Here is a 55,046-nt window from a genome sequence, read left to right as displayed (position 1 = left end):
GTCGGGCAAGAGCCCGGACCTGCTGCGCAACGCGGAAGCTGCCAAGGCCGCCGGCGCGCGCGTGATCGCACTGGTCAACGTCGAGGATTCGCCGCTGGCGCAGCTGGCCGATACGGTCATTCCGCTGCACGCCGGTGCCGAGAAGAGTGTGGCGGCGACCAAGAGCTACCTGGCGTCGCTGGCCGCGCTGCTGCAGTTGGCTGCCTACTGGAAGCAGGACGCAAGCCTGCGTGCGGCGCTGGACCTGCTGCCGGACGCGATGCGCGAGGCCTGGCAGTGCGACTGGACGCCGGTGACCGAGGGCCTGGTCGAGGCGACCAACCTGTTCGTGCTCGGCCGTGGCCTGGGCCTGGGCGCGGCGCAGGAAGCCGCACTGAAGTTCAAGGAAACCTGCAGCCTGCATGCCGAAGCCTACAGCTCGGCTGAAGTGAAGCATGGCCCGATGGCGCTGGTCGACCGCGGTTTCCCGGTGCTGGCCTTTGCCCAGCCGGATGAAACCGGCGCCGGCACGCGTGCCGTCGTCGAGGAATTCACCGCGCGCGGTGCACAGGTGTGGATGGCCGGTGCCGGTGGCAACCTGCCGGTAGCGGCCGCGCCGCATCCGCTGTGCGCACCGCTGCTGACCGTGCAGAGCTTCTACCGCGCGATCAACGCGCTGGCGCTGCGTCGTGGCTTCAACCCGGACCTGCCGCCGCACCTGAACAAGGTTACGGAGACGGTGTGATGGCCACGGTCCTGCGCAACGCCCGCATCCTGGCAGGCGACGAATTCCGCGATGATCTGGCGGTGGTGATCGAGCACGGCCGCATCAGCGCGCTGCTGCCCGATGCAGCGCCGCAGCTGGGCCAGGCCGCCGAGCAGGTGGACCTGGGCGGTGGCTGGCTGCTGCCCGGTTTCATCGATGTGCAGGTCAATGGTGGCGGCGGCGCGCTGTTCAACAACACGCCGGACGTGGCGGCACTGCGCACCATCGCGCAGGCGCACCGCCGCTTCGGTACCACCGCGATGCTGCCGACGCTGATCAGCGACGACGTGGGCGTGATGCGTGAAGCCATCGATGCGATGCGCGAGGCGATCGCGCAGGGTGTGCCAGGCGTGATCGGCATCCATCTGGAAGGACCGTACATCGCGCCGGCCCGCAAGGGTACGCACGATGCCAGCAAGTTCCGTGTGCCAGACGAAGCAGAGATCGCGCTGGCCGCATCGCTGGACAACGGCGTGACCCTGCTGACGCTGGCACCGGAACGCGTGCCGCTGGAGACCATTCGCGCGCTGGTCGAGCGCGGCGTGGTCGTTGCCGCTGGGCATACCGCAGGCACCTACGAAGAGATCCGCGCCGGTCTGGATGCAGGCGTGCGTGGCTTCACCCACCTGTACAACGCGATGTCGCCGCTGCAGGGCCGTGAGCCCGGCGCGGTGGGCGCTGCGCTGGAAGACCGCGACAGCTGGATCGGCATCATCGTCGATGGCGTGCATGTGCATCCGGCCAGCCTGCGCGTGGCGCTGGCAGCCAAGCCACGCGGCCGCCTGCTGCTGGTCACCGATGCGATGCCGCCGGTTGGCGCCGACGATCCCAGTTACGTGCTGTACGGCGAAACCATCACCGCCATCGATGGCGTGGTGCGCAATGCGGCCGGTTCGCTGGCCGGTTCGGCGCTGGACATGGCCACTGCGGTGCGCAACACCGTGCAACTGCTCGGCCAGCCGCTGGCCGAAGCCGCGCGCATGGCCTCGACCTATCCGGCCCAGTTCCTCAACGTTGACGATCGCCTGGGTCACATCGCCGAGGGCTACCAGGCCGACCTGGTGCTGCTGGACGATGCCCTGCAGGTGCGTGGCACCTGGATTGCCGGACAGTACGAGGCCGCTTGATGAACAGTATGCCGCCGCGCCGCCTGGGCTCGATCGATGCCCTGCGCGGCATCACCGTGGCGGCAATGCTGCTGGTCAACAACCCGGGTGACTGGAGCGCGGTGTTCGCGCCGCTGCGTCATTCGGAATGGCATGGCTGCACGCCCACCGATCTGGTGTTCCCGTTCTTCCTGTTCCTGGTGGGCGTGTCGATGGCCTTCAGCGTGGCGCCACGCGCGCTGGACACGGCGGCGCGACCCGCGTTGGCGCGCGGCGCTCTGGAGCGCGCACTGCGCATCCTGGTGGCCGGTGCGTTGCTGCACCTGCTGATCTGGTGGGCGCTGGATACCCATCACTTCCGCATCTGGGGCGTGCTGCAGCGGATCGCGGTATGCGCGGCGCTGGTGGGCGTGCTCGCGGTGTATGCGCGTCCGCGCGCACAGGCGGCCGTACTGGTCAGTCTGCTGGTGGGGTATACCGTGCTGCTGCTGGGCGTCGGCGATCTGGCGCCGTGGACCAATCCGGCCAGTCGTCTGGATACCGCGCTGTTCGCACCGTGGATCTACCAGTGGCATGCCGATACCGGGCTCGGACATGACCCGGAAGGATTGCTGAGTACGCTGGGCGCGCTGGCCAGCACGGTGCTCGGCCTGCTTGCCGGTGGCCTGCTGCGCAACGGGCGTTCGGCGGCATTGGCCGGGCTGGGCGTGGCGACCGCTGTGCTCGGCCTGTTGCTGGACATCGTGTTGCCGCTGAACAAACAGCTGTGGACGCCCAGTTACGTGCTGTGGACGGGCGGTCTTGCGGCGCTGGCGCTGTGGCTGGGCCACGTGCTGATCGACCAGAAGGGCTGGCCCGCGCTGGGCCGGCGCTTCGGGGTCAATGCAATCACCGCCTATCTGGGCGCATCGGTGATGTCGGTGGTGTTGATGGCGACCGGCGCCTGGGGCTGGATCTGGCAGCATCTGGCCACCGCGATGCCGCAGTCGCTTGAGCTGGCGTCGATGCTGCAGGCGCTGGCATTCGTCGCGCTGTGGTGGGGCGTGGCGTGGTGGCTGGACCGGCGGAAGATCTATCTGAAGATCTGACCCCATCCGCCAACGGCATCCACGCATGGCGTGGATCTATCAGGTGCCATGAGTGAATCGATTGGCGATGCAGGGTCAGTAGATCCACGCCATGCATGGATGCTTTGCGCGTGATTCCCAAGTGCCGAAAAAATGAACGATTTCAGCCACATCACATTGGCGTGAGGACCGGGCGATTTCACATCTGAACTGTGATTCTCTGCACGCAAGTTCACCTGTCGAAACGGTTCACCACACGGCAGACTGCAAGCGCAGTGCCGCACATGCGCAGTTCCTGATTTCCCGTCCAGGAGTGCCCCATGTCCCGTGCCGTTCCGCGTGCGTTCCGCCCGCGCCGCCTTGCTGTTTCCGTGTTGCAGGCGCTCGCCGTTCCGTCTCTGCTTCTGACGACCGCCAGCGTCGCCTGGGCGGGCTGCAACAACCCGGCACCGACCGCCGGCCAGACCGTCACCTGTGATGCCAACGCACCGAATCCGCAGACCGTTCCCGTTGCCGCCAGTGGCGCGGCCGGAATCACCGTCAACGTCGGCAATGGTGCCCAGTTGCAGCAGAGTGGTGGTGGATCGGCCCTCGTGCTGGTCGGTGCCGGTGGTCACCTGCTGTCAAACCAGGGCACGATCAGTTCGGTGGGCGGTGCGGCCGTGCAGCTTGGGGGCGGCAGCCGCGTCGAGAACCTTGGCAGCATCAGCACCGGCAACACCATCGCCCTGCAGTTCGTCGGTGGCGGTAACAGCGTGTTGATCAACCGCGGAACCATCAGTGGCCGCACAGGCGTGCAGTTCGATGCGGGCAACGATCGCCTCGAGATGCAGGCCGGCAGCATCACCGGAGGCGTCCTGCAGGGCGATGGAAACGATGTGCTGCTGCTCAGTGACGGCACGATCGACAGCGTCGACCAGGGCGGTGGCGATGACCAGATGACTGTCACCGGCGGCACCGTCACCGGCATGGTGGTGCAGGGCAGTGGCCGCGATGATTTCGTCATGAGTGGCGGCACGATCGGCGCGCTGCAGCAGGGCGACAACATCGATACCTTCCGCATGAGCGGTGGCCGCATCGTCGGTGCGTTCGAGGATGGCGACCAGGCCTGGATGACCGCTGGCCGCATCGGCCGGGTCAACATGAAGCTGGACAAGAACCTGTGGGACCAGTCCGGCGGCACCGTGGACGGCAACGTGGTCACCGGCTTCGACACCGACACCATCATCATCTCGGGTACGGCCTACATCGGCGGCAACATCAGTGTCAGTGGTGGTGCCGACAGCGTGACCATCACCGATGGCACCGTGCGTGGCCAGGTGCTGCTCAGTACCGGCAACGACATCTTCAACTGGAGAGGTGGCGGCATCGTCTATGGCGCGATCGACATGGGTCCTGACAACGACGTGGCCAATCTCGCCAGCCTCAACCAGGGCAACCTTGGTGCAGTGCCGCTGTTCGACGGTGGCAGTGGCATCGATCAGCTCAACTTCAACAACGTCAAGGCTGCAGGCATGGGACGCTTCCAGAACTGGGAGATAATCAGCCTGGCCAACAGCACCGAGCTGACCTTCGATGGCGATCTGGTGCTGGGTGACAGCGGAACCGGCACCGGCACGCTCACGGTGGATGACACCAGCACTGTCTACGCGGGCAGTGGCGGCCATGCCGTCCGTCCGTTCAACAGTGGCGCACTGGTGGAGATGGTCAATGCCGGGCGTATCGACCTGACCGGTACCGGTGCTGGCGACGTGTTTACCGTGCGTGGCAACTATCGTGGTGACGGCGGTGGCCTGTACCTGCGTACCGTGCTCGGCGCGGACAATTCCACCAGCGACCGCCTGGTGATCGATGGCGGTACCGCCACCGGCACCACCGGCATCGGCGTGCTCAATGCCGGCGGCAGCGGCGCGGCCACGCTGGCCGATGGCATCCTGGTGGTGCAGGCGTTGAATGGTGGCCGTACCGCGCCGGGCGCGTTCTCGCTGTTCGCACCGGTTGCGGCCGGTGCCTACGAGTACTTCCTGTTCAAGGGCGGTGTCAGTGCCGGTACCAGCGAGAACTGGTACCTGCGCTCGACCGTGGTGGCCGGGCCTGCACCGGCGCCCAACGGAAGCGGTATCAATGGCGTGCCGCCGCCGCCGACGCCACCCGTCGCACCCCCACCACCGATCACCCCGGCACCGCCACCGCCGCCCGAAGGCGCCACCGATCCGGATCTGACCGCAGGCGAGACCGCGCCGCCACCACCGCCGCCGGAACCCGTGCCGGTGGCGCCGCCCAGTGATCCGGCGGTGCCGGATGTGCCGGTGGCGGGTGGCAGCCTGCCCGGTACCGGTACCGGTACGCCGCCGACGCCGGGCGCGCGCCCCGCCGAGGGCGCAGTGGTGCCGCTGTACCGCGTGGAAACCGCCACCTACGCCGTGGTGCCGCCGCTGCTGCGCGAGACCTCGCTGGCCAGCCTCGGCACGTTCCATGAGCGGCAGGGCGAGCAGCGCCTGCTGTACAACCAGGGCGCATTCCGCACCGCCTGGGGCCGGTTGGTGGGCCAGAGCAGCGAGATCCATTGGAAGGGGGATGCGCAGCCCGGCTTTGATGGCGATGTGATGGGCCTGCAGGCCGGCCTCGATGTGTGGGCTGCTGCCTCTGACAACCATCGCAACCAGATCGGTGTATTCGTCGGCCGCACCCGCGCGCAGGGCAAGACCACCGGTCTGGCACTGGGCTGGGAGAATGTGCAGGTGGGCCAGAACCGCCTGGACGACAAGCACGTGGGCCTGTACTGGACGTTCACCGACAGCAGCGGGGGCTACATCGACGCCGTGGCGATGCAGAGCCGCTACGACGGCCGCGTGCGTTCTTCGCGTGGACTCGGCTTCGGGATCAAGGGCGATGGCACCAGTGTGTCGGTGGAGGCGGGCAAGCCGCTGCTGCACCTCGGTCAGTCCGTATGGTGGCTGGAACCGCAGGTACAGGTGATCTGGCAACGCACCGCGCTGGACGACCGCCGCGATGAGGTATCGAGCGTGCGTTTCGACAACGACAATGCCTGGACCGGTCGTGTTGGCCTGCGCCTGGCCGGCGATTACCAGTTGGCCGACAACGGCTGGCAACCGTACTTCAAGCTCAACTACTGGCATGGCCGTTCCGGCGAGGACCGCGTCGGCTTCGACAACGACACGATCATCAATTCGCAGCGCTCGCGTGCACTGGAAGCAGGCGTGGGTGTGGTCGGGCGCTTCAACCGCACCATCAGCGCCTATGCCGTGGCCGACTACACGCGCGAGCTGGGCGGCGACCGCAACGAGAAGCGCCGCATCATCGAAGGCAACATCGGGCTGCGCGCGGACTGGTAGCGCCGGGCCATGCCCGGCGGCATGACCCGCTCTGGTGGGTGTCGACCTTGGTCGACACGTCCTGAAATGCCGTTCGCTTTGGGCGATCGGGAATTGCTATGAATTGATGAATCCGTAGATGAGATTACCTCTCTCGAAATGGACATGAAGAACGGCTTCGCTGGGCTCGCCGTCCTCGAGGAGATAGCACTCAACTGCACTGTCACCATCTCCACGGTCATATGTGGTCATCAACGGTATCAAGTCGTCTGCTGCGTCGCGCGCAGGTGGAGGGATGGAAATGGCGGCACCTTCTAGGAAGTACACCGGCAGAAGTTCGTAGATTTCCAGAATCATGACTGAGGTCAGGCCAAAGTCTTCCTGCAGTGTGGTGCTATCCCGATCTGATATCGCCTGCACGAATCTCCGAAGTAATTCATATCTCTTGTCGTCCATTGCTTGATCTGATGGCTTTCTCATGGGGCGATTTCTCCAGCAGGATTGCAACATCTAGCAGCATTCGTTGGCTCGTATCGGCAGCAGCTCGGGCGCGACCAACGCCCCGGCATGATCGGCCAACACCACCACTGCATGCAGCAGGCCTTCCTCCATCTGCGGCGGACACTGTGCCGCCGCGTCCTCCATCTCGCGCGCCGATTGTGCGGCCAGCAACACACCGCCGCAGGCGGACAATGCGGCAAGACAGCGCGTCGCCTCGGCCAGTTCCCGACCGCGCGCCTCGCTGAGTTGCCGCTCGCGCCACGCCTGGCCGTCGGCTCCGTGGCTGTGAGCGACGCCGTGCAACCGCGCGAAGAATGCGGAGGGCGGCGCCTGTTCGTGGACTTCGGTGAGCGCATCTTCCAACGCTTCGGCTGCGGTGTTGGACAGCTGCAGGCCGGGCAGGGCAGCGCCGAGCAGTGCCTGCAGGCGTGGATAGGTGGGGTAGGGCGTGTTCATGGCAGCAACCTCACAAGGCAAGGCCACCTGCGGGATGCAAGGTGGCGGGCGGTGCGGGTTGGCGTGCCGGTCAAAATCAAAGCGAAAAAAGCCGACGGATCACGAGGATCCCCACGCACCGCCCGCCATGGGCGAGCCGGTGCATTGTCGCGATTGCCGTTGATGCGGCAAATCGATCGCTTCGATGTTTGATTCAGGACGCCAATCCCGGCCAGCGCAAAGTACGTTGGCGCAGCCACCTTCGCGCTTTCACTCGAGCAACGACATGAGCAAAGTTGTAAATCACGCCCCGCATGGGGAGTGCCAAAGCCGACACACAACGACGGCGGCAAGCGCGTATGCTGCGGTACCTGCTCACGACGAAGGAACGTCGAATGTCTATTGATCTCCGCGTGATGGCCACTGCACTGGGCGCCCTGTTCTGCACCACCGCCCAGGCCGTGGCACCAGACGCCATCGACCTGCCGACAGCACAGGCACAGGCCCAGTTGCTGGACATGCTGGAGAAGGAATCGCTGTACCGCGACCGGGTGGACTGGCGGGCCATCCGCACGCGCCTGAAGGCGGCGCAGAACGAGCCGGCTGAGGCCCGTGCAGTGCTCCGGCAGGCCATCGGCCGCAGTTCCGGCGGGCACGGGGCTTGGATCAGCGCAAAGCAGCTGCAGGCGAAGGCAGAACGCCTGGCGCGCGCCAATGGCACAGCGACAGTGGCCCAGAAAGCAACGACGGCCCCGGCCGAAGCACTGGACCCGCGCATCGGCCGGGTGGAGATCGAGGGCTACAGTGTCATGCAGGGCCTCACGGCGCACCAGCAGATGAAGGAGCGTGCCAAGCGCTGGCAGGCGATCATCGATGACCAGGACAACGGCAGCCGCTGCGGCTGGATTGTCGATCTGCGCGGCAACACCGGTGGCAACATGTGGCCGATGCTGCTGGGCGTGGCCCCGCTGTTGCGCGTCACGCCCAGCGCCGACGAGAACGTGGGTTCCTTCGCTGCCGCAGAGGGTCCGTCGCTCTGGCAGCTGACCTCGTCCAGTGTGCGTCTTGGCGATCGCGTGCGGATCGATCTTGGTGGGCCCGGCTATCTGCTCAAACATCCGGGCGCGCCCGTCGCCGTGCTGACCGGGCCGCGCACTGCCAGCTCCGGAGAGGCCACTGTACTTTCCTTCCGCGGTCGGCCGCAGACGCGCAGTTTCGGCCAGCCCACCTCGGGGCTGTCCACCGCCAACGTGATGCGGCCGCTGGCTGATGGCAGCGCGCTGCTGCTGACCACCAGCGTGATGCGGGACCGCACCGGCCGCGGCGACGGGCTGAAGATATCGCCCGACCAGCGAACGGACGGCGATGCAGCCACCCTTGCTGCCGCACAGGCATGGCTGCTGGCCCGGCCGGCGTGCGCTGGGCACTGATGCCGTTCGCCGCTATGCTGCGGCGCTGGACACTGACAAGGATGCGTCAATGAACTCTCGACTTCCCGCACGCGCGATCCTGGGCGCAGCATTGCTGCTGGCCTGTGGCGGCCCGGCACTGGCAGCACCCGCTGCGGCCGTGGAACTGCCATCTGCCGAAGCACTTGAACAGATGCTGCATCTGCTGGAGACTCAATCGCTGTACCGCGATCGCGTCGACTGGAGTGATGCCCGCGCGCGGCTGGCCGCCGCAGGCGATGATCGTGCAGAGCAGCGCCGCGTGCTGGATGAGGCGGCCGCGCGTAGCAGTGGTGGGCATGGCCGATGGATATCGCCCAGCCAGCAGCGCGATCGCTCCGGTCGCGCCCAGCGTGTGAATGCTGGGCAGGGCGCTGCGTTGGCAGAATCCCCGAAGGTCGATGCCCGCATTGGCGTGCTGAAGGTCGGCCCCTTCGTGGAGGATCTGCAGCGCAGTGAACAGGAGCGCTATGAGGCGCGCAAGGCCTACGCGCTGGCCCTGCAGCAACGCGTCGTAGACCTGGATGACGGCACGCGCTGTGCCTGGGTGGTCGACGTGAGCAGTAATGGCGGCGGCAACATGTGGCCGATGCTGCTTGGGCTCTTGCCCTTGCTGCACGGCACGCCGGATACACAGGGGGCGCTGATCGGCGCCTTCCGCAGTGCCGATGGTCTGCAGTGGTGGCGGCAAGGAGAAGGAGAGGTCAGGCAGGACGGCACGCAGGGGCTGCGCTCGCGACAGGCCGCCTATCACCTGCGTGCGGGCACGGCGCCGGTGGCGGTGGTGATGGGGGCAGGCACTGCAAGCTCCGGCGAAGCAGTGGCACTCGCGTTTCGAGGGCAACCTGGGAGTCGTAGTTTCGGTCAGCCGAGCGCGGGCTTTTCTACCGGCAATCGACCGACGACGCTGGTGGACGGTACCACCTTGTTGGTGACCCACAACGTGATGACCGATCGTAACGGGCAGGGCGACGGTGGCAGAATGCAGCCGGATCAGGCTACGGCCAGCGGGCCGGCCACCCTTGCCGCCGCCCAAGCCTGGCTGCTGGCCCAGCCCGCCTGCCAGGCGCGCTGACCCATGATCCTGATCGGCCAGCAGGAACGGGTGCTGATCGTCGGCCCAACCGAAGCCCACCATTGCCTGCGCTGCCAGACGGAAACCGAGTTCGCGCCTCAGCTGCGTTACAAGATGGCGCGCATCGACCTGCTGTTTGGCCTCACCTACCATCGCCGCTACGAGCTGGCCTGCAGCCGGTGCGGGCACGGCTGGGTGCTGGACACCGACACCATGGACCAGCAGCTGGGCGGGGTGCCGATCCCGTGGCGGCACCGCATCGGCCTGCCGCTGATGCTTGTGGTGGTGGCCGGTCTGGCGGCGTTGGGCTGGCTGTGGCGGCACGGATTCCTCGGTTGAGGAGCGGGCCTGTTAAAGTCTGCCCTGCAATCACGTACCGGAACCGACCATGGACCACGACACCCCGTTCGAACCCCTCAACGATCTCGAGGTGCGCCTGCTGCAGGCCCAGGACGGCACGCTGACCGCAGCGCAGTTCCTCGACGGCCTGCTGACCTCGACGGCGTTCGTGCTGCTGGACAAGGCCATCGGCGAAGATGGCGCTTGGGACGAGAGCATTTCGCCGCTGGTGCTGACCAGCGAGAGCGGCGAGCCGATGTTCGCGGTGTTCACCGCCCCCGAGCGCGCGGGCCTGTGGCACGAGCAGCTGCCGCAGTTTGCGCATGCCATGCCGATCGCGGTGCACGCGCTGCTGGCCGGTATCGGCGATGGCGTCGGCCTGGTGCTGAACCCGGGCCTGGACGTGGGCATGGAGATGATTCCCGATGCCGTGGCCCAGCTGAAGCAGCGTGCGGCGGCAATCACCCGCGGCATGGCGCACTGAATCCAGGGATTGTCTGGTTGCCGGCCAGCGGCCGGCACTACCCGTGATGCCGGACGGCGGCGATGGCTTGCAAGTGCGTCCTGTTCAATGGAAAGGAGCATCGTGGGCAAGCGTTCTAACCGATCGCTGTGGGTCTATGAGATCGGCCTTCTTGCGGGTTTGGCACTGGCAGCTGCGTTCATCACCCGGTTCAATCCGGTGGAGACGCTCCGGTTGGGTGGTTGGCTCTTCCTCTTGATGCAACCTATCTTGTTGGGTGCTCATGCAGTCGACCACTTCTCGCGCAAGCGTCGTCGATAGACGGGCGATGTGAAGGTGCCGGCCAGCGGCCGGCACTACCAGGGCTTCAGCGGGCGGCGGCGATGGCTTTTACCCGCGCCTTGGCCAGCGCTTCGCCGATGGCGGGACCCTTAAGGTGCGTCGTATCCAGATCCCGTGCCTGCACTGACAGCGCCGCCTGGTGCAGGCGCTTGAGCGTTTCGCCCTGTGGGTAGTCGGCGTCCTCGAAACCGAGCCGGCCGCGCTTGTCGGCCTCGCAGCACAGCGCGATGCGGGCCACGCGTTCCGGCCGGCGTAGTGCATCGCAGCGGCCCAGCAGTTCCAGCACGGTGGCATCGCGCAGTTCGTCGATGCGGTGCACGTTCAAGTGCTCGCGGCAGACCGCTTCGGCCAGTTGCTGGTGCTCGGTGGGAATCTTCAACCGCGCGCACAATGCCTTCAGCGGTTTGATGCCGCGCTGCTCGTGCATGATGTGGCGCGGCCATTCCTCCGGCGGGGTCAGGCCCTTGCCGAGATCGTGGGTGAGGGCAGCGAAGCCGACCAGGTCATCACCCGGTGCCAGTTTCGCGGCCATGTCGCTGACCATTTCCTGGTGGATGCCGGTGTCGACTTCCGGATGGAATTCGGGACGCTGCGGCACGCCGTACAGCGCTTCCAGCTCGGGCAGGATCGGGCCCAGCGCCTGCGCATCGTGCAGCGTGCGCAGGAAGGCGGAGGGCCGTTCACTGACCAGCGCCTTGCGCAGTTCCTGCCAGACGCGTTCCGGCACCAGCGCGTCCAGCTCGCCACTGGCGGCGACCTCGCGCATCAGCGCCATGGTCTCTTCGGCGACGGTGAAGCCCAGTGGCGCGAAGCGCGCCATGAAGCGCGCCGCGCGCAGCACGCGCAGTGGATCTTCCACGAACGCAGGGCCGACGTGGCGCAGCACGCGCTGCTCAAGATCGCGAACGCCACCGTAAGGATCGACCAGCGTGCCGGTTTCCTCATCGCAGGCGATCGCGTTGATAGTGAAGTCGCGGCGCTGCAGGTCTTCTTCAAGGGTGACCGCCGGATCGGCATCGACCACGAAGCCGCGATAGCCACGGCCGGATTTGCGCTCGGTGCGAGCCAGCGCGTACTCCTCGCCGGTCTTCGGGTGCAGGAACACCGGGAAATCGCGGCCCACCGCAGTAAAGCCCTGCGCTTCCATCTGCGGGGGCGTGGCGCCGACGACGACCCAGTCACGGTCGCCGGCCGGGCGCTGCAGCAGGCGGTCGCGCACGGCGCCGCCGACAAGATAGATCTTCATGGGGGGATGATCGCACGGTAGGTGCATGAGCATCGGTAGTGCCGGCCGCTGGCCGGCAACCCTTGGACAATGGCGGTTGCCGGCCAGCGGCCGGCACTACCGATGAAGAGGAATCACGGCAGGCCGCGCCACTCCGGCACGAACAGGCCGGCCAGGAACCACAGGCCGTAGACGATCCACAGGCAGAGGAAGTACAGCTTGATCTGCGCTTCGTCCCACAGGCTGCCCCAGCTGTCGACGAAGGCCAGCGACTTCCAGCCTTCCATCCAGGCCGCGCCACCCCAGCGCAGCACCCAGGTGGCGAACAGGCTCCAGGCGGCGAATATCCCGATCCAGGCCAGCAGGCTCATCGCTTTCCCCTCCCCGGGAAACGGATGCCGGGTAGTGCCGGCCGCTGGCCGGCAACCCTTGGATAATGGCCGAAGCCGGCCAGCGGCCGGCACGACCGCAGTGCGATCAATCGCCGCCCTGGTCAGCGTTGGCGGCGCAGCTGAAGCTCTTGCGCTTGTCCACCAGGCGGCCCATCAGACGGTCGCTCAGAGGCAGCGCATCACCATTGAGGCGCCAGTCGTAGATCACGCTGAAGGCCAGCACGCGCGCGACGTACTCGCGGGTTTCCTTGTAGCTGATGGTCTCGATCCACAGGTCCGGGTCATAACCCGGGCGCTGGCCCTGCCAACGCGCGGTCGGGGTCGGGCCGGCGTTGTAGGCGGCGATGGTTACATACGGCAGGCCGTCGTACTTGTTCATCAGCTGGCGCAGGTACGCGGTACCGATTGCGATGTTGGTGTCCGGGTCGTACAGGCTGTCGGCGCCGCCGTAGCCGGTCAGGCCGATCGACTTGGCCACGCCGGCGCCGGTGGCCGGCAGCACCTGCATCAGGCCCATGGCGTTGGCAGGCGAGCGCGCGCGCGGGGTGAAGGTGCTCTCGGCGCGGATCTCTGCCGCCACCCAGGCCGGATCGATCGCGTTGCGTGCCGATTCGCGGCGGATGGTGGCGTCGTGGTGCAGCGGGAAGCGCAGGTCGTACAGGCGCTGTTCCTGCGGCTGCTTGCCGAGCGCGAACACGGCGCGGTCGAACCAGCCGTTGTCCTGCGCGACGCGTACCGCGAGGCGGCGCTGGGTGTCATCGAAGCGCGACAGCGCGCTGTTCCATTCGGCCACGGCCCAGCCGGCGCGGTCGATCTGGTACAGCGCCATCGCGCGCTGGATGGCCGGGTCGCGCGCGATCACCGCCTGTGCCTGCGCGCTGTCGTTCGGCTTCCAGGGGCACAGGGTATAGCCCTGTTGCAGCTTGTCGGCGGCCAGGAACCCGTGGAAGGTCGGTGCACGTGCCGCATCGCGGAACAGCGGCTGGGCCTGCTGGGCCTGGCCGGTCTTCTCCAGCATGCGGCCTTCGAAGTAGCGCCAGCGCGGGTCGCTGCGCTGCTTGCTGGCCATCTTGCGGATCGCGGTCAGCGCCGCCGGCCAGTCGCCGCGCGACATCGCTTCGCGCACGCGCCATTCGTGCAGGCGTTCGTCATACGCCGATTCGGGCACCGCGTTGAGGCGGCGCGCCGAATCGGGCAGGTAGGAGGCCACCGTCCACAGCGCGATCTGGTACAGCACCTGGCCCCGCTGGTCGGCACTCAGGCCGAGCGCCTGTGCGTACTGCGGCAGCTGCTGTTCGGTGGCGCCGGGGTCGGCCTTGGCCAGCTTGGCCAGGCCATCGGTGGCGATGCGTCGGCTGCGCTCGTTGCGCGGCCAGTTCAATGCGCTGGCATTGGGCTTGTCGACGAAGGCGGCGTAGCTGTTGGCCTGCGCCAGGTCCGCGGCGGGCAGGCCGCGTGCGGCGCTGCGCATCACGGCCGGCTGCTGTGCGTCGGCGGCGGCATCGATACGCTCCCAGCGCAGGGCGTCGCTCAGGCCGCCTTGTGCCTGCAGCACGGCGAATACCGCGTCGCAGCCGTCCGGCAGCGACTTGCCGTTCTTGCGCCACAGGTCCTGTGCCTCGCTGATCCACTGCGGATCGACCTTGCCCGTCACCTGGCGCGCGGTCAGCTGCGCACAGCGCAGGCCGGCATTGTCGGTGGGCGCCCAGTTGGCCAGCAGGGTCGGCCAGTCCTGGCGGCGTGCGACCGAGGGCAGCCACACGCTGCGGAAGGTGGTAGCCACGGCCTGGCCGTCGTAGCGCTTGAGGAAGGCCTGCGCCTGCGCGGTATCGACGGTGTCGATGTTGCGGCGCAGGTTGGCGTACTCCAGCCAGCCGTATGCAGGATGGCGGCTGAGTGCGGCGGCTTGGCCGGGATCGAACTGGCCGCGTTCGGCGGAAGCGATCGCGGCCTTCAGCTGCGCGTTCTGGGCGTCGAGGGACTGGGCATTGGCGCAGCCGATCAGCAGCGTGGTGGCCAAGGGCAGCAGGGACAGGGCGGTCGAAGAGCGTCGGGTCATGGCGGGCAGCATAGCGGGCAATGGCTGAATTCAGTTTCGCATTGCGTGCACGCGATGGGTCGGCAACGGCAGCTGAATGCTCGTGCTGCAGGCACTGCCTCGCGAGCCTGCGGGCGACGTAGTGTCGAGCTTGGGCGAACGGCCCGGCTGCAGGGAGCGGCACATGGCGTTCAGTAGCGCAGGAAGAAGCGGCCCGCTGGCGGACATCAATGTCACGCCACTGGTGGATGTGATGCTGGTGCTGTTGATCATCTTCATCGTGACCGCGCCGATCGTGGCCCGGCCGATAGCCGTGCAGTTGCCACAGGCCACCGATCGCGTGGTCGACCGTCCCGAACCGCCACCGCCGATCGAGCTGCGCCTGGACGCTGCCAACCAGCTCAGCTGGAATGGTCAGCCGATGGTGATCAGTGAGCTGCAGGCGCGCCTGCAGGCACAGGCGGGCGAACATGCCGGCAACCTGCCGGAGCTGCGTATCGCCACCGATCCGGCGGCCGAATACGAAGGCATGGCGAGGATTCTGGCCGCAGCCGAGGCGACCGGCATGGAGCGCATTGCGTTCGTGCGGTAGTGCGATGTCTCACTGCCGCTCATGCGGTGATTGCTGCATGAGCGGCGCTTCCCCTGCTGACAGCGTCGCATCCAGGATCCGCAGAAAGGCCATTTCAATCTGCGCTGGAACCGGGGTTGGATGTGCTCGCCACCTTCCGGTCCCAGGGGCACGTTCAACGTCGAAAGCAGTCAACTCGGCTCTCTCGAAATCCACCACAACCGTCAATCCCTCTCCCGAGGCCAAGGCCGCATCGTTGGGAGAAGGGCAGTTGTTGCACTCGATCACGCCGCCTGCTCTCGATTCGCCCGCCAGGGAAAAAAGCAGCGTCATCACCGTCGTGACACCCAGCACCGTACTCACCGCTTTCATGATCGGCCCTCCCGCGAATGGCTGGAGGTGCGAGTCTGCGCTGGATCGACTAGCGGCGCCTTCTGAAAGAGAGAATTTCAAACTATTCCTGAAACGGTCCGGCAAAGACCTTTTCCATGAATGTGGCAGCCCCCGGCGCGCGCTGTCGCAGCCGGCATCAAGGCTGCCTGTCGTGAACAATATCGTCCGGTCATAACCTGCAGCCATCTGACGCAATTGGCCTGCAATTGCGTCAATTTCGCGTGAAAGAGTGTCGATCATCACGCCGCGATTTTTACCACTTGTTTACAAAGGAGACGGCGCCGCCATGCAGGGAGGGAGTGCGGCAGCCCATGTCCCGACATTCCTTTGGAGAGAGAGCGAATGAATCACCTGCACCACCGCCCTTTGGCGGTTGCCGTCGCGCTGTGCGTGATGACCCTGGCACCGTTGGGTGCCGCTGCACAATCCACCACCAACCTCGATGCGGTGGAAGTCACCGGTACCCGCATCAAGCGCGCTGAAGTCGAAGGCCAGGTGCCGATCCAGACGCTGACCCGCGGTGATATCGAACGCACCGGCCTGACCTCGATCGGCGAAGTGCTGCAGCAGCTCACCGGTTCCGGTTCCGCGCTCAATGCCAAGTTCAATTCGTCCGGCAACTTCGGCTTCCCGCCCGATGGCAGTGGTGTAGGTGCTGGCTCGGCGCAGGTGGACCTGCGCCATCTGGGCGCCAAGCGCGTGCTGGTGCTGGTTGACGGCATCCGCTGGGTCAATGAGTCGTCCGCCTCCGGTGTGGGCTCGGCCACCGACCTCAACACCATTCCGCTGGCCATCGTCGAGCGCATCGAAGTGCTCGAAGATGGCGCGTCGTCGCTGTATGGCTCCGATGCCATTGCCGGCGTGGTCAACATCATCACCCGTCGTGATTTCGATGGCGGCCAGGTGACCCTGAACTACGGCGAGTACAGCAAGGGCGATGGCACGCAGAAGGGCGTGGACCTGGCCTGGGGCAAGAGCGGCGACCGCTTCAGCCTGTTCCTCGGCGCCAGCTGGACCAAGCAGGATCCGGTGTTCGCCAAGGACCGCGAGCAGTCGCGCTTCCCGATTCCCGGCACCGGCCTGGCCTTCGGCAGCGGTGGCATTCCGCAGGGCCGTTTCATGTTCACCGACCCGAACACCGGTGCGGTGCAGAACATCGTGCCCAATACCGGCGTGAGCAACCCGCGCTACGACGGCAGTGCCGGCTGCGCGCGCACCGATGACTATCACTGCTTCACCAGTGCTGATCGCTTCAACTTCGCCGAATACAACATGGTGCTGACACCGTCGGAGCGTAAGGGCCTGTTCGGTCAGTTCCGCTTCGACATCACCGACAACGTGCAGTGGTACGTCAAGGCACTGGGCAACCGCCGTGAGTCGACCAACCAGGCCGGCCCCGAGCCGCTGTTCTTCGGCCCCGATGGCGCCACCGGCAATCCGCTGGCCGACAACATCACCGTGTCTGCGCTCAACCCGTACAACCCGTTCGGCTTCGACCTGGTCTCGGGTGACAACCTGAGCCTGATCGGTCGCCGTCCAGTAGAAGGCGGCGCGCGCGTGTTCAAGCAGGAAGTGGACACCACGTATTTCGCCACCGGCTTCGTCGGCAACTTCCAGGCGGCTGACCGCAGCTGGTACTGGGACGTCAACGGCATGTACAGCAAGAACAAGGCCGAACAGACCAACTACGGCAGCTACAACATCTACAACGTCAACATGGCGCTGGGCGATCCGTCCGTCTGTGCGGCGACGCCGGGCTGCGTGCCGCTGAACATCTTCGGCGGTGCCGGTTCGATCACTCCGGACATGCTGAAGTGGATCCAGCCGGTGGTGCGTGACCGCAGCCAGAACGAACTGAGCCTGTTCACCGCCAACCTGTCCAGCGACCTGTTCACGCTGCCGGCCGGCCCGGTGTCGTTCGCTACCGGCTTCGAGTATCGCAAGTACGAGGGTTCGTACCAGCCCGATCCGCTGACGGTGGCGGGCCACTACAACGGCGTGCCTTCGCAGCCGACGTCCGGCTCGTATGACGTCAACGAGGCCTATCTGGAGTTGAGCGTGCCGATCTTCGCCGACTCTTCATTCGGCAAGAAGCTGGACCTGAGCCTGGCCGGCCGCTATTCGGACTACTCCACCTTCGGTGGCGAGTTCACGCCCAAGTACGGCCTGCGCTGGCAGGTGACCGACGATTTCGTGCTGCGCACGACCTATGCCGAGGGCTTCCGTGCACCTTCGATCGGTGAGTTGTACGGTTCGGCCGCGCGTGCCGACCTGCAGTTGTTCGATCCATGCTCGGTGGGCCTGGGCGGTACGCCGCCGCGCGGCAGCGCCGCCAACTGTGCCGCGCTGGGCGTGCCGGCCGGCTTCCAGCAGGCCAACTCGCAGATCTCGGTGACCACCGGCGGCAACCGCGAGCTGGATCCGGAGCGCTCGCGCAGTTTCAGTGCCGGTTTCGTGTGGAGCCCGTGGTTTGGCAACAACACCTCGTGGTCCGAGCGCTTCGACGTGGAGGTGACCTTCTATCGCCATGCCATCGATGGCGCGATCCAGGCAATCAACGCGCAGACCCAGCTGGACCTGTGCGTGGAAACGCTGGATCCGATCTACTGCGATGGCATCACGCGCGCCAATACCGGTGCAGTGAGCAGCTTCAACAACCGCCTGACCAATCTCGGCTCGATCAAGACCGATGGCTGGGACGTGGATCTGTTCTGGACGTTGCCGCAGAGCTCGATCGGCCAGTTCAAGCTGGGCTGGAAGAACACGTTCGTCGGCCGCTACGAGGCCACCGGTGCGGCGGGCCAGAAGCAGCCGCAGAAGCCGGGCGTGGAAGTGGCCGACAGCTCGATTCCGGAATGGACCAGCAATGCCAGCATCGGCTGGACGCTGGACCGCTGGAGTGCCAACTGGACCGTTCGGCATATCTCCGAATTGACCGAGAACTGCGGTGACGCCTCTGTATTCCCGGTCTGCAGCAACCAGGCCGCAGGCACCAATACGCTGTCGGCTACCACCTTCCATGACATGCAGGTGGGCTACAAGATCGACTGGATGAAGGGGCTGCAGCTGACCGCTGGCCTGAACAACGTGTTCGACAAGGATCCGCCGATCTGCCTGTCGTGCTCGTTGAACGGTTACGACGCTTCGACCTACGACATCCCGCGTGGCCGCTACTGGTACCTGCGCGCGGACCTGCGTTTCTGATGAAGGGACGGCGCCGGGCTCCGCCCGGCGCCGTTGCAGCGTCGAGCCATGCTCGACTCCATGAAGGTGGTCAATCCGGAATGTCCTGTTCCGGGTCATCCTGTTCAAGGCTGGCACGGCGGAACGCGGTGCGTGCCCATCCCAGTCCGGCCACGATCATCATCGGCCCGACCGCGAAGGCGGGCAGTGAGGGGATGCGGAACTGTGGCAGCGTTTGGACCAGCAGGTTGTACAGGATCCAGGCCACCAGGATCAGGCCGATCCCCGCGCACAACAGTCCGAACAGCACCTGTGGAATGCCCATTGCCAATCCCAGCGCGCGCTCGGAGCGGGTGGGAGTGGGGATGGCGCGCAGTTCACGGCCCAGATCGAACCAGAACAGGATCGCTGCGGGCAGGCCGATCAGCAGAAGCAGGATGAAGTAGCCATTGCCTGTAGCGACCATCAGCGGCAGCGAAGAGAACAGGGCCACGAGCGATAGACCGAGTTTCGTGCGGGTGCGCATGGCCGGTCGTCCTGGAGGGGGAAGGCGCGAGGTATCCGTCTGCGCGACGCTACACCTGCAAGGGCAGCGCGGCAACGGGGGCGCTGGGCGCCCCCGTTGTGGTGTCGAGCCGTGCTCGACGACCCCGTGTGATCGAGTCGAGCATGGCTCGACGCTACAAGGCCGGTTGGATCAGAACGCCCAGGTGAACGTCAGCGAGCCATTGCGGCCGTCGCCGTAGGCACCGTAGCCGGTGATCTGCGAGTAGTACTTCTTGTCCAGCAGGTTGTTGAGGTTGGCCTGCACGCTGAACTCCGGCGAGATGCGGTAGCGCACGAAGGCACTGACCAGCGCGTAGCCTTCCTGTTCGAAGCGGCCCACTACCGGCGCAGCGTAGTAGATGCGGTTCTGCCAGTTGGCACCGCCGCCGACGGTCAGTTCCTGCAGCGATTGCGGGGTGTAGCTGGTGAACAGCTTCAGCGCGGTCTGCGGCAGGTTGGTGTTGATGTCGGCGCCGTTGATGTCCTTGGCCACGTAACGTGAAGCACCGAAGGTCGCGTTCCAGCCCGGTGCCAGTTCGCCGTTCACTTCGAACTCGAAGCCGCGGCTGACGGTGCCACGTGCAGCGATGTAGGCGGTCTCGTTCATTTGCCCGTCGACCTTGTCCATGGTTTCCTGGCCAACGTTGTCCTGCTCGATGCGGAACACTGCCACGGATGCATTCAGCCGGTTGTCGAACCACGCGCCCTTGACGCCGACTTCGTAGCTCTTGCCATCGACCGGATCGAGGTAGCTGCCCTGCTTGTTGCGCAGCGTCTGCGGCTGGAAGATCTCGGTATAGCTGGCGTAGGCGGAGTAGGTATCGTTGATGTCGTAGACCAGGCCGGCATACGGCGTGGTCACTTTGTGCGAGCGGTCGTTGCCTTCGTCTTCGCTCTTCCAGTCGGTGTAGCGCGCACCGATGATCAGCTTCAGTGGATCGGCCAGCGACAGGCGTGCGGCGGCATAGCCGGCCTTTTGGGTGATGGTGCCCTGGCTGGCAAGCTTCAGCGGTCGCCAGTTCGGCTGCGGGAAATCACCGGTCCAGCCGAAGTAGCTGGCCAGCGGCAGGTACTGTGCATTCGGATCGTTGAAGTCAGGCTGGAAATCACCATAGTTGGCGAACTCACGCTTGTTGTAGCTCAGGCCGGCCATGAACTGGTGTTCGCGTCCGAACAGCTGGAACGGCCCATCGATGTAGCCATCGATGCCATCAACCTTGCGCTCGGTGTTGTAGAAGCCGGCCATCGGCGTGATGCCGGCGCCCGTGGTCTTGTTGAACGCGGTGTAGGCCGGATAGAACAGCTTGTCGTCGGCCTTGGTGCGGTCGTGGGTGGCGCCGATCTTGAACTTCCAGCCGTTGCTGAAGGCATGCTGCAGGGTGGCGAACGCACGCTTGCTGGTGGTGTCCCAGTAGGTCCAGTCCGGCGACGGATTGAACGAGGTCGGATAGTTGGTCGGGCTGCCATCGGCGTACCACATCGGGAAGCCGCCCCAGGTCGCGCCGTTGGCGCGCTTCTGCTGGTAGTCGTAGCCCACGCTGAGCTGCGTGTCCGGGGTCAGGTCGGCGTCGATGACGGCATAACCCAGCGTCTTGCGCTGGTTGTAGCGGTCCATCTGGCCATCGGTGTCCAGGTAGCTGCCGATCACCCGGCCGCGCACCGTGCCACTGGCGTTCAGCGCCGTGCCCACGTCCACGGTGGTGCGTGTGCGGCCCCAACTGCCGACGTTCACCGAGATGCTGCCGGTCAGTTCTGCGCTGTCGGCGTGTTTCCGGATGAGGTTCACCGAGGCGGACGGATTGCCGGCACCGCTGAGCAGGCCGGTAGCGCCGCGTACCACTTCCACGCGGTCGTACAGCGCAAGATCGAGGCCGGAATCGCCGTAGCTCCAGTTCTGCACCATCTGCGTCGGCAGGCCATCGAACTGGTAGGCATCGATGTAGAAGCCACGCGCGTAGAACTCGGTGCGCTCGCTGTCGGACTGGGTGCTGGTCACGCCGGTGGTGTTGGCCAGCACGTCGATGATGTCGTCCAGCTTCTGATCTTCGATGCGCTGGTGGCTGATGATGCTGACCGACTGCGGGATCTCGCGCGGTGCCAGATCGAAGCGGGTACCGGCCGAGGTGCGGCGCACCGAATAGCCTTCGGCACGTTCGCCCTTGACCACCACCTTGTCCAGCGTGGTCGGATCGGCGGCGGTGTCGGCGAAGGCGGCCGGGGCCACGGCGCAGAGAACGGCAAGCACGGCAACGGACAGCCGCTGCGGCTGCAGGGTACGGAAGGCGGGACGGGTCATGGGGGTCCTGGGGACGAGCACGCGCGTTCGGCCGGCATCCAGGAGGCGAGGCGCTACGGGTAGGGGAAGGGCGGGCAGGCCGTCCTGGCACCACCGGAAACGAAAGAAATGGTAATACGAACTATTCCTATTTACAAATCATGAACGGTTCGGTGCGCGGGTGCGCCGTGGCGATCAGCGCAGCAACGGCAACGGGTTGCGGGGGCCGTTCGTGCCGTAGATGCCCCAGTGCAGATGCGGCGGCGTGCCCTTGGCATTGCCGCTGTCGCCCACGTGGCCGAGCAGGTCACCGGCCTGCACCACCTGGCCGCGCGCCAGGCCCTCGGCCCAGCCTTCCAGATGCGCGTAGTAGTAGCGTTCCCGCCCGGGCCCGATCACCCAGACCTGGCGACCACCGAGGCCGCGTTCGCTGACATCCGCGATGACGCCGGCAGTGACGCTGCGCACCGGCGTGCCGCGCTGGGCGAAGATATCGATGCCGGCGTGGGAGCGGTCGCGGCCGCGCGGCGCGCCGAAGGTATCGGCGATCTGGCGGGGGCGCACACCCTCCACCGGCACCGGGAGTTCGGTGGCCGGCGGCATCTGCGCGAGTGTCCACAGCATCTTTGGTGCGGCGGCCCAGGGACTGTTCCACAGCGCCATCGCGGCAACGACGGCAATGGCCAGCCACAGACCGCGCAGCAGCCAGCGGCGCAGGCGACCGGCAGGAGAGGACGGAGTGCTCATGGTCTCCGACTGTAGCGTCGAGCCATGCTCGACGGCTGTTGCTCTGCAGTAAAAGCGCAGTCGAGCATGGCTCGACGCTACAGAACCGGTGCCAGCGGGACCTCGAAACTTCGCTTCAAGGTGCCCAGTGCCACCGAGGTACGGAAGCGCTCGATGTTGTCATCGCCACCGAACAAGCGCTCGGTGATCGCCTCGTACTCCTCCATCGACGCCGCCGAAAGCAACAGCAGGAAATCGCCATCGCCGGTGATCGAGTAGCACTGCTGCACGGCCGGGTCGTCCTGTACGCGGCGCTTGAACGGCGCCACCCGCTCGCGCTGCTCGCTGACCACGCGCACCTCGACGATGATGGTCAGCGGCCGCCCGACCTTGGCGGCGGCGACCACCGCTACATTGGCCGCGATCACGCCGCTGTCCTGCAGGCGCTTGATGCGGCGCTGCACGGCCGGGGTGGACAGGTGCACGGCCTCGGCGATTTCGCGCTGCGGCAGGGTGTTGTCCCGCTGCAGCAGGTCGAGGATGGCGCGGTCGAAGCTGTCGAGCACGGGGGCGGTGGCCATGGCGAGCAGAAGTTGCACGAACGGGCTGTCAATTGAGCCAAGTGCTCGGCGCCGGCGCAATAGACTTTGCGCATGCAGACCTCACGACTCGCGCCGATGTTGCCGGCGCTGGCGGTGCTCGGCTCGGTCACCTCGCTGGCCATCGGCACCTCCTACGCAAAACACCTGTTCCCGCTGATCGGTGCCCAGGGCACCAGCGCGCTGCGCGTGGGCTTTTCGGCGCTGTTGCTGCTGCTGTTCTGGCGGCCATGGCGCTGGAAGACCAGCCGCGTGGATGCGATCACCATCCTGCGCTACGGGCTCACCCTGGGCCTGATGAACCTGCTGTTCTACATGGCCCTGCGCACGATTCCCTTCGGCATCGCGGTGGCCATCGAGTTCACCGGGCCGCTGACGGTGGCGATGCTGTCATCACGGCGACCGATCGACTTCCTGTGGGTGGGCTGCGCGGCGGTGGGGCTGCTGTTGCTGTTGCCGATCGGTGGCGGCCCGGCGCTGGATCCGGCCGGCGTGCTGTATGCCATGGGTGCGGCGGCGTGCTGGGGCCTGTACATCGTGTTCGGCAAGCGTGCCGGCCATCTGCACGCCGGGCATTCGGTGTCGCTGGGGCTGCTGGCGGCGTCGCTGGTGGTGGTGCCGGTGGGCGTGGTGCATGCCGGCGCCGCACTGCTCGATCCGAAGATCCTGGCCGCTGGCCTGCTGGTGGCGTTGGTGTCCAGCGCGATCCCGATGTCGCTGGAGATGATGGCGCTCAAGCGCCTGCCCAAGGAGACCTTCGGCATCCTGATCAGCATGGAGCCGGCAGTAGCCGCGCTGTGGGCGATGCTGCTGCTGCACGAGCACCTGCATGGATTGCAGTGGCTGGCGATCGGCTGCACGGTGCTGGCCTCGGTGGGCAGCACGATGACCGCGCGGCGGCTGAAGGTGCCGGTGGTGCAGGCGGGGTAGCGCCGGGCCATGCCCGGCGGAGAGCGTGCCAACCAAGGTTGGCACCCACCAGGAGCGGTCAGCGCAGGGCGTCCGCCGGGACGTCGATCTGCATCGCCAGGGCGAGGTGATCGGAGAACGCGGCCGGTACGGCTTCCACGGTGCGGGTCTGCAGGCCGCTGCTGACCAGGATGTGGTCGATGGCGCGATCGGGGCGCCAGCTGGGGAAGGTCGGCACGATGCAGCCCGGTGGTTGCAGGCGGGTCTTCTGGTACAGCACCTGCATTTCCGGGCGTTCTGCCAGGCAGTTGAAGTCGCCCATCAGCACCGCATTGGGATGGTCGGACAGCAGCTCGGCGATGAAGCCCAGCTGCGACATCCGCGAACCCGCGCCCAGCGACAGATGGGCTACCGCTACCGCCAGGCCATCGGCGCCGTCGCCGAACTTGGCCAGCAGCACGCCGCGCCCGCCGATGCGGCCGGGCAGGGCGTGATCCTGCACTTCCACCGGTTCCAGCTTGCTCAGCAGGCCGTTGGCGCTGGAGGCGACCCCGCCCATGCGCCGGTTCGGCTGGTGGCTCCAGTAGTTGAAGCCGGCACGCTGGGCCAGGTAGTGGGTCTGGTTGGTGAAGCCCGAGCGCAGGCTGCCCGGGTCGGCCTCCTGCAGGCCGACGATGTCATGTTCGCGCGCCAGGGTGGCGATCGCGTCCAGGCTGCTGCGCTTGCGGCCCGCCGGCAGCGCATGTGACCAGCTGCGGGTCACATAGTCGCTGTAGCGGCGGGTACTTGAGCCGGCCTGGATGTTGGCCGTCAGCAAGCGCAGGGTCCGTGTACGGGGGGAATTCACGGCCGGGAAACGCTTCTCTTGGATCAGTGAGCCTGGGCCGCACCGCGTTCGCGGGCGATCAGGTGGTCGGCAATGCGCAGCATGTCCGGGAAGCTCTTGCCCTTCACCAGGTACTTGCCGTTGACGATGATCGACGGGGTGCCGCTGATCTGGCTGCGCTGGGCGAACTGCTTGGCCGAGTTGGTCTTGGCATTCACCGCGAAGCTGCCCATGGTGGCGGCGAACTGCTTCGGATCCACGCCGTAGGCACCGTAGAACTTGGCGATGTCGTCAACCGAATCGGTGCCGCGCTCGCCCTTCAGGGTCTTCTGCGAATGGATGGCAGCGTACAGGGCTTCGTGGGTCTTCTCCTGCACGCCCAGGGTCTGCGCGGCGTAGAAGGCACGGGCGTAGTTGTCCCAGGTACCGCCGAACATGGCCGGCACGTAGACGAAGTTCACGTCGCTCGGCAGGCCGGCCTTCCACGGGCCGACCAGCGGCTGGAACGCGGCGCAGGCCGGGCAGACATAGCCGAAGATCTCGGTCACTTCGATCTTGCCGGCGGCCGGCTGGAACGGCTGGCCGTTCGGGATCACCTGGTAGTCGGCGCCTTCCACCGGGGCCGGGCCGGTCAGTGCGGTGGTGGTCGGGGCCGGTGCAGCGGCCGGGGCGGATTCAGCCGCGGCCTTCTCGCCTTCGGCAGCGGCCGGGGCGGCGCCTTCGGTACCCGCTGCCGGAGCGGCCGGTTCGGTGGTCGCCGGAGCTGCAGCCGGTTCGGCCGGGGCCGCGGTGGTGTTGGTGCTGCCGTCGTCGGCCTTGCAGGCCGCCAGGATCGGCAGCAGCGCTGCGAGGGCGAGGGTGTAACGGATCTTCATGGAAACGTCTCCAGCATCTGGAAAGGTGGGGCCGGCGTCATGCGCCGGCCAGGGGGAAATGATGACACGCGGCGGCGACAGCGCCGTGTCGGTGGTGGGTGTTGGTTCAGCGGCCGCGGGCGGCGCGGGCCTGGGCGATCAGCGCCGAGGCGATGCGCAGCTGGTCGTCGAAGCTGTCGCCACGGACCAGGTACTGGCCGTTGATGATCAGCGCCGGGGTCCCGGGGATCTTGGTGCGCTGGGCGAACGCGCGGGCGGCATCGACCTTCTTCTGTACGGCATCGCCGCGCAGGGCCTGCAGGTAACGGTCCGGGGTCACGCCGTAGGCCTTGTAGAAGGTGGCGAGCTCATCGGCCGAGACGTTCTGCATCGGCAGCGAGCCGTCCTGGTGCAGTGCCTTGAACACGGCGGCATGGCTGCGCTTGGCCACGCCGACTTCGTCGGCGGCGTAGTAGGCCAGTGCCCAGGCATCCCAGGCGCCGCCGAAGGCTGCCGGTACCGGAGTGAAGCGCACATCGGCCGGCAGCTTGGCTGCCCAGGCTTCCAGCTGCGGTTCGAAACGGGCGCAGTGTGGGCAGGTGTAGCCGAAGACCTCGACCACCTCGATCTTGCCGGCCAGCGGCTGGAACGGGCCCGGCTGGGCGATGCGCTCGTAGTCCTTGCCTTCGACCAGCGGGGCATTGGCGGGGGTGGCGGCGCAGGCTACCAGCGGCAGCAGCACCAGCAAAGACAACAGCAGGCGGGAAATCAACCTCATCGACACGCATCTCCGTTGAAAAAAGCAACGCCGGCGCGGTCGCCGGCGTGAAGGAAACATACCGCAGCCGCGGGCCGGCGTGGCGACCCGGGCCGACCAGTGGTGGTCAGGGGGCGGCAGCCGGTTGTGCCGGCGCGGTGGCAACGGCCATGTCGTCGGCCTTGTTGTGCAGGCCCTGCAGGTAGCTCGACAGCGCCTGCACCTCCTGCTCGCTCAGCTTCTGCGCAACCGCAGCCATGATCTGGAAGTGCGCCTTGTCGGTTTCGTTGGTCTGGCCAGCCTGGTATTCCTGCAGGCGGCGCGCGACATAGCTGGCGTGCTGGCCACCGATGTGCGGATAGGCCGGCCCCGGATTACCGGCGCCGCTGGGGCCGTGGCAGGCCATGCAGGCCGGCAGGCCACGCTTGGCATCGCCGCCACGGTACAGCTGCTGGCCGATCTCGTAGAACTTCATGCCCTTGTAGGGGCCGTCGGTGACCGCCGTGTCATCGGCGATGCCGGCAGTGGCCTTCTGCGTGGCGAAGAACGCGCCGATGTCGCGCATGTCCTGCGGGGTGAGGTTCTGCACGAACGGCACCATCGCCACCGCCGCGCCGGAGCTGCGCTGCCCGTTGGCGATCAGGGCCATCTGCTGGGCGACGTAGCGTTCGCTCTGGCCGGCGATGGACGGGTACATCTCCACCGTGGAATTGCCGTCGGCGCCATGGCAGGCCGCGCAGGCCGAGGCCTTGGTCTGGCCGGCCTTGGCATCGCCCCAGTGGGTCTTGCTGAAATCGACCTCCAGCGAGGCGGTGTTGATCGGCCCGTTGTCGGGCAGCGGGGTCAACGTGGTCTGCGCGAACGCAGCGGCGGCAACGACTACGGCAGTGGCAAGGGCGGATACGGCAAGAACGCGAGCGTGGCGCATGCTAAAGCTCCGTATGGACCGGGCCGGGCGGTGGCCGCCGGCATCGCCCGGATTATCAACGCCGTTTCCGCGCACGGTCAACGCAGCAGTGCAGCAAAATGCCCGCAAAGGCCGCCGGCACGGGCGCGCGGCGCCGCAACATGCGATCCTAGGCACATGTCATTGCTCATCGAACGCGCCCGTTACCACCTTTCGGCCCATAACGTGCGGCAGCTGCCGCCCGACGAAGGGGCCGAAGTGGCCTTCGCCGGCCGCTCCAACGCCGGCAAGTCCAGTGCGCTCAACGCGCTGACCCGCCAGAACGCCCTGGCCCGTGTCTCCAAGACGCCCGGCCGCACCCAGCAGCTGGTGTTCTTCCAGGTCACCCCGGAAGCCCATCTGGTCGATCTGCCCGGTTACGGTTACGCCAAGGTGCCGCTGGACCTGCAGGCGCACTGGCAGGCCTTCATCGACAGGTATTTCCGCACCCGCGAAGCCCTCAAGGGCCTGGTGGTGGTGATGGATATCCGCCACCCGCTGAAGGACTACGACCGGCAGATGCTGGCCTATGCCGTGCAGCGTGGCCTGCCGGCGCATGCGTTGCTGACCAAGGCCGACAAGCTGAGCCGCAGCCAGCAGATGCAGACCCTGCAGAAGGTGCGCAAGGAGCTGCAGTCGGCATACGGCGACAGCGTCAGCGTGCAGGTGTTCTCCGGCGAAGACCGTACCGGCGTGGACGAAGCCCGCGGCGTGATCGGCGGCTGGCTGGGGCTGGAGTAAGGCGGCCTGCGGTCGGCCTGCCTTTTCGTCGGGGTGTACGGATGGAAGGATTTGCTGCAACGCTCTGGCAATGGCACGGGGCGGGTGACGGTGCTCGCGTCGAAGCGGCCTGCACCTTGCTCTCTGCCCTCGATTTCCTCCAGCAGGACGCATTGGGCCAAGCCGCAAGGCTGCCGCAGTGTCTTGCCTGTGAGGTCCAGTCATCGGTCCTGATGCCTCTGGTGGTCGTCATGGACGGTCTGGCCGATCAGGTGCCGCCATTGGGCCAGCAGGCGCTGCTGAGGCTTCGCGCATCCTGCGCTGAGCTCGATGCGACCTCGCTCAACTGTTCTGATTCCCGGATCTTCGAACACGCGCAGTGGCAGGCGATCCGTATGGACGCGCGGCAAGCGGGTTCGTACTTGGCGTTGCAGGAACTGCTGCCGTACCTGGACGAACTACGAGACGCGCCGCGTCTGGCACCCGGCCGCTAGGGCCGGGCATGACCCGGCCCTAGCGGTCTGCTTCCGGGTAGTGCCGGCCACTGGTCGGCAATACCTCATTTCAACGGCGAGTACTCCGCCGGCACCCACGCATAGGCCTTGCCCTCGCCACGCACATGGCCCAGACCGGGGAACGGCAGGTGCGCACCGGCCACCCACCAACCGTTGGCGGTGGCCTGCTGCAGCAGGCCGCGACGGCTGGCGATGGCCGCCTTGCGGTCCGAATCGGCCTCGAAGGCCGCCTCCGGGTGCGCGAACTGCACTGCGTGGAAGTGCAGCACATCACCCCACACCAGTAGCGACTGGCCCTGGCTGTCGAACCGGTAGGAGACATGGCCGGGCGTATGGCCATGGGTGTCCATCGCCACCGCGCCACCGGGCAGGGCATCGCCGGGACTGAAGGTGCGCAGGTGGCCGCTGGCCTGATAGGGCGCTACCGCGTTGCGCGCCAGCGGGAAGGCAAAGCGCACGCCCTTCGGCGCGGTGGCCTCGCTGGCCGGGTTGAGCCAGTAGTCGGCATCGGCCTTGGACAGCCACACCGTGGCATTCGGGTAGGCCGGCTTGCCCTGCGCGTCGAGCACGCCGCACAGATGGTCCGGATGGGCGTGGGTCAGCAGCACCTCATCCACCTCGGCCGGGTCCACGCCGGAGGCGCGCAGGTTGCCCAGCACCTGGCCCAGGCCGGGGCCGAAGCACTGCGCGGTACCGGTATCGACCAGGGTCAGGTGGTTGCCCTGGCGCACCAGGAAAGCATTGATCGCGGTCTGCAGGCCCTTCTTGTCTTCGGGCACGTAACGGCCTTCCAGCAGGCGGCTGACCAGCGTCGGCGGCACGCCCACGACTTCCTGCCGGCCCAGCGCGACCACGCCATCGAACAGAGCGGTGACCTGCAGCGCACCGACGCGCTGGTGGTAGACGCCGGGGACCTGCTGGGTGGGGGCAGGCGACGTGGTTTCGGCCAGCGCGGCCAGTGGCAGGGATGACAGGGCCAACAGCAGGGCGTGGTGCAGCGGCAGGGGACGCAGGGACATGATGGTTCTCGGTGGACGACGGGTGGTTCCGTTGCCGCATAGCGTGCCGTGGTCGACGTGTGTGCGGCGCTCAAACCACTACGCGGAATGCTCAGGGAGGGGTGTTGTCTGCAGGGCTGCGCCCTGCACCCGCAGAGGCAACGGCAACGGCCGAAGCAACAGCAACAGCGGGCTATCCGTGGGATGGCGGGGTGGGTCCGGTTGCGGGGGGCGCTGCAAGTCCCCCTCCGGGGCCCGGCCCAGCCGCTGGCGGCTGTGCGTTCGGGCGCTTGCGAAGCAGTGCTTCGCAAGCAAAGCGCCCTCACCCATGTAAGCTCGGTCGCCGCTTGCTCGTGTGCGCATTCCTGCGCACACGGCAAGACCGGGGTTGGGCGTCCTGCCCAACCCGCCCGAGGCATGCCTCGGGCCCATGCGGCTCACGCCCCCGCAACCGGACCCACCCCGCCTTCGACAGTTTTCTGCGATCTGTTGGAACGACGTATTGCCCTGGTGGGGGTCGACCTTGGTCGACACGATAGATCCACGCAATGCGTGGATGATTCATTCGATATCTGACAGAAAAATCGTGTCGACCAAGGTCGACACCTACCAACAGCCGCGGAGATCTGTCAGAGGCGGGGTGGTGTGGGTGGGCAGGACCGTTGGCGCCATGGATGGCGCCATCGAGCCCCCATGGATGGGTTTACGGCGTGTCCTGCCCACCCACACCGCCCCGCCCCGCCTTCCCTCGGATAGCCGCTGTTGCTGTTGCTGTTGCTGTTGCTTCGGCCGTTGCCGTTGCCTCTGCGGGTGCAGGGCGCAGCCCTGCCGAACCCCTTCAAATGTCTGTGGGAGCCAGTCCGTATTGCTCGGCGAAGCGCTTGCTGAAACTCGCCGCAGACCGGTAGCCCGCGCGTGCAGCGACGGTCTTCAATGGCAGGTCCGTGGTGTAGAGCAGCTGCATGCCATGCGCCAGCCGGGCCTCGGTAAGCAGCTGGCGCAGGCTGGTGTCCTCGGCCGCAAGGCGACGGCGCAGGGTCGCGCCACTCACTGCGAACTGTTCTTCCACATCACGTGATTGCCAGTCGCGTGCCGGTTCGGCGGCGATGCGGTCGCGGATCTGTTCGCCCAGGCTCGGTGCCTGTGGCAGCAAGAGGTTGCCGTGGCCCTGCCGGCACAGGGTCAGCACCAGCGAGGCCAGGGCCAATCGTGCCTCGCTGTAACGGCCGTCCTGCAGCGATTGCCGCCACTGGCGCAGCACCGGGCCATGGTCGATCAAAGGCAGACGTGCCATCGCCTGGCCCGGCGCGGGAAGGTCCTCGCTCCACAGCGTGCGTGCGGCCGCCAGTACTTCGGCACACAGCGGCACGATGGCACTGAGGTAGCGGCCGGTCCCCGGGTCGGGGCTGTTGACCACATCGATGCGGCAGCGCTGGGTCAGCAACAGGATGTCGCCAGGGATGAATTCCAGCGACTGGTGCGCGGTGCGCACCTGCTTGCGGCCCTCCAGCAGGATCGCGAACTGCGGTTGCGGAATCTCCACCGAGCTGGCGCCATGCTCTTGGCGAGCGGTGATGCAGGCATAGCCTTCGGCGCGCTCACAGCCCGCCAGACTGGCCATCTCGGCCAGCAGTGCGGTGGCCGGGGGCAGCATGGCGGTCATGTCACGTGTGCGCCGAGCAGGCGACCGACGCCGGCGGCCGCGGCCATCGCCAACGCGCCCCAGAACATCACCCGGATCGCGCCGCGTACCGGCGGTGCGCCGCCGGCCTGGGCCGCCATCGCGCCGGTCAGGCACAGGCCGAGCAGGGTGCTGGCGGTGGTCATCATCGCGACCTTGTCGACCGGCGCGAGCAGCGCGGTCAGCACCGGCAGTGCCGCACCACAGGTGAAGGCGCCGGCCGAGGCCAGCGCTGCCTGCAGCGGGCGCGCGCGCAGGGTATCGATGATGCCCAGCTCGTCGCGTGCGTGGGCGCCCAGCGCATCGTGGGCGGTGAGCTGTTCGGCCACCTGCCGCGCCAGTGCCGGCTCCAGGCCGCGGTGGCGGTAGATCGCGGCCAGCTCTTCCAGCTCGCTGTGCGGATCTTCGTGCAGTTCGCGCTTTTCCATCGCCAGGTCGGCATCTTCGGTGTCGGCCTGGGTCTGCACGGAGACATACTCTCCAGCGGCCATCGACATCGCGCCGGCCACGGTGCCAGCCACGCCGGTGGCCAGAATGGTCGCCGCGGAGGCGCCGCTGGCGGCCACGCCGACCACCAGGCCGGCCACCGAGACGATGCCATCGTTGGCCCCCAGCACGGCGGCACGCAGCCAGCCGACGCGCTCGGAGCGGTGCAGTTCGGGGTGTCGTGAATGGCGGCTCATGGCCCCGAGTGTACGAGGGTCAAGAGGGCGTCGGTAGGATGCTGAAAACCGTCTCCGTCGCATGACGCAACGGGTCGCCACGCTATAGTGCGCCCTTGCGATGGAAGGCCCCGGGCCCCACATCCCCCGCCACTGTCCAGCGAGCCTTCCCCTTGTCGAGCCCCAGCCACGTCGCCGATACACCCATTACCGACCGCTCGCAGCTGGTGGAGGTGATCGCCTCCGGCGAGAAACCCCGCGCGCAGTGGCGCATCGGCACCGAGCACGAGAAGTTCGGGTTCCGCCTGGATGACCTGCGCCCGCCGACCTTTGAAGGCGAGCGCGGCATCGAAGCGCTGCTCAACGGCCTGGTCCGCTTCGGCTGGGAGCCGGTGCAGGAGAACGGCAACACCATCGCCCTGCTGCGCGATGGCGCCTCGGTGACGCTGGAACCTGCCGGTCAGTTGGAACTGTCCGGCGCGGCGCTGGAGACCATCCACCAGACCTGCGTGGAGACCGGCACCCATCTCAACGAAGTGGCACAGGTGGCCGGTGAGCTGCAGCTCGGCTTCCTCGGCATGGGCTTCCAGCCGAAATGGAAGCGCGATGAAATGCCGTGGATGCCGAAGGGCCGCTACAAGATCATGCGCGCCTACATGCCCAAGGTCGGCTCGCTGGGCCTGGACATGATGACCCGCACCTGCACGGTGCAGGTGAACCTGGACTACGCCACCGAAGCGGACATGGTGAAGAAGTTCCGCGTGTCGCTGGCGCTGCAGCCGATCGCCACCGCGCTGTTCGCCGATTCGCCGTTCACCGAAGGCAAGCCCAACGGCTACCTGAGCTACCGCTCGCACATCTGGACCGACACCGACGCCGACCGCACCGGCATGCTCGACTTCGTGTTCGAGGATGGCTTCGGTTACGAGCGCTATGTCGATTACCTGCTCGACGTGCCGATGTATTTCTCCTACCGCGATGGCATCTACCACGACGCCAGCGGGCAGAGCTTCCGCGATTTCATGCAGGCCAAGCTGCCGGTGCTGCCGGGCGCGCTGCCGACGCTGCGCGACTGGTCGGACCACATGACCACCGCGTTCCCGGAAGTGCGCCTGAAGAAGTACCTGGAAATGCGCGGTGCCGACGGTGGCCCGTGGAGCCGCTTGTGTGCGCTGCCGGCATTCTGGGTGGGCCTGTTGTACGACGACACCGCACTGGATGCGGCCTGGGACCTGGTACGTGATTTCACCCTGGCCGAGCGCCATGCACTGCGCGACGGCGTGCCGAAGCATGCGATGAACCTGCCGTTCCGCACTGGCAGCGTGCGCGACCTGGCCCGTGAAGCGGTGAAGATTTCCGTCGAAGGCCTCAAGCGCCGCGCGGCGCGCAATGCCGACGGCCAGGACGAGAGCAAGTTCCTGGACGTGCTGCAGGAGATCGTCGAGTCCGGCCTGACCCCGGCCGAACGCAAGCTGGCGCTGTTCCATGGCCGCTGGCACGGCGACGTCGATCCGGTGTTCCGCGAGTTCGCGTACTGACACTGTTCCGGCGGGTGCCAACTGGGGCCGGCACCTGCCGTTGCGTCACCACCCGCGCGCTGCGAACAGGCGCGCGTAGATGCAGCGAACCACATCCTGCTTGCTGCGGTTGTAGGCCTGCACGTTGGCATTGCCCTGCAGTGCTGCCTGCTTGGCCTGTGCATAGCGCCTGCGGTCATCTTCATGGCTGCGCAGCCAATCGCGGAACAAGCAGTGGCGGAGGTGCTCGGCGCAACCAGGTGCGAACACGTGCAGGTTCACGCGCGGCACGTGCAGTCGCAGCATGCGGTGCTGGTACCACGAGGGTTCGCGGATGGTAAGCACGTAGCCCAGTGCCTGCAGCGCTGGCAGCCAGGCCGCTTCGTCGGCGGGATCGGCAACCAGCAGGTCGATGTCCAGTACCGGTTTGGCCGGCAGGCCCGGCACCGCGGTGGAGCCGACATGTTCAATGCCCAGCGCGGTGTTGCCGAGTGTCGCCTGCAGCTGCGTGCGCTGCTGCTCGAACTGGTCGGCCCACAGCGTGGACCAGGGCACCACCTGCAGCGCTTCCGGCTGCGGCGCGCCGAGAACCCAGGGATTCTCCTCAGGGTCGCCATCGGCGAAGGTGGTGATTGCGGTGGGATCGAACGGGATATCGGACATGACCATCATGGTGCCATGCCCGGCGGTGATGTCAGCCCGGCTTGCCGTCGCGCCGTGGGCTCAGGTAGATCCAGCCCAGCCGTGCCACCCACGGTGCCAAGGCCAGCAACCAGCCGATGGCAGCGGCGAAATGCCACGCGTAGGCGTCGGGCATCAGCTCGGCGACGATGCGCATGATCGCCACCGCCTGCAGCGCGATGAACGCAAACCAGGCCACTGCCGGCATCACCAGCGGTCGGCCGGAATGGCCCTGGGTGACCCGGGTCACCATCGCCACCAGCAGGCTGCCGAACAGGCCCACGGCGAGGGCATGCAGCGGCGCGCGGCCGAGCAGTTGCGGATGGCCCAGCATCTGGCCGATGTCCTGCAGCAGATACAACGCGAAGCTGATCGGCAGCCACGCCAGTGCCAGGAACAGGGCCGCGAGCAGGCCCGGCATCGGCCCGCGTGGCCACCAGTGCCATAGCGCCTGCAGCGACAACATCAGCAGCGGCGCATCGGCCAGCCACAGCAGGTGGTCGACCTGCAACGCGCTCAACAGCAGGCGCAGCATCAGCAGCGCCCACATCGCAGCCAACCAGCGCAGCGGGCGCCACGCCACATAGCCATCCACCACGTTGTTGGCGAAGAACGGGATCATCCGGTGCGCGACGGTGAGGTAGACCGGTAGCAGCAGGCCGAAGGTGCCGAGTGCCACCGTGACTGGCATCAGCGTGGCGTGGCCGCGCCCCACCGCCATGAACAGCAGCAGCCCCAGCCAGCCCAGCAGCAGTGCGGCATAGCAGGCGCGCGCATGCCAGTTGCGGTTGGGACCGGCGGCCTTGAGCACGCGTCCCAGCACGATCAGTCCGGCGCTCCAGCCGGCCAGTGCCAGCAGCAGGCCGGGCCACAGCCCGGGTGTCCACCCGCAGGCGGCGGCAATCAGCAACGCCTGCCCACCAAACAGGCCGATGCCGACCGGCGCATAACGGCTGCGTGGCAGCTCCGGCTGTGCCATCCAGCGCGGGAACACGGTGAGCAGGAAGCCGAAGATGAAACTGGGCAGTACCAGGTACTGCATCAGCAGGGCGTGCAGCCATGCCGCAGGTAGGGGCGGCGGTTGTGGTGCCCACAGCCCGCGCAGCGCGCCCAGCCACAACGCCCACCACAGCATCGCCAGCAGCAGGTTGCTGGCGCCGATGAAGAACAGCAGCCGGTGCGGCGCACGCATCAGCATCGCGGGGGAGGGCAGGCGGGCCATGCGGCGAGTCTGCGCCCCGCGTGTGGCGCGGGCCTTGACCTTCGTCATGTCCGAGGGGGGAGGCAACCGCTTCGCTCGCCGGGCATGGCCCGGCGCTACCCGTCATCTTTCCGGTAGCGCCGGGCCATGCCCGGCGGACGGGCCGTGCAACGCAAACAAGAAACCCCGGCAGTGCCGGGGTTCTTCGTTCACAGTCGCCGATCGATCAGGCGGCGTTCTTCATCGTCGCCATGTCGATCACGAAGCGGTAGCGCACATCGTTCTTCGCCATGCGCTCCCAGGCTTCGTTGACGTTCTTGATGTCGATCATCTCGACATCGCTGACGATGCCGTGCTCGGCGCAGAAATCCATCATTTCCTGGGTTTCGGCCATGCCGCCGATCGCCGAGCCGGTCAGGTGCTTGCGGCCGAAGATCACGCTGCCGCCGGTCAGCGGCGGATCCAGTTCGGTCAGCACGCCGACCAGGCACATGGTGGCCTCGCGCTTGAGCAGGCCCATGTACGGGTTGGTGTCATGGCCAACCGGAATAGTGTTGAGCAGGAAGTCGAAGCTGCCGGCGTGCGCCTTCATCTGCGTGGCATCGCGCGAGACCAGCACTTCATCGGCGCCCAGGCGCTTGGCATCGGCACCCTTTTCCGGCGTGGTGGTGATCATCACCACGTGCGCGCCGAGGGCCTTGGCGAACTTCACGCCCATGTGGCCGAGGCCACCGAGGCCGATCACGCCGACCTTCTGGCCCGGGCCAACCTTCCAGTGGCGCAGCGGCGACCAGGTGGTGATGCCGGCACACAGCAGCGGCGCGGCTGCCTTGAGGTCGAGGGTGTCGGACACCTTCACCACGAAGCGCTGCTCGACCACCACGTGGTCGGAATAGCCGCCATACGTCGGCGCGCCGCTTTCGCGCTCACGGCCGTTGTAGGTCCAGGTCGCGCCTTCGGCGCAGTACTGCTCCAGGTCGTGCTCGCAGGCGTCGCAGTGGCGGCATGAGTCGACCATGCAGCCCACGCCGGCGTGGTCGCCCACCTTGAAGCGGGTGACGTTGCTGCCGACCTCGGTGACGCGGCCAATGATCTCGTGGCCCGGCACCATCGGGTAGATCGAGCCACCCCAGTCGTCGCGGGCCTGGTGCAGGTCGGAGTGGCAGATGCCGCTGTAGAGGATCTCGATACGTACATCGTCCGGGCCGACCGCGCGGCGTTCGAACTCGTAGGGGATCAGCGGGTCGGTATGTGAATGGGCGGCGTAACCACGGGCGAGGGACATGGGGAATCCTTGGCAGGGTTTGTCGAAAGGCGCTTTACAATACGCCCCGTACCCAGCGGCAAAAAGCCCGGATATCGGCATGATTCATCAAGTGAGACTGCACAATCATGGCCACTGACAATCTCTCCCACCTGGCCGCGTTCGCCGCAGTCGCCCGCCACCGCAGCTTCCGCCGTGCCGGCGCCGAGCTGGCGCTGTCGACCTCGGCGGTGAGTTATGCGATCCGCGCGCTGGAAGAACGGTTGGGCGTGGGCCTGTTCCATCGCACCACCCGCAGCGTGGCCCTGACCGAGGCCGGGCAGCGTCTGCTGGAGCGCCTGCAGCCGGCCTTGGGGCAGGTGCACGATGCGTTGGAGGAGATGAACCAGTTCCGTGCCGCACCGGCCGGCCTGCTGCGCATCAATGCCACCCGTGCGGCGGTGGCGACACAGCTGGGACCACGGCTGGCGCGCTTCCTGCACGCCCATCCCGACGTGCGGGTGGAGCTGACCGAGAACGACGGCCTGGTCGACATCGTCGCCGAGGGCTACGACGCCGGCGTGCGCCTGCACGAGTTCGTACCCGAGGACATGGTGGCAGTGCCGATGGGGCCACCACTGCGCGGGCTGATTGTCGGATCGCCGGACTACCTGCGCCGACGTCCGGCCCCGCAGCATCCGCGTGACCTGGCCATGCATGAGTGCATCCGCTTCCGCTTCGCCAGCGGGCATCTGTACAAGTGGCAGTTCGAGCGCGGTGGGCAGGCGCTGGAGATCGACGTGCCCGGACGGCTGACGCTGGGCGAGCAGGGCACCGTGGTCGGCGCGGTACTCGATGGCATCGGCCTGGCCTACGTGCTGGAAGACACCGCGCGGCCCTACATCGAATCGGGGCAGATGGTGGCGGTGCTGGAAGACTGGAGCGAGCCGTTCGCCGGCTTCGCGCTGTATTACCCGAAGCAGCGGCAGATGCCCGGTGCGCTGCGTGCGTTCGTGGATATGCTGCGCGAGTGAATCGCGGTGGATGGCGCAGTGCCGTCCAATGACCGACTCCAACGAGAGCTTTCCGGGGAGATCCACGCCATGCGTGGATGGCGTTCACCCGCTAGAGTGAGTCTTCTCAACAAAAGGACGTCATTGAGCATGCTCGCCGATCTCGAACAGGCTTCCGGCCAGACCTTCCCGCCGTTGTTCCGCCAGCTGGTGGAAGGCAACCGTTTCAGCTGGGGCGAGCAGGGCCCGAACTGGTACCGCACGGTGTTCCCGCAGGTGCAGCCGCAGCCGCCGGTACTGCTGTATGCCAACGACTATGAACCGATCGAGCCGAGCGAACTGCGCGCAGCGTGGGAAGATCTGACTGCCGAAGATCATTACAACCCGCTGCGCGATGATCTGAAACTGCTGCCGTTCGCGCGCACCGGCGCGGGTGATCATTACTGTTTCTGGACCAATGCACCGGGTTCCAGCGAGTCGCCGGTGCTGCTGGTCTGGCATGACGATGATCGCGCCGATCTGCTGGCCGCGAACTTCCAGGACTTCCTGTTCCGCAAGATGGCCGAAGCGGTGGTGGAGCTGGAGGAAGAGGATTCGCTGCTTTCGGAGGGCGATATCGGAACCAATCTGCAGGCTTGGCTCGGTACCCATCGTGGCTGGCTGCGAGGGGACCAGGTAGCGGCGCTGGAGGCGTTGTATGCACGCGTGGATGACATCACTGCGGGTGAGATCAGTGACGAGGACGTGCAGCCGCTGTTGCAGCTGATCGCGTTCGACGGTATCGACAGCGAAATGCCCTACGTGCAGGCGTGACCTGATCCGAAGCGCTGCCGGTAGAACCTCGCCATGCGTGGATGCGGCCGGCTACGGCACCTGCAGTACGGGTGCCAACAATTCCAGGCAATCACGCAGATGCACCTCTACCGGCGCATCCTCGGCCACCACACCGATCACGCGTTCGCGCAGCGGCTCGGCCACGGCCATCGCCAGGATCAGCCGTGCCATGCACGCGGCATCTCCCTCGCGCAGCAGCCCGCGCTGCTGCTGACGCGCCAGCCAGTCGGCCAGCAGCGCACGGCCGCGTTCGATGCCATTGTCCAGATAGGCCTGCAGCAGCGCGTCCTTGCCGGGAAAGTCGGTGGCCAGCAGGCGGAATACCTGCACTGCCTGCGCCGACAGTGCCTGCGCGCACACCGCGTGCAGGATGGCCTGCAGCAACGGCATCACCTCATCGGCGTCGTGCGCATCGCGCTGCAACTGCGGCGCGAAGCCGTCGGTCCACTCGCGCACGGCCAACCCGACCAGTTCTTCGCGGTTGCTGGCGTGGCGGTACACGGTCTTCTTCGCTACCCCGGCGTGCGCCGCCACCGCTTCGATGGTGGTGGCCTCGTAACCCTGTGCCAGCAGCAGCTCCAGCGTGGCCTGCAGCACCGCGTGGCGGACTTCGGCTTCCGGCCGCGCAGGGCGGCCGCGGCGGCGGATTGGTGAGGGTGGCTCGGGCAGGGTGGTGCTGTTCATTGCGCCCATCTTACCGCATTCGGATAATTGCGAAACGAAGAACGTTTCCGTATTGTCAGGTCTCCCGACATGCAGGAGACCCCGATGGATACCGCTGTGAACGCCGGCGCCTGGCTGGACCACCACGATCTGCTCGACCCCGCACCGATGCGCTTGGAAACCGGCATCCAGCGCCGCGAAGATGGCACCCTGCTGGTGGCGGTGCGTACCGATCTGCACGGTTGCAAGGGCCGCATGCTGGACTGGTGGTTCACCTTCTTCGAGACCACACAGCACATCCGCTGGTGGCATCCGGTCGATCATGTCGAGCATCGCGGCTGGGACGCGGCCTGGCAGCGCGGACGCAGCTACCACGGTGCCAGCATCCACGCGGTGGAATCGCTGGCCGACATCCCGCCGGTGGCGGCGCGCCTGAAGTTCCATGACCCGCGCACGTTGCTGGTGCCCGGGCGCCTGCAGGCGGCACAGGATGCAGGCGATGTATCGGCAGTGATCGCCGCGCGCATCGGCTTTGGCGACCACGTACGCCTGGATGCAAACGGTGATCCCTGCGACGGGCAGATGCTGCACGTGGCGCGCGATACGCCGTTTGGCTGTGTGCTGCGCAGCCGCTTCGTGCTCGGCCTGGACAGCACCGATCCGCAGCGCGATGCCGGCGATGCGGTCGGCCTGGGCCTGCTCAAGCACTGCTACACGGAGTTCAGTTTCCTCTCGCGCCTGCTGCCGTCGCTGTACTACGGTGAGCGCGCCAACGGTGAAGCAGTGCCGTTGCCGTGGTGAACGATGCGCCGGTCACTCGGCCAGCGCGTCGTAGCCTTCGCCGCTGAACTGGATCAGGCAGAAGCCATGCCCGAACGGATCGGCCAGCACGGCGATGCGGCCCCAGCGGCGCTCGCGCACAGGCTGTTCGAGCGTCGCCCCGGCCGCAACCGCACGTGCCAGTGCCGCCTCGATGTCATCCACCACCCAGTCCAGGTGCAGCGGCGTCCAGTGACGCTCGTAGTCGCGCACGTCGCCATCCGCGGTGGCTGCGCTGCCGGCCTAGTTCTGCAGCAGGTACAGCGGCGTTGGCCCACCGAGCAGCTCCACGGCGCCCGGGCCTAGACGGCGCCCGATGCTCAGGCCGAAGGCTCGGATGTAGAAGTCCTCGGCAGTGGCAAGATCGGGGACATCGAGGTTGACGATGAACGATGCGGTGGGCGTATCCATGGCCAGATCCGGTGGATGCGGGTGGGCAGTGTACGCCCGCATCCACGCATCGCGTGGCTCTACTGCGCGCGCGGGTAATCGAGGTAGCCTGCCTCGCCGCCACCGTAATAGGTATTGCGGTCGGGCGTGGCCAGCGCGTCGTCGCGTTGCAGGCGTTCGACCAGATCCGGGTTGGCGATGAACGGCTGGCCGAATGCGGCCAGGTCGATGGTGCCGGCCTCGACCAGCTGCAAGGCGCGTTCGCGGGTCATGCCACCGGCCAGGATCAACGTGCCACCGTAGACCTGCTTGAACTGCTGCAGGAACGCCTCGCCCAGCACCGACTGGCCCGCCTGCAGGTTGTCGTTGAGATGCACATAGGCCAGGCCGCGCTTGCCCAGTTCCTCGGCCAGGTACAGATAGGTGGCTTCGTTGTCGGGGTAGAACGGCATGTCGAAGGTGAGGTTGTTCGGTGCCAGGCGCACGCCGATGCGGTGCGCACCGATGCGCTGGGCCATCGCATCCACCGTCTCCAGGATCAATCGCGCGCGGTTCGGCAGCGAGCCGCCGTAGCGGTCCTCGCGTTCGTTGATGAGCGGGTTGAGGAACTGCTCGAACAGGTAGCCGTTGGCGGCATGCAGTTCGATGCCATCGAAGCCGGCAGCGATGGCGTTGTCGGCGCCGCGTGCGAAGTCGTCGATGATGCCGGGGATCTCCGCAGTCTCCAGTGCACGTGCCGGGGTGGGATCGGCATGGCCGCGGCTGCCGTCGTCCAGATAGACGAACGAGGTGTTCTTCGGTGCGCTGGCCACCGGGCGGGTACCGGCGCTGACCGGTTGTCCGCCCTCAGGCTGCAGCGAGGCATGCGACATGCGGCCGACGTGCCAGAGCTGGGCGAAGATCGTGCCCTGCGCGGCATGCACCGCCTCGGTGACGAGCTTCCACCCGGCCACCTGCTCGGCCGACCAGATACCCGGCACATCGATGTAGCCCTGGCCCTGCGGCGAGACCGGCGTGCCTTCGCTGATGATCAGGCCGGCGCTGGCACGCTGCCGGTAATACTGCGCGGTGAGCGCGTTGGCGATCGCGCCGGGATTGCGGGCGCGGGTCATCGGCGCCATTGCGATGCGGTTGCGCAGGGCGGTTCCTGACAGGTCGAACGGGCGGAAGAGGGCGGTGGTCATGTCGGTCATCTCGGTGCGGGGGAGAGGCGCCAGCGGCGCGATGCACACAGGATGGAGTTGACATGCAGGCGCATAAAGCGCTTCGATCTCCCTTGGTGCGGGACTATTTGTCCCCAATGGAGTGAGAGCGATGCTGCCTCTGGAATCCTTGAATGGCCTGGTCACGTTCGTCACGACCGCGCGCTCGGGCAGCTTCACCGAGGCGGCAGACGCGCTGGGCATCTCGCGCTCGGCGGTGGGCAAGGCCATCGCCCGTCTGGAAGCGCGGCTGGGCGTGCGCCTGTTCCATCGCACTACGCGGCGCATCGCGCTGACCACTGATGGCGAGGCGTACTACGCCTCCTGTGCGGCGGCGCTGGAAGAAATCTCCGCGGCCGAGGCCTGTCTGGGTTCGGCGGGCCTGCCCAGCGGGCGGCTGCGCATCGACATGCCGTCCTCGTTCGGGCGGCTGGTGGTGCTGCCGGTGCTGCTGCGGTTGTGCCGGCAGTATCCGGACCTGCAGTTGACGATGACCTTCACCGATCACTTCGTCGATCCGGTCGAAGAGGGCATCGACCTGCTGATCCGTTTCGGTGGGCTGCACCAGGCCGAGCACCTGGTCGCGCGCCGGTTGGGGCGCCAGCGCCTGGTCACCTGCGCATCGCCGGCGTACCTGCAGGCGCATGGCGTGCCGCGCACGGTGCAGGAACTGGCGCAGCACCGCAGCATCGTCGGCTTCCGCCACGGGCAACCGATCTGGTGGCGGATCGGCAGCGAGGAGGACGAGGGAACGTTCATTCCCAGTGCGCCCTATCAACTCAACGATGGCGACGCGGTGATCGAAGCGGCCATCGCCGGCCTCGGCATCTGCCAGATGCCCATGTCACTGGTGCGCCGCCATCTCGATTCCGGCGTGCTGCAATCGGTGCTGGACGAACACATGCAGCGGTACATCGACATCCATGCGCTGTGGCCACCGACGCGCCACCTGCGGCCGAAGGTGCGCTATGTGGTGGATGAGTTGACCCGGTTGGCGGAACAAGGTCTGTTTGATTGAGCGGGGCCCGTACACCGGGCCCCGCCTGTGGAAACGCTGCGCCAGGCCTACTTGAAGTTGTAGCGCAGGCTGGCCATGTAGCGACGGCCCAGTGCATCCAGTACATACGGGAACGGCCCGATGTCATCGCCCACGTTGATCACCGACAACGTCACGCGCGCGGCGTCGGTGATGCGGTAGGTGACGTTGGCGTCCCAGGTGGTCCAGCTGTCGCGGTAGAAGTACTGACGGCTTTCCGGGGTATCGGTCATCGTGTACTGGGCGCGGCTGGTGTAGTTGGAGGCCACGCCGTAGTTCCAGTTGCCGATGCGATGCTGGGCCGTCCAACGGAACTGGCGCTTGGGCTCGTTGAAGCTGCCCGCCTGTTCGACGAACGGCACGTCCCGGTTCGCGGCCTGGCCACGGTTCTTCGGCATGTAGCCGTAGAAGTCCAGGTCCAGTACGCCGAAGCGCGACAGGTCCCAACGGTAGCCGACTTCGGCGGTCCAGCCACGGAACATCAGCACCGGGCCGTTGCCATACTCGGTCTTGATGCTGGTAGCCACGCCGGTGTTCGGATCACGCGTCACCAGGCTGCAGAAGCGGTTGGCGTTGGGGACGTTGGCGGCGTTGAAGTCGGCAGTGTCGAAGCAACCGGTGATGATGTCGTTGGCGCTCAGCGACGTGATCACGTTGTTGATCTTGATGTCATACCAGTCGGCGGCGACGCGCAGGCCCGGGATCCATTCCGGCGCGAACACGATGCCGGCCGTCCACGACTTCGCCGTTTCGTTCTGCAGGCGGGTGCTGCCGTTGGTCGAACCCAGCGTATTGGTCGGCTGCTGGCGGAAGGTGTTCGGATCGGCACCCGGGTAGGCGGCGAAGAACGCCTCGCAGTTGCGGCGACGCACCGCCGGATTTGAGCCGCCGCTGATGTTGTCCAGCGAGCACACTTCCGGGATGTTGTAGTAGGCCGGCTGCTGGGTGGTGTAGAGCTCGGCGATGGAGGGCGCGCGTAGTGACTGGGTCTTGTTGCCGCGCAGCTGCAGGCCGGCGATCGGTTCGTACTGGATGCCGTAGGTGAACGCATTGAACGCGCCGGCGACGGAGTTGTCGACGCGGCGGAACTTGGCGGTCAGGTCCAGGCGATGCAGGCCCGGAATATCCCAGTCGGGATTGAACAGCGGTGCCAGCACTTCGGCGAACACTTCATTGGTGTGGTACTTGCCTTCCGCCGCCTGGGTCGGCACTGAGCGGCCCTGGCCCAGGCGCTGGTACTCGCTGGGGGTGAAGGAGCCTTCTTCGCGGCGGTGTTCGAAGCCGGCCGCTGCGGACAGCTCGCCGCCGGGAAGATCGAACAGGCCGCCGGATACCGACGCATTGATGACGGTCTGGCGGGTCTGCGCCTTGGCCACGGTCCGGGTGGAGACATAGTCCAGGGCTTCGCGCGACGCCTGGTTCTCGCCGAACAGATTCAGCGGGCGGCAGTTCGCATCGGCCGTGGTGCCCGGGCGGGTGGCATCACAGATGATGCGCCCGCTGGCGTCGGTGGTGACGTTGATCGCATTGATGAAGTTCTGCTGGATCAGGCCGGTGCCGAGGTAGTCGAAGTCACCGCGGCCGTGGGTGACGCTGGCTTCCCAGTTGAAGCTGCGCTTTCCGACCTCGAAGAAGCCGTTCAGGCCGAGCACCGCACGGGTCAGGCGGGTTTCGGTGCTGGCGTTGTTCATCGACAGGTCGCGCGAAGATCGCGACAGGCGGAACGAGGTGATGCCGTTGTCGGCGAGGATCTTGCGGGTTTCCGCACTGAGGAACGGATTGCTGGCGCTGAAGGTCAGTGCACCGCTGGCGGTACCGCCGCCATCCAGGCGCGCATTGCCGAAGGACACCGCGTTGTAGACGTTCTGGTCGAGGGTTTCGCGGGCGGTCGCTTCGTATCGCGAAAGTTCGAAGAAGCCACGCACGTTGTCGGTGAAGTCGAAGCTGCCGGTGGAGAATACCGAGCGTCGTTCGAGGTCGGCGATCAGCGGCACCGTCTCGAACAGGTTCAGGCCGTCACCGCCGGAGGCGTTGCCGCCCGCGTAGCTGGTGCCGGGATTGAACTCGACCAGCTTGCCCTCGTTGTTGAACTGCCACAGTTTGTCTTTGTTCGGGCCGAAGCCAAGGATGTCGCCCAGGCCGTTGCGCGTGTAGCTGCCGGTCGCCGGCATCACCAGGCCACCGAAGGTCATGCTGGCAATGCGCCGGTTGCGGATCCAGACCTGGTCGGGGATACCATCGCGGGGCCCGGTGTTGAACGGAATGCTGCCGTCGATGCGGCCATCATTGGTTGGCCGGCGCAGGGGCTGGGCAGTGGCATTGGCCGCTGTGGGATTGGCCTGCAGGCTGTAGCCCTGGCGGTAGAAATCGCGTTGCAGCGCGTTCACCCCATCGGCGTTGTCCAGTTCCGCCGCCACCACAATGTGGCCACGGCCATCAGCGAAGTCGGTACCGAAGATGGCCGACCAGGAGTAGCGCTCGTTGTCGTTCTTGCTGGTCCTGCCGTAGCCCAGCTCGACTTCGGCACCCTCGAACCGGTCGCGCAGGATGATGTTGTTGACGCCGGAGATCGCATCCGAGCCATAGGTGGGTGCACCGCCAACGCTCAGGCTTTCAATGCGTTGCACCATGACGCTGGGAATGGCGTTCATGTCGACCTGGATGCCCGAGCCGCCGCCGGCTCCGAAGATGGTGGGCGGTGTAGAGGTGACGAAGCGGCGTCCATTGACCAGGGTCAGCAGGCGATTGCTGCCCAGCCCGAACTTGCTGGCGAAGTTGACGCCTGCACCGAAGCCGGCCTGGTCGCCGCGCGAACTGACGCCGGCACTGACCCCGGGAATCCGGGTCAGGGCATCGATGAGGTTGGTGTCGCCATAGTTCTCGATCGATTCACGGCTGACCACCGCGGCGGGCTCGAGCGTGTCGAAACCGGCGCGGTAGATGCGCGAGCCGGTGACGGTCATCCGGTCCAGCTGCACGGGGGTCTTGCTGCTGGCGGGCTCGGCCTTCTGTTCCTGCGTGGCGGCCTGCTGCGCCATGGCCGGTGCGGCGGCCACCAGCACCAATGCCGAACCCAGCGCGACAGACAAGCGACTGCGGGCGAACAACGGTCGGTACATGATTTCTCCCTGGTCACGCCAATGTGACTCGGGGGTAAACGCGGGCGGAAGGCAGGCACCCTACGTCATGAAAAAGTAACAAATGAATCTATTTATTGTTCATTCATATTCTCGGCTGATCTGTCCCTGGGGCATGCCTCGGCAGCACCAGATGGCTTCATTCGCCCCTGTGTGTATACTATCCCCCAGTATAGTTCCGAGGTGGCCCCGCCATGCCGCACTCCCCCGAAGAGAAGAAGAAGGTCCTGGCCCGCGTGCGCCGTATCCGCGGCCAGTGCGATGCGCTGGACCGCGCGCTGGAAGCCGGTGCCGACTGCGGGCCGGTGCTGCAGCAGATCGCCGCCATCCGTGGCGCGGTCAACGGCCTGATGTCCGAGGTGATGGAGGCCCATCTGCGCGAGGAGTTCGGGCAACCCGCTGCCTCAGACGAACAACGCGCCGAACGCGTGCGCGACATGAGCGCGTTGATCCGCTCGTACCTGAAATAAGCATCGGCGACATATCCCGCCGATCGTCCTGCCATTCCCTTTCCGCCTGATCCTGGAGAAGCCACCATGAAGTCCCGTGCCGCCGTCGCCTTTGGTCCCGGCCAGCCGCTGCAGATCGTCGAGATCGACGTCGCCCCGCCGAAGAAGGGCGAGGTGCTGGTCAAGATCACCCACACCGGCGTCTGCCATACCGATGCCTTCACCCTGTCCGGCGATGATCCGGAAGGCCTGTTCCCGGTGGTGCTGGGCCATGAAGGCGCCGGCATCGTGGTGGAGGTCGGTGAGGGCGTGACCAGCGTCAAGCCCGGCGACCACGTGATTCCGCTGTACACCGCCGAGTGTGGCGAGTGCCTGTTCTGCAAGAGCGGCAAGACCAACCTGTGCGTGTCGGTGCGTGCCACCCAGGGCAAGGGCGTGATGCCCGACGGCACCAGCCGCTTCAGCTACAACGGCGAGCCGCTGTACCACTACATGGGTTGCTCGACCTTCAGCGAGTACACCGTGGTGGCCGAAGTCTCGCTGGCGAAGATCAATCCGGACGCGAACCCGGAGCACGTCTGCCTGCTCGGTTGTGGCGTCACCACCGGCATCGGCGCGGTGCACAACACCGCCAAGGTGCAGGAAGGCGACAGCGTGGCGGTGTTCGGCCTGGGTGGCATCGGCCTGGCGGTGATCCAGGGTGCGCGCCAGGCCAAGGCCGGCCGCATCATCGCGGTGGACACCAACCCGTCCAAGTTCGAACTGGCGCGCGAATTCGGCGCCACCGACTGCATCAACCCGAAGGACTACGACAAGCCGATCCAGCAGGTCATCGTCGAGATGACCACCTGGGGCGTGGACCACAGCTTCGAGTGCATCGGCAACGTCAACGTGATGCGCGCGGCGCTGGAATGCGCGCACCGTGGCTGGGGCCAGAGCGTGGTGATCGGCGTGGCCGGTTCCGGCCAGGAGATCTCCACCCGTCCGTTCCAGCTGGTGACCGGGCGCAAGTGGATGGGCACCGCCTTCGGCGGCGTGAAGGGCCGCAGCCAGTTGCCGGGCATGGTGGAGGACGCGATGAAGGGCGATATCGAACTGGCACCGTTCGTCACCCACACCATGGACCTGGACAAGATCAACGAAGCCTTCGACCTGATGCACGAAGGCAAGTCGATCCGGTCGGTGGTCCACTACTGAGCCGCGTCATGGGCTGGCTGGATGCTCTGCGCCGGCCGCGTGCGGAAGACCCGCGCGCGGCCCTGGTGGTTCCGATCGAGCAGGCGTTGCGTGCGCTGGGCTGGGTAGTGGGCGAGGTGGGGCCACCGCGTGCGGTGACCTCGGCCTTCGGCAGCGACGATGGCATGCCGTTCGAGCAGTGGCTTGCGCAGGTATTCCTGCCGCGCCTTCATGAGGCGCGCGCAGCCGGACAGTGGCCGCCGCGCAGCGATGTGGCCGTGGCGGCCTGGCGCAATCTTGATGACCAGCCTGGCGTCGAATCGTTGCTGCGCCTGCTGGCGCAGCTGGATGAACGGATCAACAAAGGCATCCACGCCGCGCGTGGACAAGCCGACCAAGGTCGGCATCTACCAGAAGCACGCGTGCGCTGGCGCGCCGCGCAGGAGAACACCATGGAACGTATTGAACACCGCGCCTGTTTCGGCGGCTGGCAGGACGTCTACCGGCATCATTCCACCACGCTGGGCTGCGACATGCAGTTCGCCGTGTACCTGCCGCCGCAGGCGGAAACGCAGAAACTGCCGGTGCTGTACTGGCTGAGCGGGCTGACCTGCACCGAGCAGAACGTCATCACCAAGGCGGGCGCGCAGCGCTACGCGGCCGAGCATGGCGTGATCATCGTCGCGCCCGATACCAGCCCACGCGGCGATGACGTGGCCGATGCCGAGGGCTATGACCTGGGCAAGGGGGCGGGGTTCTACCTCAATGCCACCCGTGCACCGTGGGCGAAGCACTACCGCATGCACGACTACGTGGCGCAGGAACTGCCGGCACTGATCGAGGCGAATTTCCCGGTCACCGATGCGCGCGGCATCAGCGGCCACTCGATGGGCGGTCACGGTGCGCTGGTGATCGCGCTGCGCAACCCGGGGCGCTACCGCAGCGTGTCGGCGTTCTCGCCGATCGTTGCGCCCAGCCACGTGCCGTGGGGGCAGAAGGCCTTCCACGCCTACCTGGGCGACAACCCGGCGGACTGGGCGCAGTGGGATGCCAGCGAACTGGTCGCCGTGGCCACTGAGCGCCTGCCGTTGCTGGTCGACCAGGGCGAGGCGGACGAATTCCTGCAGACCCAGCTGCAACCGCAGCGCCTGCAGCAGGCCTGTGATGCCGCCGGTCATCCGCTGACCCTGCGCCTGCAGCCGGGCTACGACCACAGCTACTACTTCATCGCCAGTTTCATCGGCGAGCACATCGCCCACCACGCCTGCGCCCTGCACGGCTGACGGCTTTCCGGTAGTGCCGGCCGCTGGCCGGCAACCTGCAGCCCTGTGATTCCCCGGGATTGCCGGCCAGCGGCCGGCACTCCCATGGCGGGGCACGCGAAGTGTCGTATTGCCGTATTGGATCACGTGGCCGTGTCGCGGGCGGGGCTATCGTGCGCCCATACGGCCTTGCGGATCGGGGGATGCATGCCGGTAGTGCTGGCGCTGCTGTATGTGCTGTGCCACGGCCTGGTCGTGGCCCTGTGGCCGGGTCCCGCCGGTGCGGGTTCCTTCGGGTTCCTCACGGGTGCCCCGTTGCTGGCGGCGGCGGCCTGCCTGTGGCGGGCGCGGCGCGACCGTGCCGCGCTCGGCTGGCGCGCCACCGCCCTGGCGCTGCTGCTCTGGGCGGGTGGCATGGCCGTCAACATGATCGATGCGCTCGGTGCCGGCCGTGCCGATGTCACGCCGCAGGCCAGCCTGTTCCTGTATGTGCTGTACGGCGTGCCGCTGGTGTTCATCCTGGCCCGTGCACGCCGCGAGCGGCTGAGCATCAGCCTGATCGACGCGGCGATGGCCGCGTTGCTGGGCGTGCTGTTCTTCGTGCATGCGCAGTCGTTCGCCGCGCGCGTCGACATCGACGACCACGCGTTGTCCAACATGCAGCGCATGTTCGATATCCAGAATCTGTGCATTGCCGGGTTCGCGGTGGTGCGCTGGCTGGTGGGCGACGTTCCGGAGCGGCGCAACTTCTTCCGCGCGCTGGCGATCTACGCGGTGGGCTACCTGATGGTGGCGTACTACATCAACCACTACACCTCGGAACAGTCCTTCGGTGCCTACAACGATCTGCTGATCGACCTGCCGTTCCTGCTGCTGGCGTTGCTGGCGGTGAGCCAGGCGCCCGCGCCGACGTTCGTGATGCACCCGAGGCTGGGCAGAACGGTGCAGGCGGCGGGGCCGATGATCCTGCCATTGCTGCTGCTGGTGGTGGGTACCCTGGTGGTCGACCATGCGCGGCCGCTGGCGGTCACTGGCTTCGTGGTGGCAACGCTGGGCTTCGGCGTGCGCAGCATCCTGTTGCAGGTGGACTTGATGGAACGGCAGGCATCGCTGGACCAGCTCGCTCGGCAGGATGGCCTGACCGGTGTGGCCAACCGGCGTGAGTTCGATGCACTGCTGCTGGCGGAATGGAACCGTGCGCGGCGCAGCGGCAGCGAGTTGGGGCTGCTGTTGCTGGACATCGACCATTTCAAGGTCTTCAACGACCGCCACGGACATCCGGCCGGGGACCGCTGCCTGCAGGCCGTGGCCACGGTCCTGAAGATCAGTGCCGGCCGTGCCGGTGACAGTGTTGCCCGTTACGGCGGCGAGGAATTTGCGGTGATCGTGCCCGGAAGCCCGCTGTCGGGCGTGCTGGCGCTGGCCGAGCGCCTGCGTGAGGCGGTGGCGGCGCTGCCACTGCCGGAAGGGTCGGTCAGTATCAGCATCGGCGTGGGCTACCTGCACCCGCCGGCTCTGGCCAGCGCCGATCAGTTGCTGGCGGATGCCGATGCCGGCCTGTACGCCGCCAAGCGTGCCGGTCGCAACCAGGTGATCCTGCATGCGCACGTGCTCGACGACGAAGGCAGTGCGCATGGCAGGATGGATTGCTGAGCGCGCCGGGTGCCCGGTCCCCGTGCGTGATTGCGCACGGGCGGTGCGGCCGGGTCAGCGCTGCCGCAACCAGCCAGTGGGATCGAGCAGCCTCAGCCCGACCGGTGACAACGAGCGCTGGCGCAACGGCAGGTTTGCCGCCTGCACGGCCATCGCACAGCGCGCCAGCTGCTGGCGCAACGGTGCCAGCGTGTCATCTTCGCGCGGGCGTGCATGCCGCCACTGGGCGATGCGCAGCAGGCAGACCAGCAGGTCCAGTTCGCTGGCCGCGATGAACGGTGAGCCAGCGGGCAGCAGGTCGATCGGGGCGGTGGGCGTGGCCAGCAGCGGCAGCAGGCCGACGAACGCGTCGCAGCCTTCGGGATCAATACCGAGGCTGCTCAGCTGGGCGAGTCCATCGGCCTGTTGATCAGGATCGTGCAGCTGGCGTATCGCCGCCAGCAGTGCCTGTTCGCCGCGGCCGAACTGGCGGCCGAAGGCGCGGTAGTTGACGCGGGTGGGAAACAACGGGGAACGGGAGGCCATGGTTGCTAGGGTTGTGGGTCGCGGGTTTCCACCAGCACGGGACAGGGCGCGTGGTCGATGGTCCATTGCCCGATCGAGGGTTCGAACAGGCGTTCCAGGCGGGACAGGTGGCGGTGGCCGATGACGATCAGGTCGCACTTCAGGCGCCGGGCCTGCTCGCTGATCACTTCGCCCGGGTCACCCGAGGGAATCTGCGCGATGGCGTCGACGCCGCGCTCGCGCAGCTCGGCCAGGGCTTCGGCCAGCACCGCTTCGGCCCGCGAGCGCTGGCGGGCGGCTTCCGGGTACTCGATGCGGTCGGCTTCGCTGGCATCGGCCGCCAGCGCGAATTCGGGGTCGAGCACGCACAGCAGGTGCAGGCGGCTGTGGGGGCCGGCGATGGCTGCGGCCAGGTCCAGCACGCGTGCGTGCTGGGGGCCACCGTCCAGGGCGACCAGCAGGGTATTGAACATGGATGTCTCCTTGGCAGGCCGGGGATGGTCGCCGATGTCACTGCGCGCACCCATGCCGTGCGCGGCAGTCAATGAATGCGTAAAACGCAATCCGCTGTGGTTACAAGTGTCGTAGAGTCATCTGATTTACTGGAGACTGTCATGCCCCTGCCGGACCTGAACCTGTTGCTGGCACTGGACGTGCTGATTGACGAATGCAGCGTGGCCGCCGCCGCGCGGCGGATGAACCTGAGCGCGCCGGCGATGAGCCGTACCCTGGGCCGGATCCGCACCGCGCTGGGCGACCCGGTGCTGGTGCGTGCCGGCCGCGGTCTGGCCCCCACGCCCCGCGCGCTGCAGCTGCGTGAGCAGGTCCGCGATGTGATCGAGCAGGCCCACCGTGTGTTCAACGCCGGTCGCGAGATCGACCTGCGCACCCTGGAGCGCACCTTCAATGTCCGCGCCAATGATGTCTTCATCGGTGGATTCGGCGGACGCCTGCGTGAACTGTTCCGCCAGCAGGCGCCGCGCGCGGTACTGCGCTTCGTGCCCGAGGGCGATACCGACGACGACGCGATGGCGCAGGGCCGGATCGACCTGTACATCAGCACCGCCGGCAAGCATGCACCCGATACCAAGGTGCAGAACCTGTTCAGTACCTCGTTCATGGGCGCCGCGCGCGAAGATCATCCGCTGTTCAATGAGGAGATCAGCGCCGAGCGTTTTGCTGCCTGCGACCACATCGCGGTGTCGCGGCGGGGACTGCCGCGTGGCCCGATCGATGACGACCTGGCCACGCTGGGCCTGCAGCGGCGGGTGGCGCTGATCAGCCCGACCTTCCACGGCGCGATCTTCGCGGCCGCCGAATCGGACCTGATCCTGCCGCAGATGCCGAGCGTGATGCTGGAGCGGATCGTCAGCATGCGCCTGCCGCTGCGCCTGTTCCCGCTGCCGATCCCGGTGCGCACCGCCGCCATCGTCCAGGCCTGGCACCCGCGGCTGGACAACGATGCTGCGCACCAGTGGCTGCGGCGCTCGATCAAGACCATGTGCGAAAGCGCAGGGGAGGCTTCGCGCTGACACTTTCATGCGTGCGCGTGACGCACGCCTGGGATGCGGGCTGCGCCATTTTTCGCAGGGTACCAGCTCCCTAGACTGCGCTCCCCGGAGTTTCACTGAGCGCATTCCAATGACCCCCAACATGCCGTGCACTGCACGGATCGGTGCCCGGCGATGAGTACGCCGGCCGCCGCTGTCCCGGCCGCTGCTGCGCCCCGTCCTGCCGCCGCCCCCGGGCTCGACCGCCGCGTTCTGGTCGGCCTGTGTGGCGTGCTGCTGGCGGTGCTGGTGTCGGGCTTCAACGAGAACATCACCAAGGTCGCCCTGGCCGACATCCGCGGTGCGATGGGTTTCAGCGTCGATGACGGCAGCTGGATCGTCGCCCTCTACAGCGCGATGTCGGTCAGCGCGATGGCCTTCGCCCCGTGGTGTGCCGCCACCTTCTCGCTGCGCCGCTTCGCGCTGGCGATGATCGGTGGCTTCATGGTGCTGGGCGTGCTCTGCCCGCTTGCGCCGAACCTGCAGGTGTTCCTGCTGCTGCGCGCGCTGCAGGGGCTGTGTGGTGGTGCGCTGCCGCCGCTGCTGATGAGCGTGGCACTGCGCTTCCTGCCGCCCGGCATCAAGCTGTATGGCCTGGCGGGCTACGCGTTGACCGCTACCTTCGGCCCGAGCATGGGCACGCCGCTGGCCGCGTTCTGGGTCGAGCAGGTGGGCTGGCACTGGGCGTTCTGGCAGATCGTGCCGTACTGCCTGGCTGCCATGGCGATGGTCAGCTGGGGCCTGCCGCAGGACCCGCTGCGGCTGGAGCGTTTTGCCCAGTTCGATGGCGTGGGTCTGGCGCTGGGCCTGCCGGCGCTGGTGCTGCTGGTGCTGGGCCTGGTGCAGGGCCCGCGCCTGAACTGGTTCGACTCGCCGATGATCACCCTGATGATCGGTGGCGGCGCCGGCCTGATGGTGCTGTTCATGATCAATGAGTGGTTCCACCCGCTGCCGTTCTTCAAGCTGCAGCTGCTGGCCAACCGCAACCTCAGCTACTCGCTGGTGACGCTGGGCGGCGTGCTGTTCGTGCTGCTGGCAGTGATCTCGATTCCCTCCGGTTTCCTGGCCAGCGTGCAGGGCTACCGGCCATTGCAGACCGCACCGATGCTGCTGTGGGTGGCGCTGCCACAGGTGATCGCACTGCCGTTGGTGGCGGCGTTGTTGAACATCCGCGCAGTGGATTGCCGCTGGGTGCAGGCCACCGGCCTGGCGATGCTGGCGCTGGCCTGCTGGCTGGGCTCGCACCTGGATGTGGCCTGGATCCGCGACAACTTCCTGTGGGTACAGCTGCTGCAGGTATTCGCCCAGCCGATGGCGGTGTTGCCGCTGCTGATGCTGGCCACTGGCGGGCTGGCACCGCAGGACGGTCCGTTCGCCTCGGCGTGGTTCAACACGGTCAAGGGCTTTGCTGCCGTGCTCGCCAGCGGCGTGCTGGATGCCGTCGCCCAGGGCCGCCGTCATTTCCATTCCACCGTACTGGTCGACCGCCTCGGCGAGCAGCCGTGGCTGGCCGAGGGCCCGCAGCTGGGCGCGCGCCTGCATGCGCAGGTGCAGGCGCTGACCTCGGCCGACCTGTACTGGGTGGTCGCGCTGGTGGCGCTGGCCTTCATTCCCCTCATTGCCTGGATGCCCACCCGCATCCATCCGCCACGTGCCGTGGCCTGAACCTTTCGCAGGAACCCCCTCATGACGATCAATCGAACCACTCTCAATACCGGCCTGGGCCTGGGCGTGCTGGCCCTGGCCATCGGTGCCTGGCTGCTGCTGCGCGACGGCGGTCACCAGACCACCAACAATGCCTATGTCGTTGCCGACTACACGCTGGTTGCGCCGAAGATTCCCGGCTTCGTCAGTGCCGTGGAAGTAGAGGACAACCAGTCGGTGAAGGCTGGCGACGTGCTTGCCCGCATCGACGACCGCGACTACCAGGTGGCCCTGCAGGCGGCCCGTGCCGACCTCGCCAACGCCCGTGCACAGCTGGCCAACGCGCAGGCCGCACTGGCCCAGCAGGACTCGCTGATCGAACAGGCCAAGGCCAGCGTCGATGTCAGCCGTTCCGAACTGACCCTGGCCAGCGCCGACCAGCAGCGCTACCGCGAACTGGCCCGTGACGGTGCCGGTACCGTGCAGAACGCACAGCAGGCGCAGTCGAAGCAGGCCGTGGCCAGTGCGCATCTGCAGCAGGGCCAGGCCGCGCTGTCGACCGCACGCCAGCGCACCGACATCCTCAGCGCGGGCGTGCAGGCTGCACAGGCGGCGGTGCAGCGTGCGGAAGCGGCGCAGGCGCGTGCCGAACTGGATCTGTCGCACACCGTGCTGCGCGCGCCGATCGACGGCATGGTCGGCCGCCGTGCGGTACGCGTGGGCGCCTACCTGACCCCGGGTACGCCGGTGGCTGCGGTGGTACCGCTGAAGCGCGCCTTCGTGGTCGCCAACTTCCAGGAAACGCAGATGACCCGCATGCAGGCCGGCCAGCAGGTCGAGCTGAAGGTGGACGTGTTCCCGGGCAAGCCGTTGCGCGGGCACATCGACAGCATCGCACCGGCCACCGGCGTCACCTTCGCCGCCGTCGCACCGGAAAACGCCACCGGCAACTTCACCAAGGTGGTGCAGCGCATTCCGGTGAAGATCGTGCTGGAGCCGGGCCAGCCGCTGCTGGACCAGCTGCGTGCCGGCATGTCGGTGGAAGCCAGCGTTGACCTGGGCAGCCGCGCGCGCGCGCAGAGCGTGCAGCACAGTCCGGGCCACAAGAGCGGGGAGGGCGCATGAGCGCAGTCACCGTGTTCCGCACCTTCGTTGCGGCCAGCCTGTGCACGGCCTTGGCTGCCTGCACGATGGGGCCGGACTTCGTACGCCCGCAGGCGGAACTGCCCAGCCACTGGCAGGGTGAGGCCGTCGCCGGCAACGCCATCGACCAGGACGCGGCCTGGTGGGCCGGTTTCGACGATCCGCTGCTGGGGCAGCTGGCCAACCAGGTGCTGGCGGCCAACCTGGACCTGCAGCTGGCGGCCAACCGCGTGCAGCAGAGCCGTGCTGCACGCGGC

52 protein-coding genes and 2 pseudogenes (2 of these 54 running past the window's edge) are annotated in these 55,046 nt (G+C 66.9%); 28 read left to right on the top strand and 26 right to left on the bottom strand.

Annotation, left to right across the window (positions count from 1 at the left end; all coding sequences use genetic code 11):
• The 4 genes from ACZK5G_RS19070 to ACZK5G_RS19055 form a co-directional block, all read left to right on the top strand.
• Window positions 1-724, top strand: partial view of an SIS domain-containing protein gene (locus tag ACZK5G_RS19070; protein ID WP_049400482.1) — the 3' portion only. It extends 305 nt beyond the left edge of the window; 724 of the gene's 1,029 nt are visible here — the last part of the coding sequence; its start codon lies beyond the left edge, outside the window; its stop codon occupies window positions 722-724.
• Window positions 724-1,872 (top strand): N-acetylglucosamine-6-phosphate deacetylase, encoded by a 1,149-nt coding sequence (gene nagA / locus ACZK5G_RS19065; RefSeq protein ID WP_071229514.1) that lies wholly within the window; start codon window positions 724-726, stop codon window positions 1,870-1,872. Before ACZK5G_RS19070 ends, nagA begins: the two co-directional genes overlap by 1 nt.
• The gene (locus ACZK5G_RS19060) at window positions 1,872-2,939 is read left to right on the top strand and encodes an acyltransferase family protein (protein WP_478464422.1); all 1,068 of its coding nucleotides are present in this window, start codon (window positions 1,872-1,874) and stop codon (window positions 2,937-2,939) included. The genes nagA and ACZK5G_RS19060 overlap by 1 nt, the downstream gene beginning before the upstream one ends.
• 299 nt (window positions 2,940-3,238) lie before the next feature.
• Window positions 3,239-6,274 carry an autotransporter family protein gene (locus tag ACZK5G_RS19055; protein ID WP_478464420.1) on the top strand — a complete coding sequence of 1,012 codons (3,036 nt, stop codon included), beginning with the start codon at window positions 3,239-3,241 and terminating at the stop codon, window positions 6,272-6,274.
• Window positions 6,275-6,370: 96 nt separating this feature from the next.
• Here the strand turns inward: ACZK5G_RS19055 and ACZK5G_RS19050 are convergent, their stop codons facing one another.
• Both ACZK5G_RS19050 and ACZK5G_RS19045 read right to left on the bottom strand, forming a co-directional pair.
• Window positions 6,371-6,733 carry a hypothetical protein gene (locus ACZK5G_RS19050; protein WP_478464419.1) on the bottom strand — a complete coding sequence of 121 codons (363 nt, stop codon included), beginning with the start codon at window positions 6,731-6,733 and terminating at the stop codon, window positions 6,371-6,373.
• Between the two features lie 30 nt (window positions 6,734-6,763).
• On the bottom strand, window positions 6,764-7,210 hold the full coding sequence (locus ACZK5G_RS19045; RefSeq protein ID WP_478464417.1) for a hypothetical protein: 447 nt from the start codon (window positions 7,208-7,210) through the stop codon (window positions 6,764-6,766).
• 374 nt (window positions 7,211-7,584) lie between these two features.
• Between ACZK5G_RS19045 and ACZK5G_RS19040 the strand changes: the two genes are divergently transcribed.
• The 5 genes from ACZK5G_RS19040 (at window position 7,585) to ACZK5G_RS19020 (ending at window position 10,835) form a co-directional block, all read left to right on the top strand.
• The gene (locus tag ACZK5G_RS19040) at window positions 7,585-8,619 is read left to right on the top strand and encodes a S41 family peptidase (RefSeq protein WP_478464416.1); all 1,035 of its coding nucleotides are present in this window, start codon (window positions 7,585-7,587) and stop codon (window positions 8,617-8,619) included.
• A gap of 49 nt (window positions 8,620-8,668) precedes the next feature.
• Entirely contained in the window at window positions 8,669-9,712 is a 1,044-nt protein-coding gene (locus tag ACZK5G_RS19035) for a S41 family peptidase (protein WP_478464414.1), read from the top strand.
• Between the two features lie 3 nt (window positions 9,713-9,715).
• On the top strand, window positions 9,716-10,051 hold the full coding sequence (locus tag ACZK5G_RS19030; protein ID WP_478464412.1) for a hypothetical protein: 336 nt from the start codon (window positions 9,716-9,718) through the stop codon (window positions 10,049-10,051).
• A 49-nt stretch (window positions 10,052-10,100) separates the two neighbouring features.
• Window positions 10,101-10,535 carry an SseB family protein gene (locus ACZK5G_RS19025; RefSeq protein WP_005419309.1) on the top strand — a complete coding sequence of 145 codons (435 nt, stop codon included), beginning with the start codon at window positions 10,101-10,103 and terminating at the stop codon, window positions 10,533-10,535.
• Window positions 10,536-10,637: 102 nt separating this feature from the next.
• Window positions 10,638-10,835: a hypothetical protein gene (locus ACZK5G_RS19020; protein WP_125895627.1), complete on the top strand. Its 198-nt coding sequence runs from the start codon at window positions 10,638-10,640 to the stop codon at window positions 10,833-10,835.
• A gap of 46 nt (window positions 10,836-10,881) precedes the next feature.
• Here ACZK5G_RS19020 and ACZK5G_RS19015 read toward each other — a convergent pair whose 3' ends face one another.
• The 3 genes from ACZK5G_RS19015 to ACZK5G_RS19005 form a co-directional block, all read right to left on the bottom strand.
• A complete protein-coding gene (locus ACZK5G_RS19015; protein ID WP_478464411.1) occupies window positions 10,882-12,102 on the bottom strand; it encodes a multifunctional CCA addition/repair protein in 1,221 nt (406 codons plus the stop codon).
• A gap of 113 nt (window positions 12,103-12,215) precedes the next feature.
• On the bottom strand, window positions 12,216-12,452 hold the full coding sequence (locus tag ACZK5G_RS19010) for a hypothetical protein (RefSeq protein WP_049429401.1): 237 nt from the start codon (window positions 12,450-12,452) through the stop codon (window positions 12,216-12,218).
• 106 nt (window positions 12,453-12,558) lie between these two features.
• Entirely contained in the window at window positions 12,559-14,544 is a 1,986-nt protein-coding gene (locus ACZK5G_RS19005; protein WP_478466534.1) for a transglycosylase SLT domain-containing protein, read from the bottom strand.
• Window positions 14,545-14,695: 151 nt separating this feature from the next.
• Here ACZK5G_RS19005 and ACZK5G_RS19000 point away from each other — a divergent pair, with 151 nt between their 5' ends.
• A complete protein-coding gene (locus ACZK5G_RS19000) occupies window positions 14,696-15,103 on the top strand; it encodes an ExbD/TolR family protein (protein WP_071229521.1) in 408 nt (135 codons plus the stop codon).
• 9 nt (window positions 15,104-15,112) lie between these two features.
• Here the strand turns inward: ACZK5G_RS19000 and ACZK5G_RS18995 are convergent, their stop codons facing one another.
• Complete coding sequence (locus tag ACZK5G_RS18995) at window positions 15,113-15,715, bottom strand: hypothetical protein (protein WP_478464410.1); 603 nt, start codon at window positions 15,713-15,715, stop codon at window positions 15,113-15,115.
• A gap of 102 nt (window positions 15,716-15,817) precedes the next feature.
• On the opposite strand from ACZK5G_RS18995, the gene ACZK5G_RS18990 reads away from it, so the two are divergent.
• Window positions 15,818-18,679, top strand: coding sequence for a TonB-dependent receptor (locus tag ACZK5G_RS18990; RefSeq protein ID WP_032128961.1), 2,862 nt, complete (start codon window positions 15,818-15,820; stop codon window positions 18,677-18,679).
• 70 nt (window positions 18,680-18,749) lie between these two features.
• Here the strand turns inward: ACZK5G_RS18990 and ACZK5G_RS18985 are convergent, their stop codons facing one another.
• From ACZK5G_RS18985 to ACZK5G_RS18970, 4 genes are all read right to left on the bottom strand, one after another.
• On the bottom strand, window positions 18,750-19,184 hold the full coding sequence (locus tag ACZK5G_RS18985; protein WP_121504385.1) for a hypothetical protein: 435 nt from the start codon (window positions 19,182-19,184) through the stop codon (window positions 18,750-18,752).
• A gap of 171 nt (window positions 19,185-19,355) precedes the next feature.
• A complete protein-coding gene (gene fhuE / locus ACZK5G_RS18980; RefSeq protein ID WP_032128963.1) occupies window positions 19,356-21,500 on the bottom strand; it encodes a ferric-rhodotorulic acid/ferric-coprogen receptor FhuE in 2,145 nt (714 codons plus the stop codon).
• 174 nt (window positions 21,501-21,674) lie between these two features.
• Complete coding sequence (locus tag ACZK5G_RS18975) at window positions 21,675-22,226, bottom strand: M23 family metallopeptidase (RefSeq protein ID WP_071229523.1); 552 nt, start codon at window positions 22,224-22,226, stop codon at window positions 21,675-21,677.
• A gap of 77 nt (window positions 22,227-22,303) precedes the next feature.
• Window positions 22,304-22,786, bottom strand: a complete 483-nt coding sequence (locus ACZK5G_RS18970) for an Lrp/AsnC family transcriptional regulator (protein ID WP_049400468.1) — start codon at window positions 22,784-22,786, stop codon at window positions 22,304-22,306.
• Between the two features lie 72 nt (window positions 22,787-22,858).
• Between ACZK5G_RS18970 and ACZK5G_RS18965 the strand changes: the two genes are divergently transcribed.
• Entirely contained in the window at window positions 22,859-23,734 is an 876-nt protein-coding gene (locus tag ACZK5G_RS18965) for an EamA family transporter (protein WP_032128972.1), read from the top strand.
• Window positions 23,735-23,792: 58 nt separating this feature from the next.
• Here ACZK5G_RS18965 and ACZK5G_RS18960 read toward each other — a convergent pair whose 3' ends face one another.
• The 4 genes from ACZK5G_RS18960 to ACZK5G_RS18945 all read right to left on the bottom strand — a co-directional run bounded on the left by ACZK5G_RS18960 (window position 23,793) and on the right by ACZK5G_RS18945 (window position 27,078).
• Window positions 23,793-24,530 carry an endonuclease/exonuclease/phosphatase family protein gene (locus tag ACZK5G_RS18960; RefSeq protein WP_005419292.1) on the bottom strand — a complete coding sequence of 246 codons (738 nt, stop codon included), beginning with the start codon at window positions 24,528-24,530 and terminating at the stop codon, window positions 23,793-23,795.
• Window positions 24,531-24,583: 53 nt separating this feature from the next.
• Entirely contained in the window at window positions 24,584-25,414 is an 831-nt protein-coding gene (locus tag ACZK5G_RS18955; RefSeq protein ID WP_478464408.1) for a thiol:disulfide interchange protein DsbA/DsbL, read from the bottom strand.
• A gap of 106 nt (window positions 25,415-25,520) precedes the next feature.
• Complete coding sequence (locus ACZK5G_RS18950; protein ID WP_201117322.1) at window positions 25,521-26,171, bottom strand: thiol:disulfide interchange protein DsbA/DsbL; 651 nt, start codon at window positions 26,169-26,171, stop codon at window positions 25,521-25,523.
• Between the two features lie 106 nt (window positions 26,172-26,277).
• On the bottom strand, window positions 26,278-27,078 hold the full coding sequence (locus tag ACZK5G_RS18945; RefSeq protein WP_478464406.1) for a c-type cytochrome: 801 nt from the start codon (window positions 27,076-27,078) through the stop codon (window positions 26,278-26,280).
• A gap of 156 nt (window positions 27,079-27,234) precedes the next feature.
• Here ACZK5G_RS18945 and yihA point away from each other — a divergent pair, with 156 nt between their 5' ends.
• Together yihA and ACZK5G_RS18935 are read left to right on the top strand one after the other, a co-directional pair.
• Window positions 27,235-27,837: a ribosome biogenesis GTP-binding protein YihA/YsxC gene (gene yihA, locus ACZK5G_RS18940; RefSeq protein ID WP_049400464.1), complete on the top strand. Its 603-nt coding sequence runs from the start codon at window positions 27,235-27,237 to the stop codon at window positions 27,835-27,837.
• 41 nt (window positions 27,838-27,878) lie between these two features.
• Complete coding sequence (locus ACZK5G_RS18935; protein ID WP_049400463.1) at window positions 27,879-28,310, top strand: hypothetical protein; 432 nt, start codon at window positions 27,879-27,881, stop codon at window positions 28,308-28,310.
• Window positions 28,311-28,375: 65 nt separating this feature from the next.
• Here the strand turns inward: ACZK5G_RS18935 and ACZK5G_RS18930 are convergent, their stop codons facing one another.
• From ACZK5G_RS18930 to ACZK5G_RS18920, 3 genes are all read right to left on the bottom strand, one after another.
• Window positions 28,376-29,350: an MBL fold metallo-hydrolase gene (locus ACZK5G_RS18930; protein WP_478464403.1), complete on the bottom strand. Its 975-nt coding sequence runs from the start codon at window positions 29,348-29,350 to the stop codon at window positions 28,376-28,378.
• Window positions 29,351-30,167: 817 nt separating this feature from the next.
• Window positions 30,168-30,992 (bottom strand): helix-turn-helix transcriptional regulator, encoded by an 825-nt coding sequence (locus ACZK5G_RS18925; protein WP_478464401.1) that lies wholly within the window; start codon window positions 30,990-30,992, stop codon window positions 30,168-30,170.
• On the bottom strand, window positions 30,989-31,693 hold the full coding sequence (locus tag ACZK5G_RS18920) for a VIT1/CCC1 transporter family protein (protein WP_478464400.1): 705 nt from the start codon (window positions 31,691-31,693) through the stop codon (window positions 30,989-30,991). Before ACZK5G_RS18920 ends, ACZK5G_RS18925 begins: the two co-directional genes overlap by 4 nt.
• 152 nt (window positions 31,694-31,845) lie before the next feature.
• Between ACZK5G_RS18920 and ACZK5G_RS18915 the strand changes: the two genes are divergently transcribed.
• A complete protein-coding gene (locus ACZK5G_RS18915) occupies window positions 31,846-33,210 on the top strand; it encodes a glutamate--cysteine ligase (protein WP_032129893.1) in 1,365 nt (454 codons plus the stop codon).
• A gap of 45 nt (window positions 33,211-33,255) precedes the next feature.
• Here ACZK5G_RS18915 and ACZK5G_RS18910 read toward each other — a convergent pair whose 3' ends face one another.
• The 3 genes from ACZK5G_RS18910 to ACZK5G_RS18900 all read right to left on the bottom strand — a co-directional run bounded on the left by ACZK5G_RS18910 (window position 33,256) and on the right by ACZK5G_RS18900 (window position 36,356).
• Window positions 33,256-33,852 (bottom strand): GrpB family protein, encoded by a 597-nt coding sequence (locus ACZK5G_RS18910; protein ID WP_478464398.1) that lies wholly within the window; start codon window positions 33,850-33,852, stop codon window positions 33,256-33,258.
• A gap of 31 nt (window positions 33,853-33,883) precedes the next feature.
• Entirely contained in the window at window positions 33,884-35,140 is a 1,257-nt protein-coding gene (locus ACZK5G_RS18905) for an NnrS family protein (RefSeq protein ID WP_478464397.1), read from the bottom strand.
• Between the two features lie 157 nt (window positions 35,141-35,297).
• On the bottom strand, window positions 35,298-36,356 hold the full coding sequence (locus ACZK5G_RS18900) for an NAD(P)-dependent alcohol dehydrogenase (protein ID WP_478464396.1): 1,059 nt from the start codon (window positions 36,354-36,356) through the stop codon (window positions 35,298-35,300).
• Between the two features lie 107 nt (window positions 36,357-36,463).
• Between ACZK5G_RS18900 and ACZK5G_RS18895 the strand changes: the two genes are divergently transcribed.
• Together ACZK5G_RS18895 and ACZK5G_RS18890 are read left to right on the top strand one after the other, a co-directional pair.
• Window positions 36,464-37,348, top strand: a complete 885-nt coding sequence (locus ACZK5G_RS18895) for a LysR family transcriptional regulator (protein WP_121504392.1) — start codon at window positions 36,464-36,466, stop codon at window positions 37,346-37,348.
• A gap of 129 nt (window positions 37,349-37,477) precedes the next feature.
• Window positions 37,478-38,140 carry an SMI1/KNR4 family protein gene (locus ACZK5G_RS18890; RefSeq protein WP_236494380.1) on the top strand — a complete coding sequence of 221 codons (663 nt, stop codon included), beginning with the start codon at window positions 37,478-37,480 and terminating at the stop codon, window positions 38,138-38,140.
• 51 nt (window positions 38,141-38,191) lie between these two features.
• On the opposite strand, the gene ACZK5G_RS18885 is transcribed toward ACZK5G_RS18890, so the two are convergent.
• The gene (locus ACZK5G_RS18885; protein WP_049421841.1) at window positions 38,192-38,854 is read right to left on the bottom strand and encodes a TetR/AcrR family transcriptional regulator; all 663 of its coding nucleotides are present in this window, start codon (window positions 38,852-38,854) and stop codon (window positions 38,192-38,194) included.
• A gap of 75 nt (window positions 38,855-38,929) precedes the next feature.
• On the opposite strand from ACZK5G_RS18885, the gene ACZK5G_RS18880 reads away from it, so the two are divergent.
• On the top strand, window positions 38,930-39,625 hold the full coding sequence (locus ACZK5G_RS18880; protein WP_478464395.1) for a DAPG hydrolase family protein: 696 nt from the start codon (window positions 38,930-38,932) through the stop codon (window positions 39,623-39,625).
• A gap of 12 nt (window positions 39,626-39,637) precedes the next feature.
• On the opposite strand, the pseudogene ACZK5G_RS18875 reads toward ACZK5G_RS18880, so the two are convergent.
• A pseudogene (locus ACZK5G_RS18875) lies at window positions 39,638-40,054 on the bottom strand (VOC family protein).
• 59 nt (window positions 40,055-40,113) lie between these two features.
• Window positions 40,114-41,217 carry an alkene reductase gene (locus tag ACZK5G_RS18870; protein WP_478464394.1) on the bottom strand — a complete coding sequence of 368 codons (1,104 nt, stop codon included), beginning with the start codon at window positions 41,215-41,217 and terminating at the stop codon, window positions 40,114-40,116.
• Window positions 41,218-41,347: 130 nt separating this feature from the next.
• Here ACZK5G_RS18870 and ACZK5G_RS18865 point away from each other — a divergent pair, with 130 nt between their 5' ends.
• Window positions 41,348-42,253, top strand: coding sequence for a LysR family transcriptional regulator (locus ACZK5G_RS18865; RefSeq protein ID WP_478464392.1), 906 nt, complete (start codon window positions 41,348-41,350; stop codon window positions 42,251-42,253).
• A gap of 47 nt (window positions 42,254-42,300) precedes the next feature.
• Here ACZK5G_RS18865 and ACZK5G_RS18860 read toward each other — a convergent pair whose 3' ends face one another.
• Window positions 42,301-45,390 carry a TonB-dependent receptor domain-containing protein gene (locus ACZK5G_RS18860; protein ID WP_121504397.1) on the bottom strand — a complete coding sequence of 1,030 codons (3,090 nt, stop codon included), beginning with the start codon at window positions 45,388-45,390 and terminating at the stop codon, window positions 42,301-42,303.
• 212 nt (window positions 45,391-45,602) lie between these two features.
• Here ACZK5G_RS18860 and frmR point away from each other — a divergent pair, with 212 nt between their 5' ends.
• The 5 genes and pseudogenes from frmR to ACZK5G_RS18835 all read left to right on the top strand — a co-directional run bounded on the left by frmR (window position 45,603) and on the right by ACZK5G_RS18835 (window position 49,948).
• On the top strand, window positions 45,603-45,878 hold the full coding sequence (gene frmR, locus ACZK5G_RS18855; protein WP_005411009.1) for a formaldehyde-responsive transcriptional repressor FrmR: 276 nt from the start codon (window positions 45,603-45,605) through the stop codon (window positions 45,876-45,878).
• A gap of 66 nt (window positions 45,879-45,944) precedes the next feature.
• Window positions 45,945-47,054 (top strand): S-(hydroxymethyl)glutathione dehydrogenase/class III alcohol dehydrogenase, encoded by a 1,110-nt coding sequence (locus ACZK5G_RS18850; RefSeq protein WP_012512082.1) that lies wholly within the window; start codon window positions 45,945-45,947, stop codon window positions 47,052-47,054.
• An 8-nt stretch (window positions 47,055-47,062) separates the two neighbouring features.
• Window positions 47,063-47,419: pseudogene (locus ACZK5G_RS18845) on the top strand (YqcC family protein); the annotation flags it as partial.
• 66 nt (window positions 47,420-47,485) lie between these two features.
• A complete protein-coding gene (gene fghA, locus ACZK5G_RS18840; protein WP_317218051.1) occupies window positions 47,486-48,316 on the top strand; it encodes an S-formylglutathione hydrolase in 831 nt (276 codons plus the stop codon).
• 186 nt (window positions 48,317-48,502) lie between these two features.
• Window positions 48,503-49,948: a GGDEF domain-containing protein gene (locus ACZK5G_RS18835; RefSeq protein ID WP_478464390.1), complete on the top strand. Its 1,446-nt coding sequence runs from the start codon at window positions 48,503-48,505 to the stop codon at window positions 49,946-49,948.
• 54 nt (window positions 49,949-50,002) lie between these two features.
• Here the strand turns inward: ACZK5G_RS18835 and ACZK5G_RS18830 are convergent, their stop codons facing one another.
• On the bottom strand, window positions 50,003-50,473 hold the full coding sequence (locus ACZK5G_RS18830; RefSeq protein ID WP_049400257.1) for a hypothetical protein: 471 nt from the start codon (window positions 50,471-50,473) through the stop codon (window positions 50,003-50,005).
• Between the two features lie 5 nt (window positions 50,474-50,478).
• Window positions 50,479-50,925, bottom strand: a complete 447-nt coding sequence (locus ACZK5G_RS18825; RefSeq protein WP_032129880.1) for a universal stress protein — start codon at window positions 50,923-50,925, stop codon at window positions 50,479-50,481.
• Window positions 50,926-51,066: 141 nt separating this feature from the next.
• Here ACZK5G_RS18825 and ACZK5G_RS18820 point away from each other — a divergent pair, with 141 nt between their 5' ends.
• From ACZK5G_RS18820 to ACZK5G_RS18805, 4 genes are all read left to right on the top strand, one after another.
• Window positions 51,067-51,984: a LysR family transcriptional regulator gene (locus ACZK5G_RS18820; RefSeq protein WP_478464389.1), complete on the top strand. Its 918-nt coding sequence runs from the start codon at window positions 51,067-51,069 to the stop codon at window positions 51,982-51,984.
• Between the two features lie 153 nt (window positions 51,985-52,137).
• Window positions 52,138-53,667: an MFS transporter gene (locus tag ACZK5G_RS18815; protein ID WP_032129878.1), complete on the top strand. Its 1,530-nt coding sequence runs from the start codon at window positions 52,138-52,140 to the stop codon at window positions 53,665-53,667.
• A 21-nt stretch (window positions 53,668-53,688) separates the two neighbouring features.
• Window positions 53,689-54,771, top strand: a complete 1,083-nt coding sequence (locus ACZK5G_RS18810; protein WP_180845159.1) for an HlyD family secretion protein — start codon at window positions 53,689-53,691, stop codon at window positions 54,769-54,771.
• A protein-coding gene (locus ACZK5G_RS18805; protein ID WP_478464387.1) for an efflux transporter outer membrane subunit crosses the window boundary here: on the top strand, window positions 54,768-55,046 show its start. The gene runs 1,134 nt beyond the window's last position; only the first 279 of its 1,413 coding nucleotides appear in the window; it begins with the start codon at window positions 54,768-54,770; its stop codon lies beyond the right edge, outside the window. Before ACZK5G_RS18810 ends, ACZK5G_RS18805 begins: the two co-directional genes overlap by 4 nt.

The organism is Stenotrophomonas sp. 62841_Sma, from assembly GCF_056482945.1.
This window is presented reverse-complemented; position numbering and strand designations above follow the sequence as displayed.

What these genes read in the sequence shown, in the direction of transcription:
- nagA (WP_071229514.1), top strand. Translation starts at nt 724, where the DNA reads ATGGCCACGGTCCTGCGCAACGCCCGCATCCTGGCAGGCGACGAATTC.
- ACZK5G_RS19060 (WP_478464422.1), top strand. Translation starts at nt 1,872, where the DNA reads ATGAACAGTATGCCGCCGCGCCGCCTGGGCTCGATCGATGCCCTGCGC.
- ACZK5G_RS19045 (WP_478464417.1), bottom strand. Translation starts at nt 7,210, where the DNA reads ATGAACACGCCCTACCCCACCTATCCACGCCTGCAGGCACTGCTCGGC.
- ACZK5G_RS18985 (WP_121504385.1), bottom strand. Translation starts at nt 19,184, where the DNA reads ATGCGCACCCGCACGAAACTCGGTCTATCGCTCGTGGCCCTGTTCTCT.
- ACZK5G_RS18880 (WP_478464395.1), top strand. Translation starts at nt 38,930, where the DNA reads ATGGATACCGCTGTGAACGCCGGCGCCTGGCTGGACCACCACGATCTG.
- ACZK5G_RS19055 (WP_478464420.1), top strand. Translation starts at nt 3,239, where the DNA reads ATGTCCCGTGCCGTTCCGCGTGCGTTCCGCCCGCGCCGCCTTGCTGTT.
- ACZK5G_RS18895 (WP_121504392.1), top strand. Translation starts at nt 36,464, where the DNA reads ATGGCCACTGACAATCTCTCCCACCTGGCCGCGTTCGCCGCAGTCGCC.
- ACZK5G_RS19030 (WP_478464412.1), top strand. Translation starts at nt 9,716, where the DNA reads ATGATCCTGATCGGCCAGCAGGAACGGGTGCTGATCGTCGGCCCAACC.
- ACZK5G_RS18890 (WP_236494380.1), top strand. Translation starts at nt 37,478, where the DNA reads ATGCTCGCCGATCTCGAACAGGCTTCCGGCCAGACCTTCCCGCCGTTG.
- ACZK5G_RS19035 (WP_478464414.1), top strand. Translation starts at nt 8,669, where the DNA reads ATGAACTCTCGACTTCCCGCACGCGCGATCCTGGGCGCAGCATTGCTG.
- ACZK5G_RS19000 (WP_071229521.1), top strand. Translation starts at nt 14,696, where the DNA reads ATGGCGTTCAGTAGCGCAGGAAGAAGCGGCCCGCTGGCGGACATCAAT.
- ACZK5G_RS18930 (WP_478464403.1), bottom strand. Translation starts at nt 29,350, where the DNA reads ATGTCCCTGCGTCCCCTGCCGCTGCACCACGCCCTGCTGTTGGCCCTG.
- ACZK5G_RS18905 (WP_478464397.1), bottom strand. Translation starts at nt 35,140, where the DNA reads ATGACGAAGGTCAAGGCCCGCGCCACACGCGGGGCGCAGACTCGCCGC.
- ACZK5G_RS18900 (WP_478464396.1), bottom strand. Translation starts at nt 36,356, where the DNA reads ATGTCCCTCGCCCGTGGTTACGCCGCCCATTCACATACCGACCCGCTG.
- ACZK5G_RS18970 (WP_049400468.1), bottom strand. Translation starts at nt 22,786, where the DNA reads ATGGCCACCGCCCCCGTGCTCGACAGCTTCGACCGCGCCATCCTCGAC.
- ACZK5G_RS18825 (WP_032129880.1), bottom strand. Translation starts at nt 50,925, where the DNA reads ATGTTCAATACCCTGCTGGTCGCCCTGGACGGTGGCCCCCAGCACGCA.
- ACZK5G_RS18935 (WP_049400463.1), top strand. Translation starts at nt 27,879, where the DNA reads ATGGAAGGATTTGCTGCAACGCTCTGGCAATGGCACGGGGCGGGTGAC.
- ACZK5G_RS18870 (WP_478464394.1), bottom strand. Translation starts at nt 41,217, where the DNA reads ATGACCACCGCCCTCTTCCGCCCGTTCGACCTGTCAGGAACCGCCCTG.
- ACZK5G_RS18965 (WP_032128972.1), top strand. Translation starts at nt 22,859, where the DNA reads ATGCAGACCTCACGACTCGCGCCGATGTTGCCGGCGCTGGCGGTGCTC.
- ACZK5G_RS18835 (WP_478464390.1), top strand. Translation starts at nt 48,503, where the DNA reads ATGCCGGTAGTGCTGGCGCTGCTGTATGTGCTGTGCCACGGCCTGGTC.
- ACZK5G_RS18810 (WP_180845159.1), top strand. Translation starts at nt 53,689, where the DNA reads ATGACGATCAATCGAACCACTCTCAATACCGGCCTGGGCCTGGGCGTG.
- ACZK5G_RS18910 (WP_478464398.1), bottom strand. Translation starts at nt 33,852, where the DNA reads ATGTCCGATATCCCGTTCGATCCCACCGCAATCACCACCTTCGCCGAT.
- ACZK5G_RS18945 (WP_478464406.1), bottom strand. Translation starts at nt 27,078, where the DNA reads ATGCGCCACGCTCGCGTTCTTGCCGTATCCGCCCTTGCCACTGCCGTA.
- ACZK5G_RS18815 (WP_032129878.1), top strand. Translation starts at nt 52,138, where the DNA reads ATGAGTACGCCGGCCGCCGCTGTCCCGGCCGCTGCTGCGCCCCGTCCT.
- ACZK5G_RS19050 (WP_478464419.1), bottom strand. Translation starts at nt 6,733, where the DNA reads ATGAGAAAGCCATCAGATCAAGCAATGGACGACAAGAGATATGAATTA.
- ACZK5G_RS18885 (WP_049421841.1), bottom strand. Translation starts at nt 38,854, where the DNA reads ATGGGCGCAATGAACAGCACCACCCTGCCCGAGCCACCCTCACCAATC.
- ACZK5G_RS18955 (WP_478464408.1), bottom strand. Translation starts at nt 25,414, where the DNA reads ATGAAGATCCGTTACACCCTCGCCCTCGCAGCGCTGCTGCCGATCCTG.
- ACZK5G_RS19015 (WP_478464411.1), bottom strand. Translation starts at nt 12,102, where the DNA reads ATGAAGATCTATCTTGTCGGCGGCGCCGTGCGCGACCGCCTGCTGCAG.
- ACZK5G_RS19010 (WP_049429401.1), bottom strand. Translation starts at nt 12,452, where the DNA reads ATGAGCCTGCTGGCCTGGATCGGGATATTCGCCGCCTGGAGCCTGTTC.
- ACZK5G_RS18865 (WP_478464392.1), top strand. Translation starts at nt 41,348, where the DNA reads ATGCTGCCTCTGGAATCCTTGAATGGCCTGGTCACGTTCGTCACGACC.
- ACZK5G_RS18830 (WP_049400257.1), bottom strand. Translation starts at nt 50,473, where the DNA reads ATGGCCTCCCGTTCCCCGTTGTTTCCCACCCGCGTCAACTACCGCGCC.
- ACZK5G_RS18920 (WP_478464400.1), bottom strand. Translation starts at nt 31,693, where the DNA reads ATGAGCCGCCATTCACGACACCCCGAACTGCACCGCTCCGAGCGCGTC.
- ACZK5G_RS18820 (WP_478464389.1), top strand. Translation starts at nt 51,067, where the DNA reads ATGCCCCTGCCGGACCTGAACCTGTTGCTGGCACTGGACGTGCTGATT.
- ACZK5G_RS18995 (WP_478464410.1), bottom strand. Translation starts at nt 15,715, where the DNA reads ATGATCGACACTCTTTCACGCGAAATTGACGCAATTGCAGGCCAATTG.
- ACZK5G_RS18950 (WP_201117322.1), bottom strand. Translation starts at nt 26,171, where the DNA reads ATGAGGTTGATTTCCCGCCTGCTGTTGTCTTTGCTGGTGCTGCTGCCG.
- ACZK5G_RS19025 (WP_005419309.1), top strand. Translation starts at nt 10,101, where the DNA reads ATGGACCACGACACCCCGTTCGAACCCCTCAACGATCTCGAGGTGCGC.
- ACZK5G_RS18975 (WP_071229523.1), bottom strand. Translation starts at nt 22,226, where the DNA reads ATGAGCACTCCGTCCTCTCCTGCCGGTCGCCTGCGCCGCTGGCTGCTG.
- yihA (WP_049400464.1), top strand. Translation starts at nt 27,235, where the DNA reads ATGTCATTGCTCATCGAACGCGCCCGTTACCACCTTTCGGCCCATAAC.
- ACZK5G_RS19005 (WP_478466534.1), bottom strand. Translation starts at nt 14,544, where the DNA reads ATGCTGCCCGCCATGACCCGACGCTCTTCGACCGCCCTGTCCCTGCTG.
- ACZK5G_RS18850 (WP_012512082.1), top strand. Translation starts at nt 45,945, where the DNA reads ATGAAGTCCCGTGCCGCCGTCGCCTTTGGTCCCGGCCAGCCGCTGCAG.
- fghA (WP_317218051.1), top strand. Translation starts at nt 47,486, where the DNA reads ATGGAACGTATTGAACACCGCGCCTGTTTCGGCGGCTGGCAGGACGTC.
- ACZK5G_RS18925 (WP_478464401.1), bottom strand. Translation starts at nt 30,992, where the DNA reads ATGACCGCCATGCTGCCCCCGGCCACCGCACTGCTGGCCGAGATGGCC.
- frmR (WP_005411009.1), top strand. Translation starts at nt 45,603, where the DNA reads ATGCCGCACTCCCCCGAAGAGAAGAAGAAGGTCCTGGCCCGCGTGCGC.
- ACZK5G_RS18860 (WP_121504397.1), bottom strand. Translation starts at nt 45,390, where the DNA reads ATGTACCGACCGTTGTTCGCCCGCAGTCGCTTGTCTGTCGCGCTGGGT.
- fhuE (WP_032128963.1), bottom strand. Translation starts at nt 21,500, where the DNA reads ATGACCCGTCCCGCCTTCCGTACCCTGCAGCCGCAGCGGCTGTCCGTT.
- ACZK5G_RS19040 (WP_478464416.1), top strand. Translation starts at nt 7,585, where the DNA reads ATGTCTATTGATCTCCGCGTGATGGCCACTGCACTGGGCGCCCTGTTC.
- ACZK5G_RS18990 (WP_032128961.1), top strand. Translation starts at nt 15,818, where the DNA reads ATGAATCACCTGCACCACCGCCCTTTGGCGGTTGCCGTCGCGCTGTGC.